We start from the raw sequence: 57671 nt of genomic DNA, 5'->3' as shown, positions 1-57671 counted from the left end.
CCGGTCCCGCGCAGTGGCCATCGTCGTGTGCATGCCCGAACAGTTCGTCCAGCATGCGCCGCGACGGGCTCCACTCGCCGATCGCCGGGTGGATCAGCATCGCCTTGCAGGCGTCCAGGTGGCTGCCGCTGAGCGCGGCCTCGATTGCGGCGTGTTCGTAGGCCTTGAACGAGCGCACCAGCCCTTGCACCGCGGCCGGCAGCGGCGCGGCTGGGATCGGCACGATGCGGTCGCGGTCGATGTCGGAGGCGATTTCCACGATGTCGTCGTCGGCCAGCTCGGCCAGCGCGCCCTGGTTGCGCACGTTGACCACGTGCCGGCTGGGGCGGGCACCGGTCAGCGCGCTCATCACGTCCACCGCGATGCGGTGATAGCCGGTGCTGGCGCGGAACGGATCCGGCTGCGGCGCCAGGTCAGGCGCGAAGGCCGAGCCGGCCTCGGCCTCCAGCTTCATGTACGAGCCGGAGCGCTGCGCCAGATAGGCGGCATAGGTCTGCACCGCGCCGGTGGTGTCGCCGGCCTCCAGGCGGCTGCGCAGGTCGCCGATCAGGCTGCGGTTGAGCCGCTCGATCTCGCCACCGCGGCTGGCGCCGCTGGCGCGCTGGTTGTCCAGGGCGCGGCGGCGCTCGTAGAAGAAGTACAGGTACTCGGTGGGGATCAAGCGCAGCGCACGCAGCATGTCGAAGTCGAACAACGGCGCCAGGTACAGCTGCCGCAGGATGGCGTCGTCGGCCAGCACGCGGTCGATGATGTCCACGCCGCGCAGCCGCACCGCGCGGATCCAGCCCAGGTGGTTGAGGCCGACGTACTCGCATTCCACATCGGCCGCCGGCTCGCCGAGCGCGCGTGCGATGTTGTGGAACAGCTCCACCGGCGTGTCGCAGATGCCAACTACGCGCGCGCGGGTGTGCGCGCTGATGGCCTGGGTGATCAGCCCGGCCGGGTTGGTGAAGCTGACCAGCCAGGCGTCCGGGCTCAGGCGCTCGATCAGGCGTGCCTGTTCGATCGCCACCGGTACCGTGCGCAAGGCCTTGGCCACGCCGCCGGGGCCGGTGGTTTCCTGGCCGGAATAGCCATGGCGGATGATGGTCTGCTCGTCGGAGGCGCGCTGGGCGATGCCGCCGACGCGGATGCTGTTGAGCACGAAGTGCGCGCCCTCGATCGCCGCTTCCAGCGAGGGCGCGGCATGCACCTGCAGCGCGCCGCCGGACTCGGCGACGATGGCGCGGCCCATCGCCACCATCAGCGCCAGGCGCTCCTGGTCGGGGTCGTACAGCACGATCTCGCGCGCGCCCAGCGCTTCGGCGGCCTCGTTGACGCCGTACACCACCAACGGCGTGCGTACGCCGCCGCCGCCGATCAGGGTCAGCTTGCGATTGTCGACAGAACTGCTCATGGAATGTCCTCGTGTGTGGGGGGAGATAAAAGAAGAAGGCCGTCGAGCGCGCCGAGCGCGCTGCAACAGGCAGCGCCGGCATGGCAGCCGTGCTGTGCGCTCTCGTCCAGCGGCAGGCCGCGCAGCTGGGCGGCCAGAAAGCCGGCATCGAAGGCATCGCCGGCACCGGTGGTGTCGCGTACCGGCACGATGGGCGCGGCGATCGGGCGTGCGCCGTTGTTGTCGATCACCATGGCGCCCGCAGCGCCGCGCTTGATCACCGCCTGCCGCAGGCCAAGTGCGCGTGCCCAGGCCAGGCAGGCATCGGCGCCGTCGCCGCAGCCCATCAGCGCAGCTTCTTTCTGGTTGGGCAGGAACCAGGTCACCGCGCGGCAGGTGGCGTGGTTGGCCGGGTCGGTGAGCCAGGCCGGGCTGAAGCCCACATCGAGCGAGGTTGTGCAGCCGGCGCGCGCCAGCAGCGGCAACACGACGGCGGCCAGCGCGGCCGGCAACGGCATTGCGAAATGCACATGCCGGGCCGCGCACATCGCGGCAATGGATTGCTCGCGTAGCAGCAGCGTGCCCAAGTCGGCATTGGCGCCGACATAGGTGAAGAACGAGCGGTCCTCCTGCAACGACACGCTGGTGGTCACGCCGGTGCCGGCTTCCGAATCGACCAGCTCGGCGGCCGAGACACCGAACTCGCCCAGCCGCTGGGCGAACACCGTGCGGTCCTGCGCACCGATCGCACCGAGTACGCGCACGTTGCAGCCCAGGCGCGCCAGCGCGCAGGCGGTGATGACGGTGCCGCCGCCCAGCTCACGCGTGTAATGGCGCGCCAGCGCTTCTTCGCCCGGTGCCGGCCAGCGTGCGAAGCCGCTGAAGATATGGTCCAGATAGACCTCGCCGACCACCACGAGTTGCGCGGTGTTCACTGCTGGAACGGCCATGCGCGCTGCCTCCGTGCCTGGATCAGATACAACGCGCTGCCCACGCACAGCGCCACCACGGCGGCGAGCAGGCGGCGTACCGGGCTGGTCGCCAGCAGGTACAGCCAGCCGAACACGCTGATCAGCAACGGCCATGGATACAGCGGCATCGCAAAGGCGCGCCGATGTCGCCTGCGTCGCAGCAGCACCACCGCCAGGCATTGCGCCAAAAACTGGAACAGGATCTGGATGATCATCAAGGTGGCGATCAGATCGTCCAGCGACAGCAGGCAGGCCAGCGCCGAGGTCGCACCGACGAACAGCAGCGACACGGTCGGAAAGCCGCCGCGCGGATGCAACCGTGCAAACACGCCGAAGAACTGCCCGGCCGCCGCGGCCGCATACGGCACCCGCGAATAGCCCAACTGCACCACCAGCGCCGAGCCCCAGCTGGCCAGCACGATCAGCGCCACCGCCACGGTGCTGCCGATAGGGCCGTAGATGGCCTGCATGAAGTCGGCCATCACCGCCTTGGAGTGCGCCGCCTGCTGCCAGGGCAGCACACCGAGCAAGGTGATGTTGAGGCCCAGGTAGAGCAGCGCCACGATCGGGATCGAGATCAGCACCGCACGCGGAATCGTGCGGCGCGGCTTGCGGATTTCCCCGCCCAGCATGCACACGTTGTTGTAGCCGCCGTAGTCGTAGACCGCGATCAAGGCCACTGCACCAAAGCCCAGCCAGAATCCATGCGGCGACGCCGGGCGGGCATGCAAGAACGCCGAGGCGATGCCGACGTCGAAATGCAGCACGCCACTGACGATGATCCACACGCAGGCACCGATCACCACCGCACTGACCAGCAGCGACAGCAGCTGCACCGAGCGCACCTTGCGATACAGCAGCAGCGTGTTGAACGCGCACAACGCCATCGCCACCGCGGTGAGCTGGGTATGGCCCAGCCCCGGCAGCAGGAACGCCAGATACTGCACGCAACCGACCGCCGCCGAGCCCACCGACAACGGTGCGGTCAGCAGCGTCTGCCACAGATACAGAAAACCGAACAGCCGCCCCCAGCGTTCGCGGCCGTAGGCCTCGCGCAGGTAGTGATACGGTCCGCCCGAGCGCGGAATCGCCGCGCCCAGCTCGGCCCACACCAGGCCATCGCACAGGCAGAGCAGTGCGCCGGCGACCCAACCGGCCAGCACCGCCGGCCCGGCCAGTGCCGACAAGGCCAGCGGGATGGTGATGAACGGCCCGATGCCGATCATGTTGAGCAGGTTGGCCGACAGCGCGCTCCAGAAACCGAGCGTGCGCGGCGGTGCCGACGCCTGTGGAGTCGCCGGCACGACGCTGGGTGTGGTCAGCATGCGCTGGGCTCCGCCTGCGCGACTGCCGCTGTGGCGCGCGCGATGCGTGTCGAGGTCAGCCCGTCTGCGCAGTGAATCGCGGCCGGCTGCAGCCGATGCAGATCAAGCACCAGCACTGCGTTGTCGCCTTTCTTCAACCACGCGCCAGGGCAGAACAGGCACTGCTGCGGGCCGATATCCCAGTAACGCCCGAGCAGGCGGCCGTTGACCCACAGATAGCCTTTGCGCCACTGGCTCATGTCGATGTAGACGTCGCCGACGCTCTCCAGCGCGATGGCGGCTGCGAAGTACAGGCCGGGCCGTATGGGTGGGCCTTGCAGCGGGCGCAGCGTCGGCGCCTTGTCGTCATCCAGCGGCAAGCCGTAGACCTGCCAACCGCGCAGCTCCCTGCCATCCAGCAGCACCGGGCCGAGCAAGCCTTTCGCATCGCCCAAGGCCGGGCCGAAGTTGATGTGGCCGAAGCTGTCGACCAGGACGTCCAATCTGCGCTCATTGGATGCGGCCTGCGGGAGCGGGAGCTGCGGCGCGCTGTTGAGGCGCGCGTGCGGCATGCGCGAGACATGCCCGATCTCCTCGCCGTCCAGTTGCACCACCGCGTAGTCGTGCACCTTGCCAAGCTCCAGCTGCGTGCCGGCTGCAATACGGCGCCGGTACACCACCAGCCCCAGGTTCTGCTTGAGCAGGCGTTGGTTGTCGGTGGGCCGCTCGGTGTGCACCGGCGTGGGGCTCAGGTTGTCCCAGAGCGCGGCGAACGGGTGTGCGGTGACCGATGCAAAGCGTGCGCGCGGCGGTGCCTGCGGGATTGCCGGCAGCGCGGTGCTGCTGTGCCGGGCGATGATTCGGCGCAGCGCCATGTACGCGGGCGTGGCGCGGCCGCCTTCGTCGATCGGGGCGCCGTAGTCGTAGCTGGTCAGTGCAGGCTGGAACTGCGAGCCGTCGTCCTCGGCATTGGCACCGGCGCTCAGGCCGAAATTGCTGCCGCCATGCACCATGTAGAGATTGAAGGAGTAGCCGGCGGCCATCAGCTGCTGCAGCGTCGGTGCGTAATCGCGCTTTGCGAAGTCGTCTTCGCCCCAATGGGTCAGCCAACCCGGATAGCCTTCGGCCACCCATACCGGCGCGTTGCCTGCGATCTGCCTTGCTTCCTGCAGTTCAGCCAGATCGGCCCCATCCAGTCCCAGCGCGACGCCTGGCAGATAGGCCTTGCGCCGGCGCAGATCTTTCATGCCTTCGGCCAATGAAAACGGACCATCGATGCCGTGCGCACGCCACAGCGCAGCCACTGCCTGCAGATAGCCCACGTCGCTGCCCTGCATGCTGTATTCGTTCTCGATCTGCAGCATCAGCACCGGTCCGCCGGCACTGGCCATCAACGGGGCGATGCGCGGCGCCACTGCGGCGATATAGCGCTGCACCGCAGCCATGTAGCGCGGATCGCTGGCATCGCGCAAACGCATGCCCGGCTCGCGCAGCAGATACGGCGGCAGCCCGCCCAGCGTCCACTCGGCGCAGACGTACGGGCCGGGGCGCAGATACACCCATAGCCCTTCCTGCTGGCACAGCCTGATGAAGGCAACGAAATCGCGTTCGCCGGTGTCGAAATCGAACTGCCCCGGCTCGCGTTCGTAGGCGTTCCACATCAGGTACAGCGCGATGGTGTTCAGGCCCAGCGCCTTGGCCATGCGGATGCGCTGCAGCCAGTCCGCCCGGGCGATGCGCAGCGGATGCATCTCGCCGCTGCGGAGTTGCCACGGCTGCTGGTCCAGCACGAACTGGCCGCGCTCGAAGCCGAACGCATGCGGCCGCCCATCCGGCAGCGGTGCATGCGGCGACGACAGCAGCGCCGGCGCGGCCGCCAGACCGAACGGTGCGAGCAGGCCGAACGTGCACAGGCTTCTGCGTTTCATCGCTGCTCCAGGGAGTGGAAGGAATCGCTGCGTTGCGCCGCGCAGTGAGTGCGCCACGCGCCGCTAGAACGCGTACTTGACCGTGAACAAGGCGGTGCTGCCGGCATCGACGATGTCGGAGATCGCCAGGTTGTTGCGGCCCACATGCGCCCAGTAGCTGTATTCCTTGGTCAGGTTGGAGATCGACAGGTCCATGCTTACGCCGTTGTCGAAGCGGTAGCCGGTGTGCAGATCCACGCGCCGCGTCGGGCGTGCCCACAGGTCGTTCCAGGGCGCGCCTTCGTGCAGGAAGTCGTAGCCCAGCAGGTAAGAACTGCTGAAGTGGTAGCTCAGGTTCAACGAGAACCCGTTGTGCTCGTAGAACAACTCCAGGTTGGCCATCGCCGACGGCGCCGATTGCATGTGTTCGTTGTCGAAGCCAGCCAGGCCCAGGTCGGCGCGCGCATGCTGGCGGGTGGCGTTGGCACTGATGCCCAGGCCGTCGAACGGCGCGGGCAGGTCCTGGAACTTCTGCCGCGCGCTGAGTTCCACGCCGTAGATCTTGCCGTCGCCGCCGTTGGTGGGCATGTGGTACAGCACCGTGCCGCTGCCGGTGGTGTTGCCGTTGGCCTGGGCCGAGCCGGCATCGTAGATGTAGTTGCGCAGTTGCTTGTAGAAGCCGGCCAGCGAGAAGAAGCCGCCGCGCTCGGTGGACCACTCGCCGGACAGGTCCAGGTTGGTGGATTCGATCGGCTTCAGGTCGGGATTACCTTGGGTGATGGTGGTGACGCCATTGGAGATGTCGATCTGGCTGCCGCCACCCAGCTGTACGAAGGCGGGCCGCGTATAGCTGGTCCACAGCGAGGCGCGATAGGCGGTGCGCAGGTCCGGCCGCCAGGTCAGGAACACGCTGGGTAGCGGCTCGTTGTAGGAGGTGTGGTTGTGGTCGAAGTAGCCGACGATCTCGTTGCCGTCCGCATCCACTGGGCTCACCCAGAAGGTGTTGTCGATGCCGGTGTGCTCGAAGCGCACGCCCGGCACGATATCCAGGTTGCCGACAGTGAAGGTGGCAGTGGCATAGGCGGCGCTGACCGCCTCGGTGCCGCGCATGGTGTTGCAGTTGTAGTTGTTGACGTAGAACGCGCTGCCGCAGGTGTCCAGGTCATCGTCGCTGAGGTGTTGCGCGATGACGCCGGCCACCGCCGCTTCGCTCACCCGTGGCGTATTCCAGTCGTATTTGCCGGGAAAGATCGAGGCATAGGTACCGGTGAAGATGCCCAGATCGCCCAACGTGGTGGTGCCGTCCACGCCGCCGGTATACCAGTCGCGATTGGTGTAGCGGCGGCTGCTCTTGCTGTACTTCACTCCGAACTGCACTGACCGCAGCGTGCCATCTTCGAAATCGTAGCGGGTGTCGAAACGCGCGCCGCCCTTCTTCTGGCCCGAGTAGATCTTGGTCTGTTCGCCATAGCTGCTGGCGTACAACGCCGGGATGTTGTTGACCTGCGCCTGCAGCGCGGGCGTGAGCTGCGGGTAGGGGAACGCGCTGCCGCCATAGCGCACGAAGCTGTTGCCGGAATAGGCGTAGTTGTCCTGGCTGAACTTGTCTTCGCGCCCGTCGATCTCGACATGGTCGGGTCGGTCGTTATTGCCGAAGCTGTAGAACAGGTTGGGCATGAAGGTCCAGCCGCCGGCGGTCTTTTTGGCGCCGATCTGGAAGGTGGCCAGGTCGGCGACCTCCGGGTTGGTCTCGTACCAGAAGCGCGAGGCGATGCGGCCGATATTCGGGGTAAACACGCCCGGTGTGCCGGTCGGCACGTAGCTCACATCCTGCGGCAGCAACTGCACGAAGGTGGTGCCTTGCTCGGTCTTGGCATAGGCGTAGGTCATGCGCGCATACAGCGACAGGCTGTCGTCCACATGCCAGTCGAACGAGGCATTGCCACCATAGCGGCGCTCCCAGCCGGCGGCGATACCGACGTTCATGCCGGTACTGGTGAGGTTGCGTTGCGGGTCGAAGCCGGCCGCGTTGCGACCTTCGGCATCGGTATTCAGGTATTCCCAGGAGCCATCGTTGAGTGCGCTGGTGGCCGCGGCCACCTCGCTGTTGGTGGTGGTGCGGTAGTCGTAGTACGCGCTGGCATAGACACCGAATTGCTGCGCCTCACCGAACTTGTGCTGGAACTCGCCGCCGAAGCCGCCGCCCAGGCCATCGCCACCGTAATCGCGCGCACGGCTTTCCACCCGGCCGCTGCCGGTGACGCTACCGCTGGTGATGTCCTTGAAGTCGTAGGCGGTGGGCGTGCGGAAATCCAGCGTGCCGCCGATCGCATCACCGTCCATGTCGGCGGTGGAGGTCTTGTTGGCGACGATGGTCTGCAGGCCGCTCGGCGGCAACAGGCTGAGCTGCACGCTGCGGCTATACGGCATGCCCTGCGCCACGGTGACGCCGTCGATCATGTTGACGTTGTATTCGGACGGCAGCCCGCGCACCGAGGCGAACATGCCTTCGCCGCGCGCGGCGCCATCGATGCCGCCGAAGTATCCCGAGCCGGTGCTGGTGATGTTGATGCCGGCGATCAGGCCGAGCGCTTCGGCCACGTTGTGCACGGCGGTGCGTTGCAGGTCGTTGGCCGACAGCACGTCCACCGTGTTGGCGGCGTTGATCTTCAGGTCGCTGGCGTCGTAGCGGTTGCTCACCACGCTGACCGCCTTCAGTTGCTTGACCTCCTCCAGCGCAATGGCCACCGAGGCCGTGCCGCTGTCGCCGACCTGCACGCTGGTCTCGGCCGCGCTGAAGCCGGGGTAGTCCAGAGCTAGCGCGTACTGCCCGGCAGGCACATCGCGGATGACGAAGTGCCCGCGCGCATCGGCCACCGCGCTGTAGGACGTGCCGGCAATGCGTACCTTCGCATTGGCGGCGGGCTTGCCGCTGCTGCCTTCCTTGAGGTCTCCCTCCACGGTGCCTGCCACTGCGGCTGCGGCAGACGCCATGCCGGTCACGGTCAGGATTGCCACGACCCACTGCTTGCCGTTCGAACGCTCACGCTTTGCCACGTGCCACCTCGCCAGATGCTGGGCAGCGTTGCCGACGGCAACGCCTTGCCGATGCCTTGCTCTTGGGCAGACGGGTGCACGGCGATGCGCGCGCACGGCATGGCACAGCACGCGATCAACGCGTGTGCGAATTACCGAACGGGAGTGGCGCCGGAGCGTCTGCCAGCTGGGACAGCCATGCAGGCGTCAGTGGCGGGGCGGGGAGTACCCGGCAATGCACTTGGAGCGCGAGCGCATTGCGCTCAACTTGTAATGCTTGGTCATGACGGCTGCACCAGCGTGACGACAGCACCGCAGGCGCCGATGCGATGCACTGCATGAGCGGCGACAGATACGCGCTGGTCGGTACGACGATGCTGCATCCAACCATCTCCCAGTGCAGGTGCTACGTGGAAACGCTGTTGCCGTCATGTGCGTCGGGCGCAGCGCCGATGGCGTATTGCCGACTGTGGGTAGTGATAGACCGCGTTTTGGGCTCTGTCAAGTAGGTGTGAAGTGTGTGCGGAGATCCTCGTATTGCCTGCAGATAGATCACCAATTCCGTCTCGCGCAGTCGCAGTGCCTGCATCCTGCGATGCAACGCAGCATGCGCAGATCATGCAACAGGCGCCGGCCATGACAGCCGACGCCTGTTGTGGGTCACCCAGATGCCCCGCTTATTTCGGCAACGGCGAACGCCCCGAGATCGAGAACGCTGCGGCCTCGCCAGTCGCGCCGGTGCCGGGCTGGCCACCGCCGACAAACAGCGTGTAATCGCCGGCTTCCACCGCACGCTGCCCGGCGCGATCCACATCGCTCAGCGCGCGCGCATCCAGGGTGAAGCGCAACGTGCGCTGCTCGCCGGGCTTCAGATGCACACGCTGAAAGCCGACCAGGCTGCGCAACGGAGACTGCGGGCGATCCGGATACTGCAGATACACCTGCGCCACTTCGTCGCCGGCACGCGTGCCGGTGTTGCGCACGGTGGTGGTCACCTGCAACGGACTGCCGGCTTGCAGGGTTGCAGTGGACAGCTGCGGCGCGGCGTAGGCAAAGCTGGTGTAGCTCAAGCCGTAGCCGAACGGAAACAGCGGCTCGCCCTTGAAGTAGCGGTAGGTGCGGCCCTTCATGTCGTAGCTGACGTAGGGCGGCAGGTCCTTGGTGGAGCGATAGAACGTGACCGGCAGGCGCCCGCCGGGGTTGTCGTCGCCGGCCAGCATGCGCGCGATCGCGGTGCCGCCGGACTGGCCCGGATACCACGCCGCCACGATCGCATCGGCATGCGTCTTGGCCCAGTTCAAGGCCACCGCGCTGCCGCTCATCAGCACCACCACCAGCGGCTTGCCGGAGGCCTTGGCCCGTTCCAGCAGCGCCTGCTGCGGGGCGGGCAGGGCGATGTCGTTGCGGTCGCCACCGTCGAAGCCGGGCACATCGATGCGCAGTTCCTCGCCTTCCACATCCGGCGACAGGCCGACGAAGGCCACCACCGCATCGGCCTGCGCCACCACCTGCTCGGCCTCGGCCAGCTGCGCGGCCGCCGGTGCCAGCCACTCCAGGCGCACGCCCTGGTCCTGGCCGCGGTGTTCCATCTCCAGGCGGATTTTGCGCGGGCGGGTGTCGTCGAAGTGCAGCACGGTTTCCACGCTGCGGCCGTCGGCGTTGTGCATGCCGGCCGGCACATGCTTGTCTTCGGCATTGCCGGCGACCACCAGCTTGTCGTCGATGTACAGCCGCACCGGGTCGTGGCCGGCGCAGTCGAAGCAGCGCGCCACCCGTACCGCCAGCGTGTAGTCGCCCGCGCTCGGCGGCAACAACTCGCCGCTCCAGCGCACCGCATAGTGATCGGCCGGCACGCCCTTTGCGGGGGCGACCTGATCCCAGTTGAAACTCACCGTGCGGTCCTGCCGCACCGTGCGCGGCGCACCGTCCAGCTCGACATTATCGAAATATTCGCCACGCAAGCCCGGCTTGCCGTCGCTGCGCAGCGCGGTTTCCGGAATCATGCCGGGTACGCCCGCGGCCAGCGGCGCACCTTGCGCATAGCTGACCTGCTGCGCGCCGAAGCGCTGGCGCAGTCCGAGCAGCGGGGTGACCGGCGTGGACGAGGTGCCCTGGTAGTTGGCTTCCAACGCTGCCAGCGCATCGGCATTCGGCCCGATCACTGCCAGCCGCGTCCCGGCCTTCAACGGTAGTGTGCCGGCCTCGTTCTTGAGCAATACGATCGATTCGGCAGCGGCCTTCAGCGCCAGCGCACGGTTGGCGGCGTTATCGATATCCTTGGCACCGAGCTTTGCATACGGATCCTTGCGCGGCGCTTCCAGTTCGCCCAGGCGATAGCGCGCGGCGAACAGGCGCACTAGCGACTGGTCGAGCAGGGCTTCGTCCACTTCGCCACGTTCGATCGCCGTACCGAGTTCGCGATAGGCATGCCCGCAATTCAGATCGTGGCCGGCCTTGAGCGCTGCAGCCGACGAGCCTGCATTGTCCGGGCGGAAGTAATGGAACTGGGTCATGTCATCCACCGCATCGCAGTCGGACACCACAAAGCCCTTGAAGCCCCAGTCGCCACGCACGCGGCCGTTGAGCAACCAGTCGGCCGCGCAGGCCGGTGTGCCGTGCAGCGAGTTGTACGCGCACATCACCGAGCCGGCCTGGCCGTCGATCAGGGCGGCGCGGAAGGCGGGCGTATAGGTCGCCTCCACATCGCGCGGCGACACGTCCACATCGAAGCTGTGCCGGCCAGGCTCCGGGCCGCTGTGCACGGCGATGTGCTTGGGCGTGGCGATGGTGCGCGGGTGTTCCAGATCGTCGCCCTGCAAGCCGCGGATGAAGCCCACCGCCAATTGCCCGGTGAGGAAGGGATCCTCGCCGTAGGTTTCCATGCCACGGCCCCAGCGCGGGTCGCGGAAGATATTGATGTTGGGCGACCAGATGGTCAGGCCCGCATAGCGCTTGTGATCCTTGCCCGGGGCGCCGGCCTGATTGAACTTGGCGCGCGCCTCGGTCGACACCACCGTGCCCACCTGCTGCATCAACGCGGTATTCCAGCTGGCGGCAAGACCGATCGACTGCGGAAACACCGTGGCGTAGCCATTGCGTGCGATGCCGTGCAGGCCTTCGCTCCACCATTCGTAGGCGGGGATGCGCAGGCGCGGAATCGCCGGTGCATCGTTCATCGCCTGCGCGACTTTTTCCTCGCGGCTCATCTGCGCGACGAGCGCGGCGGCGCGTTGCTCCGGCGTCGCATCGGGTTGTGTTGCGGCCAACGCCGGCGCGCCGACCAGCGGCAGGCCCAGACCCAGACTCAGCGCGACCGCCAGGCGGCATGGAAACACGGACAACGACATCTGCTCACTCCTGCGGGGCGGCGGGTGGCCGTCACGCGTTGTTCTTGGATTGCCCGCAGCGAGACCGCGGGCAGCGGTTGGTGACACTTGGCGCAGTGGTAGTTACTGATCGGACGCCGAATCGGATACGACCTGCGCCCGGGACTGCAGTCACTACGCCACGCGCCGGCTTTGCGTATGGCGCAGCGCCCTGAGACGAGCGCTGCGCCATCGTCCGACGCCTGTTCCCGGCGCGGCTTACTTCGTCTCGGCCGGCTCCGGCGGCGCGCCGGCCAGCGTGCTCGCCAGATCGCGCACCTGCAGCCTGGACTGCAACTGCGCCAGCGCGGCCTTGCTGCTCACGTGCACGGTCAACGGCTCGCCCGGCAGCAGGTCGAACGCGTTGTCCGACAGCGTGGCATCCACATCGCCGAACGATAGCCAGACCTCGCGTGCCAGCGTGTTGCTGGACAGCGTCAGCGCATAGCCATCGCCATCGGCGCGCCACTGGCTGTCGATCTTGGCGGCCGGCAACGCCAGCTGCTTGGCCGGCGCGAAGAACACCACTTCGCGCGACAGCAGCTTGTCGCCGTCGAACAACTCGAACACCGCGTAGCTGCGCTTGGGGTCGGCGCTGCCCAGCAACTGCTTGTCGCTGAAGTTGCCCACCTGCAGGCTGCTGAGCGGTTTGACGGTGGCCTTTTCCTCGCGCTTGCTCAGCAGCTTGCCGTCCATGCTCATCACCCGCATGCGCCAACGCGCGGCCAGCGGGGTGGTGCGGTCGGAGACCAGCGACACCTCGGTCTGGCCCTTGTCGTTACGCAGTGCGGCGATCAGCTCCGGCGCGTAGAAGCGGCGGGCGTGATAGTGCAGCGCCTTCCAGCGGCCGTAGTAGTCCACGCTGGACCACGACGCACCCGGCCACACATCGTTGAGCTGCCAGTACAACGAGCCCATCGATTGCGGGCGCGATGCACGCAGATGCGAGGCGGCCAGGTTGATGCCTTCGGCCTGCATCAGCTGGCTCAAATAGACGAAGCTCTCGAAGTCCTTGGGCTCGCCGAATTCACGGCGGATGTACAGCATCAGCCGCTTGTTGCCGTTGCCCTTGTCGAACTTCTGATGCACGCGCATCACCGGCGATTCCGGATCCATGTCGCCGGGTTCGGCGAAGGCACGCACGGTGCGCATGTCCGGGAACGACTGCAGGCCATATTCGGACATGAAGCGCGGGGTGACGTTGAGGTATTCGGTCACCGGCAGCGCAGGGCCGCCCCAGACCTTCCAGTAATGCATGTCGCCATCGTTGGCCTGGTCGGCGGCGCCGTCGAAGTTGGTGCCCGGCGAGGTGGACCAGTACGGCACGTCGCTGTCGTAGGTGGCCACCACTTCGCGGAACACGGTGCCGAACAAGGTGGTCATGCCGCGCTCGATGCGGCTGCGTTCTTCCGGGTCCACCGACTGCTTGAACTTGACCCGGTCGCCCCAGTTTTCCCAGCCGGTCTGCACTTCGTTGTTGCCGCACCACAGCACGATGCTGGGATGGTCGCGCAGGCGCTTGACCTGTTCGATCGCCTCCTGCCGGGTGTTCTCGCGGAACTCCACGTCGTACGGCGGCACCGCGCCGCCGAACATGAAGTCCTGCCAGATCATGATGCCCAGCTCGTCGGCCACCTCGTAGAAGCGGTCGTCCTGATAATGCCCGCCGCCCCACATGCGCAGCATGTTCATGTTGGCATCGCGCGCGTCCTGCAAGGTGCTGCGCATGCGCTCGGGGCTCACGCGCGCGGGGAACGCATCCAGCGGGATCAGGTTGGCCCCCTTGGCGAAGATCGGGATGCCGTTGATCACGATCTCCATGCTCTTGCCGTACTTGTCTTTCTCGCGCCGCAGCTCCACCGAGCGCAGGCCGGTGACCCGCTTGATCTGCTGGCTGTCGCCATCGGCATCACGCACGCTGGCCACGAAGGTGTAGCGGTCCTGCGCGCCGTAGCCGGCCGGGAACCAGCGCTTGGGCTTGGCGATGCGCACCGGCAGATCGATGCGGTTCTGGCCGGGGTCGACCACCGCCTGCTGGGTGAATTGCCCAACTTTCTGCCCATCCGGGCCCAGCACGTCCAGCGTCACCTGCACCGGCCCGCTGCGGCCCGCCTGCAGTTCCAGCTGCGCCTGCAATTGCGCACTGTCGGCATCCACGCGTTGCTGGGCGATATGCAGCCCGTCCACGCGCACCGCATCCCAGGCTTCCACGCGCACGTCTTTCCAGATGCCGGCATTGACCATGCGCGGGCCCCAGTCCCAACCGAAGTTGTACGGCGCCTTGCGCACGTAGGTGGAGCTGTGGCGTGATTCGGGCTCGTCGCCGAAGGCGGAATCGTAGGCGCCCGGCAGCGCGTACGGCTGCTTGGCCAGCCACGGCTGGATCTTCTTGATCGGCGAGAACAGCTTGACCTCGAGCACGTTGTCGCCGCGCTTGAGCAGGGGTTTGGCATCCACGCGCCACTGCCGGAACATGTTGTCGGCGCTGAGCAGCGGCTTGCCGTTGAGGGTGACCTCGGCAAACGTGTCCAGGCCGTCGAACACCAGCTCGACATGCTCGCGCTTGAGCGTGGCCGCATCCACGTTGAAGCGGGTTTGGTATTGCCAGTCGCTCAGGCCCGCCCACTGGATCTTGCCTTCGTTGTCGCGATAGAACGGGTCCGGCACGATCTTGGCGGCGATCAGATCGGTCTGCACCGCGCCCGGCACCTGCGCCGGCAACCACGCCGCTGCTTTCGGATAGGTTCTGGCCTGCTCCTGGCCCGGCACCAGCCGCACCTGCCAGCCGCTGTCCAGGGGCGTCGCGGTGGGCGGCGCGGCCCAGGCCTGCGAGATGGCAAAGGCCAGGGCAAGCCCGAGGCGGGCGGGGGCGGGAACGCAACGATGACGGGACAGGGGCATGGATGACTCTCCTTGGATGGATCAGCGCGTGGCGGCGGGGGGCGCCTGCGCGGTGGTTTCAATCAACTGGACGGCGCCGATGGCATACAGCGGGCCGCGAATCGGCGCGGTGAAGCGCAGGCATAGATCGTGGATGCCGGTGCGTGCAGGCAGTGCGGTTTCCAGCGTGAATTGTTCGCCCAGCGTGGCGCTGTTGGGCAATTGCACGCTGGCGATCAGCTCGCCCTCGCAGCCCAGGCGTACTTCCAGCTCGCCGCGGCGCGTCTTGGCGGGGTACTGCACCACCTTGGATTGTTCGTGGGCCAGGCCGAAATTGTTCGGCAGGCGTGCGGCCTCGATCCGGATCGCGCCGACGCCATCCAGGCGCGCCTGCGGATACAGCCGGCAGGCATGGAACAGGTCGACGTTGTAGACCGGCGTGTCGGCAGCGGTCAGTTCCGGCAGCAGCGGCAGGCGCAGGCCGAGCGCACCGGTGTCCACGCAATCGCGCAGGCCCTGGGTGTCCACGCGCGACAACCCGGCACGATCGAAAGTACGGCTGCGCGTGGCCGCCAGCGCGCTGCCGCCGGCATCGAAGGCAGTGGCCTTGACCGTGGTCGGCAGCTGGATCGTAAACGGCGCCGCATAACGTGGCGATGCCGGTGTGGGATCGCTGCCGTCGACGGTGTAGTGCAGCGTGCCCGCACCGGCCTGGGTGCCGAGTGCCACCTTGGCCGGGCCGCCAGCGAGCACCGGGTTGGGGCCGCCTTCCAGGGCGATATCGGCGGCGAAGGCACCGTCGCTGTAGTCGATGCCCAGCGCCTTGTAGCGCTGCAACTGCGCCGGCAGGCGCGCCAGGAAATCCTTCCAGTTGCGGGCAGCCACCGGCGACCAGGTCACTTCGGCGATGGCGGACAGACGCGGGAACAGCGCGTGATCCACATGCCAGCGCGATGGAATGTATTCGGACCACAACGCGCCTTGCGCGCCGAGTACATGCGTGGCCTGCTCGGCGGTCAGTGTGTCGGGCACCGGGTCGAAGGCGTAGACCTTGGACAACGGCAGTACGGTCAGGCGGCCGTTGGGTTCGTCGCTGCGCGTGGTCTGCAGGTTGTCCAGGTACAGCCAGTCGCCTGGCGCCAGCACCACATCGTGGCCCTGCCTGGCGGCGGTCACCGCACCGTCGGTGCCACGCCATGACATCACCGAGGCGCTGGCCGGCACGCCGCCTTCGAGGATTTCGTCCCAGCCGATCATGCGCCGGCCGTGCTGGGTGAGGTAGGCCGCAAGCTGTTCGTTGAACCAGCCCTGCATCGCGTGCGCGTCCTTGACCCCGAGCTTGCGCATCTGCGTGCGCACCGCGGGCGAGGCTTCCCACTGATCCTTGACCGCCTCATCGCCACCGATATGGATATACGCCGACGGGAACAAGGTCAGCACCTCGTCCAGCACGTTGGTGATGAAGCTCAGGCTGCGTTCGCTGGTGTTGAACAGGTACGGGTTGACGCCCCAGTCCACGCCCACCTGCGTGCGCTGGCCGGGCACGCCGACTTCTTCCGGATACGCGGCCACCGCGGCCTGCGCATGCCCGGGCATGTCCAGCTCGGGCAGCACGGTGATGTGCAGGCGCGCCGCATAGGCGACGATCTCGCTGATCTGCTGCTGCGTATAGAAACCGCCATAGCGCTCGGGCGTGCCGTGCTGGCCGGCGCCGGGCGGAGTGCGCCAGGCACCGACCTCGGTGAGTTTGGGGTAACGCTTGATCTCGATGCGCCAGCCCTGGTCGTCGGTGAGATGCCAATGCAGCACATTGAGCTTGTGCGCGGCCATCGCGTCCAGCACATGCTTGACGGTGTCCACGTCGTGGAAGTGGCGGGCCACATCCAGATGCTGGCCGCGCCAGCCAAAGCGCGGCCAGTCGCGGATCGCCACCGCCGGTACGGCGACATCGCCCTTGCGCGCATCCGGCGTCATCAATTGCCAGGCGCTGATCGCGCCATAGAACAGGCCACCGCCATCGCGCGCGGTGATGCGGATGCCATTGTCGTCCACATCCAGGCTATAGCCTTCCTTGTGTGCCACCGGCGCCTGCGGGGTGCGCTCCAGGCGGATGCTGTGCGGCGAGGCGCTGGTTTCGGTGCGCACTTCCAGGGTCAGGCCGCGGGTGCGTTGCAACAGGCTGGCCAGCGACTCGGCGCTGCGGCGCACTTCGGCGTTACCGGTGGGAATGGAGATCACCGTGCCGGTGCCGACGCGGAAACTGCCGGTGCCGCGCCTGGCTTCGGCCGGGGCGGGAATCAGGGGCAGCGGTGCGGTGGTCGCAGGCAGTGTTGCGGTATTGCCGGGGTTGGCTGCGGGTGCGGTCGCTGCATCGCGTTGGCCGCAGCCCGCCAGCACCATCGCCGTCAGCGCCATTGCAAGCAGGCACGAGGAGCGTCGGTGCGATGACAGCAGGCGCGACGACAGGCTGGGCGGCGACGGCGGCCCGGATAACGGTGAGCGCAGGCTCGGTGCGGAGTTCGACATCATGCAATCACATCCCGGTATGGCGGGGGAGATACGGCAGCCACGCACAGTAGCAAAGCCGTGCCGGATGGCGCAGGGACTGGCGCACGCTTCGTCGGGGTGCGCGGTGTGTGGTGTCGCGCAGCGACCGCGCTCCGCATGGCGTGTGGAAGAACGGGCGCGGGCGGTGTTCGCATCGGCTTGCAGTGGATGCATTCCGATGCGAACACCGACCGCGCCCGTCATGTCGTGCAGCAGTGCGATGACGCGGTCAGCGCTGCGCGGTCGGCAACTCGTCCCACACCTTCGGGTCCTCGGCGCCCAGCACCCAGCAGCTGAAACCTTCCAGGCCGTACTGCTTCACCAGGTCGTAGCGTGCCTTGAAGCTGCGTGCATCCGGGCGGAACACCCACTCGCGCATGTCGTCGCGGTAGAAGTAGAACCACGATTCCTGCTCGACCGGATCCCATTGCACGGTGGCGTTCTGCTCGATCGCCAGCGGGAACGATTCGTCGGCATCGATGTAGGTGGCGGAGATGTTCGACGCCTCGGTGCCGTCCTCCTTGACCGGATTGCCGGTGTACCAGCGGTAGCCGTAGGTGGCGATGCCGAGCGAGAGCTTGTCCTTCGGCACCTGGGTGATCGCGTAATCCAGGTGCTTCTTCATCCACACCATGCCGTCGACCGGGCCCGGCGTGGTCCAGCGGGTGTGCTGGTCGTAGGTCATGATGCTGACCAGATCCACGGCCTGGCCCAGCGCCTTGAGGTCGTACGCGCCGCGCCAGTATTCCCACATCCACTTGGAGAACTGGCCGCCTTCGGCATGGCCCGGGGCATTGGGCACCACCGCCACCGACATCTTGAAGCCGGCCTTGTGCAGCGCATCGGCGGTCTGCTTGACCATCAGCGTGTAGGCGTCGCGGTCGGTCCAGGCGATGTTCTCGAAATCGAACTGGAAGCCATAGTACTTGTGCTGCTTGCCGTGGATCAGCAGCGATTCGATCATGCGCTTCTTGGCGGCTTCGTCGTGCATCAGCTTGTGGAAGCCGTCGCGCCCGGTGGTCATCGACAGGATCGGCATCACCCGCAGGTTCTTCTGCTTGGCGATGTCGTACAGGTACATGTTGGGCGTGCCGTTGACCAGGCCGTTCTGGTCGACGCCGTACCAGGTCGGCACCACTACGTCGATCTTGTCGACATTGGCCAGGAACGAGTTGGTCGATTTCTGCGTGTTCATCAGATAGAACAACGCCGTGGGGGTTTTGGCCAGGGCCGGCGCGCATACCAGCGCCAGCGCCAGCAGGATCCAGGTCAATCGCTTGCTCATGAAAACAGCATCCGTCAGGGGGTGGAGGAAGAAGAAAGATCGATGCGCAGTACGTAGGCGTGCTCGCCGACCGGCTTGTCCGGCAGGCTCAGATGCAGGCCGTCGGCCTGCTGCTCAAACGGCACCTTCTTGCCGTTGGCCAGCAGCGTCACGCCGCGCACGCCGTCGGCCGGTGTGAGCGAGCGGATCACCGCCTTGCCGCCGGCCGGCCAGCCGAGTTCGATCGCGTACAGCGCGCCATCGCGCGTGGTGAAGCGGAAATCCTCGGCGGTGTAGGGCTTGGTCTTGACGTCCTGGAAGGTGCCGCCAACCACCTCGGTCGGGCCTTCGCCATACACGCGCCACGGCTTGCTGTCGTAGATCGCGCCGCCGTTGGTCTTGAGCCACTTGCCGATCGCCAGCAGGATGCCGCGCTCGGTATCCGGGATCGAGCCATCGGCACGCGGGCCGATGTTGAGCATCAGGTTGCCGTTCTTGGCCACCACATCGGCCAGCATGTGGATGATGAAAGTCGGCGACTTGTAGGTGTCGTTTTCGATATAGCCCCACGACGCATTGCTCACCGAAGTGTCGGTCTGCCAATGGGTGGGATGGATGCCGGTGAGCTGGCCGCGCTCGATGTCCAGCGTGCCGGCCCCTTCCGGAAACGCGCCCAGCTTGTAGTTCACCACCACACCGCGATCGGCTTCGGTGCGCGCCGCGCCCTGGTTGTAGTAGTAAGCCAGCATGGTCGGCAGGCTGCTGCGGAAGGTGGGGTGGGCAATCCACCAGTCGAAATAGATCAGGTCCGGCTGATAGGTGTCGATCAGCTCGGTGGTACGCGCCAGCCAGTCGTCCAGCCAGGCCTGCGACACCGGCGTCCAGTCGTTGGCCACATCGGCGTCGTCCTTGCCCGGCAGGCGCACCTGCGCCGGGCCGTACAGCGCGGCATAGCGCGGGTCGTTGACGTCCGAATCGAACTTGCGCCCACCATCGAAGAACCAGTTGTGCTCGGCGCGGTGCGAGGACAGCCCAAAGTGCAATCCCTGCGCGCGGATCGACTTGGACAATTCGCCCAGCAGATCGCGTTTGGGACCCATCTTGACCGCGGTCCAGTCCGACAACTTGGAGTCGTACAGCGCAAAGCCGTCATGGTGCTCGGCCACCGGCACCACATAGCGCGCGCCGGATTCGCGGAACAGCTTGGCCCAGCCATTCGGATCGAACTTGGGCGCGGTGAACTTGGGAATCAGATCCTTGTAGCCGGAGCGCGCCTGCGGGCCATAGGTCGCCACGTGATGGGCGAATTCCTTGGAGCCCTCCAGGTACATGTTGCGCGAATACCACTCGCTGCCGAACGCCGGCACCGAAAACACGCCCCAGTGGATAAAGATGCCGAACTTGGCGTTGTCGTACCACGCCGGCGATTGATAGGCCTTGAGTGCAGCCCAGTCGGGGCGGAACGGACCCTTGCGTGCGCCGGCTTCGGCTTCGCGCACCAGGCGCTCGCGTTCGGGTGCGTACTTGGCGGTGGCGCTGAGCCACTGCTGGTCGATCTGTTCCGGGCTGAGCGTGGTGGCGGTAGGCGCGGTGGGCGATTGCGCGCTGAGCGTGGCAGCAGGCAACGCGAGCAGCAGACCGAGCGCGAGCATTCGCGTTCTGGGTGCAGCTCCGGCGTGGCGGCGGGATGGAGCCGCGGGGCGGCTATCGGTCGTCATGGGAACTGCACTCCTTCAAGCGAGACATGTCGGTTGCAGCGCAGCCGGCACGTGGATGGCAAAAGCGGGCCTGGCCATGCTCCCTCAACCGCGAAGGGGCGTGGCCAGTACCACTCCTTGGTACAACATCGAGCGGTGCGCTGCATGTAACGCACAGCTCAAAAAAAACGCGCCACCGTGGAGGGTCGGTGGCGCGCCGGTGCTACATCAGAACTTGAAGTTCAACTGGGCCTGATAACCGCGGCCGTTCTTGTAGAACGCCGTGGGGGTATCACGGGTGTTGCTGAAGACCCGATAGGTGGAATCGAGCAGGTTGGTCGCGCCGAAGGTGATGCCCATGTAATCGGTGATCTGATACGAGGCATTCAGATCCAGCTGCTTGTAGGCATCTGCAAAGTCACGCGATTCCAGGCGGCCGATCTGGGTGAAATACTTGGAGCGGTAGCTGTAGTTCACGCGCACCGTCCAGTCGCCGTGTTCCCAGTACGGGATCACGTTGTAGGTGTCGCGCGACAGGTAGGGCAGGTTCAAGCCGGAGCTGGAATCGGATTCGGCAAACGTGTAGTTGGCCTGCAAGCCGAAGCCCAGACCGAAGGTCTGCTGGTAGTTGACCGACACGCCCTTGACCTTGGCATCGGACACGTTGACCGGCGTGGTCACCTGATACAGGCCGGCAATGGCCGGCGGTGCCGGATTCAGCTGCTGGGTGGTGGTGGTGCTGACGATGTAGGAGCTGATGTCGCGATAGAACACTTCACCGGACAACATGCTGGACGGAGCGAAATACCACTCGGCCGCCAGGTCGTAGTTGGTGGATTCGTACGGCTTCAGATCCGGGTTGCCGCCATTGGCGGTCAGATCGCCGGTGCCGCTGTTGATGGTGAAGGTGCCCGCCAGATCGGCGTAGCGCGGACGTGCGATGACCTTGGCCGCCGAGAAGCGCAGCACGGTGTCGTCGGTGATGTCGTAGGCGATGTTGAAGCTCGGCAGCGCCTTGCGATAGTCGTTGGTCTCGGCGACACGGTCGAAGTTGGTGCCGCCGTCGTTGCTCTGCCAGAACTCGGACTTGTCGGTGGTGTCGACCAGGCGCACCCCGACATTACCGCGCCACTGGCCGGATTCGAAGTTCAACTGCGTGTAGACGTTCTGGGTGATTTCCTTGACCTGGAACGAGGCGCCGAAATCGGTGCGGTACGGGCCCTGCGGCTGCGACAACAAATAGTTGCGCACGGCATTGAGGTTGGCGGTCGGCCAGGTGGTCAGGTCGCCGCTGGCGCCCAGGCCGTCGTACAGGCTGCTGGGCGTGCTGCCCGGATTGAACTGCGTCAGCGAGACCGCATCGGTGGAGTTGATGCGGTTGCCGCGCGCGTCCACGCCATTGTTGTGGTTGATGTACTTGTAGCCGAATTGCAACTTGGTGAACGGGCCCCACTCAAGATCGCGCGAAGCATCCCACTGGAAGTACTTTTCCTCGTCCTTGCTCTTCTGGTACGCGATACCGCCGGCCTGCATGATGCCGGTGTTGGTGCCGGGAATATTGCCCTGCTGACCCGGTGCCAGGCCTGCGGGATTGCCCGGCAACACCCAGTTCGAGGCGCCGCCGTTGTCGTAGTTCACCGAGGTGTTCTGACCGTCGAAGGCGTAGTTGTAGCCGCCGTCCTGCATCAGGAACTTCATCAAGTACTCGGGGTTCTTGCCGCCGGTGGCCTGCGTGCTGCCGACCTGGCTGGTGAACACCCACTTCTCGCCGGACCAGTCGTGGCGCAGGTTCAGGCTCTTGGTGGTGACGGTGCTTTCGCGGTAGTTCGCATCCAGCTGCGCGTAGGGCTGCCCGGCGGCGCCATCGCTGACCATGGCCGAGGTCACCACACCATTTTCCACGTTGGCGCTGGTGATTTTCTGACGGTCGTCATTACATGCCGGGCACACGTAGCGCGCCTGGCTGAAGTTGTTGTACTTGCCCTTGATGTACAGACCGGTCAGGTTGAACTCGTTCTGCTCGTTCGGCTTCCACTGCAGTGCGCCCTGCACGCCGCTGCGTTCGCGGGTCTGCTGGAAGAACGCGCTGCTGATGCCGGCCGGAACGCGTGCGGTAGCCACATCGCTGCCGTCGCCGGTGATGGTGGCAGTCGGTGGAATGCCCTGGCCGGTGGTGTAGCCGAAGTATTCGATACCGGCGCGTGCCAGGTCCTGCTTGTCATGCGTGGCGGAGATCAACGCGCCGAAGGTCTCGTCGTCGTTCTTCCAGCTCCACAGCGCCGAGCCGCGCGGATTGCCTTCTTCCGAACGGTCGTTGTAGTTGTAGCCGACCGAGCCGCGGATGGTGTTCTTGGGCAGGTCCAGCGGCTTGCGGGTGTGCACGATCACGGTACCGCCGATCGAGCCTTCGTCGATGCGCGCTTCCGGGGTCTTGTAGACCTCCATCAGGCCGATGATTTCCGGCGACAGCAGGGTGTAGTTGAAGGTACGGCCGCTGGTGTCGGTCGGGTTGCCGCCCCAATCGCCCGAGGCGATGGTCTGGCCGTTGAGCAGCACGCGGTTCAAGGCCGGGTCGGTGCCGTTGATGCTGACCTTTTCGCCTTCGCCGAACTGGCGGTCGACGCTGATGCCCGGCAGGTGCGACAGCGATTCGGCGGCATTGATGTCCGGGAACTTGCCGATGTCTTCGGCGCTGATCGCATCGACGATCGAGTTGGCCGAGCGCTTGACCGACTGGCTCTTCTCCAGCGATGCGCGATAACCGGTGACGGTGATGGTATCCAGCTCGGTGGTCGCCGACGGCGTGGCGGCAGGAGCCTGTTGTTCTTGTCCGGCAGCCATTGCAGAGCCGGAGCAGTACAGAGCGGCGGTAATACAGAGTGCTAACGTCGTGGTGCGGCTGTGCATGGCTAAACCTCGTTGGTTAGTGCTGTGAGCGCGCCGCCTATGTAAAGGCGTCACGCGCTCGGCGTGGCCGGCAAAACAACACGCCCTGACCGATCGCGGTGATCGCACTGGCACGCGTCGCAAGAGGCGGGCCCGGGTGATTCGCGTGGTAGAGGAGGTGTCCCCCGTGTGGTGAAGCGGTAGAGCGAATGCGACTTCAGTGAGTCGAACATCGGGTGATGTCCCGCTCACGAATCTGGAATGCACCGGCGAGGGAGTAGCCCGTTCCTGAGTACCGAACAGTCCATGGCCCCTCCTGCCAGAACCCCGATTTGGATCGAGTCTCGCGTAGCGTTGACAGCGTTGTCAACACATCGTCACAGATCTCTGAAGCGGCTGCGATTGCGCTGCAATGCAGCATTTGTTGGTGATGCCGCGCACTGCACCGACGCGGCTGCGCAACGCATCAAGAGTGGCGCCGCGTCGCGATCAGCTGTTTCTATGGGGAATTACGCCTATGCAGATGGCGGACCCTGATTTGTGCTGAAATCGCTGTCATGGATGCGGATTTTTAGTGGATGATGAGATTAGCGGCATCCTGTTTAAATCGTGATCGCCACGGTTGCGTTACAAAGCGATTACTGACAACGTTGTCTACCCCGTTACCGTTCGTCGGACAACGGGCATGACGCCAGCCCGCGGCCACTTATCAGGAGAATGCGTGAGCGCAAGCAGTCCAATGGAAGCGGTGGCCTTTCCGCGCCCCGACACCTTCGTTGCCGCAGACGTGGGGGGGACGCATGTGCGTCTGGCGCTGGTGTGCGAAAGCCCCGATCCACGCCAACCGGTCACGGTGCTGGACTACCGCAAGTACCGGTGTGCCGACTACCCGGGCCTGGCCGAGATCATGGCCGCGTTCTTTGCGGAGCTGGGCTGTGCACCGGTGCAGCGTGGCGTCATCGCCAGCGCCGGGTATGCGCTGGAAGACGGCAGTGTGATCACCGCAAACTTGCCGTGGGTGCTGGCGCCGGAGCAGATCCGTCGCCAGCTCGGCATGCAGGCATTGCATCTGGTCAACGATTTCGAGGCTGTGGCGCATGCGGCCAATTACATGGTCGGCAATCAGGTCCTGCAGTTGTCCGGCCCGCCGCAGGGTGCGCCGGGTCCGGCGCTGATCCTGGGCCCGGGCACCGGCCTGGGCGCGGCGTTGTGGATTCCCAACGGCGCCAATCCGGTGGTGTTGCCGACCGAGGCCGGCCACGCCGCGCTTGCCGCCGTCAGCGATCTGGAAGTGGCCTTGCTGCAGGAGCTGCGTCGCACCCGCACGCATGTGGCCACCGAGCACCTGCTCTCCGGCCCGGGCCTGTTGAATCTCTACACCGCACTGGCCGCGCTGCGTGGCGTGCCGGCGCTGCACGCCAGCCCGGCCTATGTCACCGCCGCCGCGCTGTCTGGCGAGGACGTGCTGGCACGCGATGCGCTACAGGCGTTCTGCGGCTTCATGGGCAGCGTGGTCGGCGACATGATGCTGCTCTATGGTGTGCGCAGCGGTGTCTATCTGGCGGGTGGATTCCTGCCGCAGATCGCCGCATTCGTGGCCGCAAGCGATTTCGTCGCACGTCTGCTCGACAAGGGCGCATTGCGTCCGGCGCTGGAGCAGGTGCCGGTGAGCATCGTCGAGCACGGCCAGCTCGGTGTGATCGGCGCGGCCAGCTGGTTCCTGCAGCACGGCCGCTGAGCCTCGCGCATCGCCAAGTGCACCAGGCTAGCTGTACCAAACCGATCAACTCCACATCCTTCGTAGGAGCGCACCCGGGCGCGACGAGGCATTCCCGATAACGCCAGGTCGCGCCCAGGTGCGCTCCTACGATGTCGTGGCGCTATAAGTCCCCGAACCGCGACTGCAGCGCCGCAATCGCCGCCAGCCCCGCGGTTTCGGTGCGCAGAATGCGCGGCCCCAGTTGCAGGCCGCTGAAACCGGCATCGGCGAGGATGGCGCGATCGCGCGGCGACCAGCCGCCTTCCGGGCCGATCGCCACGATCACATGCGGTTGCGCGCCGAGCGCCAGGCTGCCCAGGCGATGCTCTCCGTGCGGGTCCAGCGTCAGCCGTAGCGCCTGCGGATCGCTGGCCTGCGCCGCGTCCTGCAGGCCGTGCGGCGCAGCGACCGTGGGAATGCGCGCACGTCCGGACTGCTCGCAGGCCGACACCACCACGCTGCGCCAATGCGCCAGGCGTTTTTCCATGCGCGCCGCATCCAGCTTGACCTCGGTGCGCTCGGCGTTGACCGGCACAACCGCCGTCACCCCCAGCTCGGTGGCCTTCTGCAGGATCAGATCCATCTTCTCGCCGCGCGCGATGCCCTGGATCAGGGTGATCGACAACGGCGACTCGTTGCGCAGCGGCTCGGCACGTTCCACCAGTGCGCGCGCCTCGCGTTTGCCGGCCAGGGTGATGCGCGCGTGGTAGTCGCTGCCGTCGCCGTTGAACAGCACGCAGGCATCGCCCTCGCGCAGTCGCAGCACACGCAGCAGGTGATTGGCCGACTCTTCCGGCAGCGTCACCTCCTGGTCGCAGTGCAGCGGCAGTGCGACATGGGAGCGGGTCAGGCGCATGCAACGGCCTCCTCGATGGCGTGGCGGGTGGTCGCAGCCAGCAGCGCAAGTTGCGCGTCGTCCACGCAGTACGGCGGCATCCAGTACAGCACGTCGCCGAGCGGGCGCAGCACCACGCCCTTGTCGAGTGCGGCGCGATAGGCCTTCAGACCCACCCGCGCCGCAGACGGAAATGGCGTGCGCTTGTCACCGCCCTGCGTGAGTTCGAACGCCACGATCATGCCGGCCTGGCGCACGTCGGCCACCGCGGGGTGTTCGCCGATCTGCGCAGCCAGCGTGGTCATGTGCGCGGCGGTACGCTGGTTGCGCGCAATCACATCGTCGTCTGCAAAGATCTGCAGGGTTGCCAGCGCGGCGGCGCATGCCAGCGGATTGCCGGTGTAGCTATGCGAATGCAGGAACGCGCGTTCGCGCGAGTCGTCCAGGAATGCGTCGTACAACTGCTGCGTGGCCAGCACCGCCGACAGCGGCAGGAATCCGCCGGTCAGCCCCTTGGACAGGCACAACAGGTCGGGCATGATCCCGGCCTGTTCGCAGGCGAACAGGCTGCCGGTGCGGCCGAAGCCGGTGGCGATCTCGTCGGCGATCAGGAACGCGCCATGCGCGTCGCACAGTTCGCGTGCGCGGCGCAGATAGGCCGGGTGATACATGCGCATGCCGCCTGCGCACTGCACGCGCGGCTCCAGGATCAGCGCGCAGATTTCGCCGGGCGATTGTTCGAACACCGCCTGCAGCGCATCGGCCGCCTGCAGTGCGTAGTCTTCCGCGCTCTGTCCGGGCTCGGCCAGGTAGGCATCGGGCGAGGGCGCAAAGATCGACTCCAGCAGCAACGGCGCATACACGCGCCGATACAGCGGGATGTCGCCGACCGACAGCGCGCCGATGGTCTCGCCGTGGTAGCCGTTTTCCAGCGCGACGAAACGCGTGCGGCGGTGCTCGCCGCGGTTATGGAAGTAGTGGAAGGCCATCTTCAAGGCCACTTCCACGCCGGCCGAGCCATTGTCGGCATAGAACACCTTGGACAACGGTGCGCGGCCGGCCTGGCGCGGCGCGATCGCCAACAGGCGCTCGGCCAGCTGTACGGCGGGCGCATGGGTGAAGCCGGCCAGCATCACCTGCTCCAGTTCGCCAGCCTGGCGCGCGATGGCGGCGCCGATGCGCGGTTCGCTATGGCCGAACAGGTTGGTCCACCAACTGCTGACCGCGTCCAGGTAGTGGCGACCGTCGTGGCCGATCAGCCACGCACCATCGCCACGCGCGATCGGCACCAGCGGAAGTGTGTGCGGGTGCTCGCGCATCTGCGTGCAGGGGTGCCACAGCACCTCAAGATCGCGTTGCCGCCAATGTTCGTCAGCTTGAGAGGCTGCCGGGTCTGCTAGGATTTCGGGCTCATGAACATGTCGATGCATACGCCTATTCTATCGGTCGGCTCCGCCGCTGCGTGCTACGCATGAGTCCGCGCCTGCCAACCATCCACAAGATCACCGATCTGGGTGACGGGCCGTTCCGTCGCCAGCAGCTGGATCTGGAATTTTCCAACGGCGAGCGTCGCCTTTACGAGCGCCAGCTCAGCCAGGGCCACGGCGCGGTGGTGGTGGTGCCGATGCTCGACGCGCAGACCGTGCTGCTGGTGCGCGAGTACGCTGCCGGCGTGCATCGCTACGAGCTGGGCCTGGTCAAGGGCCGCATCGATGCCGGCGAGACGCCGGAGCAGGCCGCCGACCGCGAGCTCAAGGAAGAAGCCGGTTACGGCGCGCGCCAGGTGCAGGTGCTGCGTGCGATGACGCTCGCTCCTACTTATATGAGTCACCAATCCTGGTTGGTGCTGGCACGCGACCTCTATCCCGAGCGCCTGGTGGGCGACGAGCCGGAAGAGATGGAGGTGGTGCCCTGGCCGATCGCCCGTCTGGACGAATTGATGCTGCGCGAAGATTTTTCCGAAGGCCGTTCGCTGGCCGCCTTGTTCATTGCGCGCGAGTGGCTGGAGCGCAACCCATGATCCGCATCCCGATGGAACTGCGCGAAACCGTGATCGCCATCGCCCGCGAAGCGGGGGCGGCGATCATGGATGTCTATGCGCAGGATTTTGCGGTCGAAATCAAGGACGACGCCAGCCCGCTGACCCAGGCCGACCTTGCCGCCAACCGTGTCATCGTCGAAGGCTTGCGCCGGGTCACCCCGGACGTGCCGGTGCTGTCGGAAGAATCCGCGCACGTGGCCTGGGAAGACCGCCAGTTCTGGACCAGCTACTGGCTGGTCGACCCGCTCGACGGCACCCGCGAATTCGTCAAGCGCAACGGCGAGTTCAGCGTCAACATCGCCCTGATCCATATGGGCGCACCGGTGCTCGGCGTGGTGCAGGCGCCGGTCGATGGCCGGGTCTGGTACGCCGCACGGGGCGAGAACGCCTACCGCCGCGATGGCGACCGCGACGAAATGCTGCACACGCGCACGCCGGCAGCCACGCCGCTGCGGGTCGCGGCCAGTCGCTCGCATCGCGATGCGCGCACTGCTGCCGCGCTGGAGCGCATGGGCGAGATCGATGTGGTCGCGCAAGGCTCGTCGTTGAAGTTCTGCCGCATCGCCGAAGGCGACCTGGACGTGTATCCGCGCTTCGGCCCCACCTCCGAGTGGGACACCGCAGCCGGCCAGTGCGTGCTGCACGCCGCCGGCGGTGTGCTGCTGGCCGGCGGCACCGGCAAACCGTTCCGTTACAACCGCCGCGACACCTTGCTCAATGGCGATTTCATCGCGCTGGGCGATCCCAATCTGCCGTGGCGCAGCTGGCTGGTGTGAGCACCGCCGACCGCCGCTTGCGCGCTCGCCGGTTGGATCCGGCAGTTGCGCGCACTCCCGATGCAGTCATGTTCAATGCGGTCCCTGCCCATCGCCTGCCGCCAGGTGACGCGGCACGTGCCTGCGGCATCGCCCGGGCACGCCACTCCACTGCACCACACCTGCCAGGAACACACCATGTCTCAGTCCCCGCCGACCGGCGACCTCCAGCGCCTGCTGCAGCTGATGGCGCGCCTGCGCGATCGTGAGCACGGCTGTCCGTGGGATGTGGAGCAGACCTTCGCCAGCATCGCGCCGTACACCATCGAAGAAGCCTACGAAGTCGCCGACGCCATCGATCGCAACGACCTGCCGGCTCTGCGCGACGAGCTGGGCGACCTTCTCCTGCAGGTGGTCTTCCACGCGCAGATGGCCGCCGAGCAGGGCGCATTCGGATTCGCCGACGTGGTCGCCACGCTCAGCGACAAGCTGGTGCGTCGCCACCCGCACGTGTTTGCCGAGCAACGTGCCGACGATGCGCAGGCGGTGAGCGCCAACTGGGAGCAGATCAAGCGCGACGAACGTCGCGCGGCCGGCCATCAGGACGACTCCGCACTTGCCGGCATCGCACGCGGCCTGCCGGAATGGCAGCGCTCCACCAAGCTGCAGGCGCGTGCGGCGCGGGTCGGCTTCGATTGGCCCGGCCCGGCCCCGGTGCTGGAAAAGCTGCAGGAAGAAATCGAGGAACTGCGCGTGGAGTTCGCGCGTGGCCCGGTCGCCGACAACCAGGCGCGGCTGGAAGACGAGCTCGGCGATGTGTTGTTCGTCTGCGCCAACCTGGCGCGCCACGCCAGGGTCGACGTGGGTGCGGCGCTGCGCCATGCCAATCTCAAGTTCGAGCGCCGCTTTCGCGCGATGGAAGCGCAGGCACAGGCGGACGGCACCTCCCTGGCCGCGCTGTCGCTGCAGCAGCAGGAGGCGCTGTGGCAACAGGTCAAGCGCGGAGAACGCGGCGGTGATCCGTCCGCTCTCGGTCAGGCTGCCGCGGCACCTGCCACCGACGCGCCCGCGGCCGGTGATCAGGCGCGCGACACTCCGGAGCTGCAGCATGCCGACGTTGGCAAGCAAGGCGTCGACAAGCCAGGCCGCGCATGACTGCTGTACCGACCACGCTGTTGCTGTTCGCGGCCACTGCCGTCGCCGAGCTGGTCGGCTGCTACCTGCCGTATCTGTGGCTGCGCAAGGGCGGCAGCATCTGGTTGCTGCTGCCGACGGCGCTGAGCCTGGCCGTCTTCGTCTGGTTGTTGAGCCTGCATCCAGATGCCAGCGGCCGCGTGTATGCCGCCTATGGCGGGGTCTATATCGCCAGTGCGCTGCTGTGGCTGTGGTGGGTGGACGGGGTGACGCCGACGCGTTGGGATCTGCTGGGCGCAGTCTGCTGCCTGCTCGGCATGGCGATCATCATGTTCTCGCCGCGCGGCGCCTGAGCGCGCCTTCGCAGCAACGTCTGCGCCTTGTAAACCGCGATTGGCTGCGCGTTGCGGCGAGCTGCGTAACGCCGACACGCTGCCCGAGGTGGTCAGCCACAGCGCCGCATGCAGGGTCGTGACCGCCGTTGCCGAAGCTAGGGCGCGCAGTGGGGACAGGTGGCGCTAGGGCATACTCAAGCCAAGGATCGATTCGTCATCGCAAGGGGCTGCTCATGTTTCCGACTTCTTTCTTGGCCATCGCCGTTCTGGTCGCTGGCGTCATCGTGTTGTTCAAGACCGTGCGCATGGTGCCGCAGGGCTTTCAGTGGACGGTGGAGCGCTTCGGCCGCTACACCCACACCATGAGTCCGGGTCTGCACTTTCTGGTGCCGGTGGTCTACGGCGTGGGGCGCAAGATCAACATGATGGAGCAGGTGCTCGACGTGCCCAGCCAGGACGTCATCACCAAGGACAACGCGGTGGTGCGCGTGGATGGCGTGGTGTTCTTCCAGGTGCTCGATGCCGCCAAGGCCGCCTATGAGGTCTCCAACCTGGAGATCGCCTCGATCGCGCTGGTGCAGACCAACATCCGCACCGTGATCGGCTCGATGGATCTGGACGAATCGCTGAGCCAGCGCGAGACCATCAATGCGCAGCTGCTCAGCGTGGTCGACCAGGCCACCAATCCCTGGGGCATCAAGGTCACCCGCATCGAGATCCGCGACATCCAGCCGCCGCGCGACCTGATCGACTCGATGGCGCGGCAGATGAAGGCCGAGCGCGAGAAGCGCGCGCAGATCCTCGAGGCCGAGGGCTCGCGCCAGTCGGAAATCCTGCGCGCCGAAGGCGAGAAGCAGGCCGCCGTGCTCGAGGCCGAAGGCCGCAAGGAAGCCGCCTTCCGCGACGCCGAGGCGCGCGAGCGTCTGGCCGAGGCCGAAGCCAAGGCCACCCAGATGGTCTCCGATGCGATCGCCAATGGCAGCGTGCAGGCGATCAACTATTTCGTCGCGCAGAAGTATGTGGAGGCGTTCAAGGCGCTGGCCACCGCGCCCAATCAGAAGTTCGTGCTGATGCCGATGGAATCCAGCGGCGTCATCGGCTCGATCGCCGGCATCGCCGAGCTGGCAAAGGAAGCGCTGAACAAACCCGACGCGAGCCATGTGCGCGTGCCGCCGATGCCCCCGCGCGTGGGAGGCTGAGCCATGCGTTGGGACGTGGTGGCCTGGGCGGTGCTGGCGTTGCTGTTGATTGCTGCCGAGACGCTGGTGCCCGGCGCGTTCCTGCTGTGGATGGGCATTGCCGCCGCAGCGGTGTGCGTGCTGGTGCTCGCGTTGCCGGGCATGTCGCTGCTGCTGCAGATCGTTGCCTTCGTGCTGCTGAGTTTCGTCTCGGTGCAGGTGTATCGCAGCTGGTTTCGCGGCAAGGGCCGGCAGAGCGATCGGCCCCTGCTCAACCGACGTGCCGAGCAGTTGATCGGCCGTTGCGTGGTGCTCGACCAGGCAATCCACGAGGGACGCGGCCGTGCCAAGGTCGACGACGCGTTCTGGGTGGTCAGCGGCCCGGACCTTCCGGCCGGCACGCCCGTGCGCATCGTCGGTGTCGATGGCATGACCTTGCAGGTGCAGGCGGCCGGTTGATCGGGCAGGGCACGCGCGTCGTGCCCATGCAGCGATGCTGCAGCGCGGCGCGATAGGGCGCGGCCAGGTCCAGCGGTCGGCGGCGCGCTGCCGCATCGCCTGCGCCGTTTCCCCCAAGCACGGCCGGGCGGCGATAATGGTCCTCTTTCCCTTGGACCGGTGCGCATGACCCAGAAGACCATCCTCAACGACACCCATCGTGCGCTCGGCGCCAAGATGGTCGACTTCGGCGGTTGGGACATGCCGATCCATTACGGCTCGCAGCTGGACGAGCACCACCAGGTGCGTCGCGACGCCGGCATGTTTGATGTCAGCCACATGACCGTGGTCGACCTGCACGGTCCGCGCGTGCGCGAGTTCCTGCGCTACCTGCTGGCCAACTCGGTGGACAAGCTCAAGGTCTCCGGCAAGGCGCTGTACACCTGCATGCTCAATCCGCAGGGCGGGGTGATCGACGATCTGATCGTCTACTTCCTGCGCGAGGACTTCTTCCGCCTGGTGGTCAACGCCGCCACCCGCGAAAAGGACCTGCAGTGGATCGGCGAACAGGCCGCAGCCTTCCAGGTGCGCGTGGAAGAGCGCAGCGACTTTGCGATGATCGCCGTGCAAGGCCCCAACGCGCGCGCCAAGGTGATCGAACTGGTGGATCCGGCCGATACCGTAGCGGCGAGCAAGCTCGGCCGTTTCGCTGCGCTGCAGACGCGTTCGCGCGATGGCGTGGAGCTGTTCCTTGCGCGCACCGGCTACACCGGCGAAGACGGTTTCGAAATTGTGTTGCCGCAGGAGGCAGCGGTGGCGTTCTGGAACGCGCTGCTCGCGCAGGGCGTCAAGCCGGCCGGCCTGGGCGCACGCGACACCTTGCGTCTGGAGGCCGGCATGAATCTCTACGGCCAGGACATGGACGACACGGTCAGTCCGTACGAGGCCGCGCTGGCCTGGACGATCGCCCTGGACGACGGCCGCGACTTCATCGGTCGCGCCGTGCTCGAGTCGCAAAAGGCGCAGGGCGCACCGCGTCAGCTGATCGGTGTGGTGATGGACGAGAAGGGCGTGCTGCGGCATGGCCAGACCGTGCTCAGCGCCAGCGGCGAAGGCGAGATCCTGTCCGGCACCTTCTCGCCCACGCTCGGCAAGGCGATCGCGTTTGCGCGCGTGCCGGCCGGCAGCATCGACGCGCTGCGCGTGGACATCCGTGGCAAGCAGGTGCCGTTGCGCGCGGTGAAGTTTCCGTTCGTGCGCGACGGCCAGGCGCAGCCCGGCGTCCTCGGCGAATGAGTCAGACCTCTGCCGGGCGTGCAAACGTCTGGCAGCGTGCAACATCCATCGCCACCCACCGGCCGACACGCGCGTGCACCTGTCTTGTCGTGCGGTCTAAACTAGCCACCTGTCCCCAACCCATCAGTTTCCCCGGAGCACACCCATGAGCGAGATCCCTGGCGACCTCAAGTTCCTCAAATCCCACGAGTGGGCCCGCGTCGAAAGCAGCGGCCGCGTGACCGTCGGCATCTCCGACCACGCGCAGGGCTTGCTGGGCGACTTGGTCTACGTCGAACTGCCCGGCGTCGGCGACACCGTGCAGGTTGGCAACGGCGCGGCGGTGGTGGAGTCGGTCAAGGCCGCCTCTGACGTCTACAGCCCGGTCAGCGGCACCGTCGTCGAGGTCAACAGCGCACTCAGCGACAAGCCGGAGACCATCAACGAAGACGCCTACGGCGAAGGCTGGATCTTCGTGGTCGAACTCGACGACAAGGAAGAGCTCAACGACCTGCTGTCGCCGGACGACTACGCCGAGCTGCTGGAAGACGAAGCGCACTGACCGCGCCTCGCCCGTCGCACACCCGGATGGCCGCTCTTTGGAGCGGCCATTTTTTTGTCTGCGTGGCGATGGCCGCGCGCCGATCCCGCCTGCCGATGGCGTGCGTGCTGTCGATCTGCGCGCGCCCGACCGGTGCCGGCTGTCGCTCGCAGTCGAAGCCTTTGCCGATGTTCGACGACCGTGCACTCGCCAGCGGCATGCGCGCGCGACATCGTCGAACGCGACGCGACTGTCGCGGTGTCGGATTTCTGGCGTGAGCCGGTCGTGAGGAGATGGCGTGCAGCCGGTGAAAAATGTTTGCAGCGTCGCCTGCATCCAACCTCGCACACGGTGCGCAACGCATGCCGTTGGCAGCGCATGCGGATGCACGCATGGGTCGAAAACTGCGCAATAAGTTTGCGCATTTTTGCTTGTGCGAGGCCTCAGGCAAGCTTGGTCGATAAAAAATTTTCAGCTGGCGGACAGGCGGCGCGCACTGCGGCAAGCAGGCGTGCGCTGCTACGTCGCTGCAGTGGGCAACAGCGTGCATGTCTGCATCGCTAAAAAAAAACAGCACAAAAGAAGTGCTTTTTTGAAAACGTCGTTGCGCCGCTGCATGCCAAGGGCAGCGACGCGCGCCATCGCACGGCGTCTTTGGACCCGCTCGACGGGACGCATCGCGACGAGGCGTTGAAAAAAAAATGCAAAAGAGTGTTGACAGTAAAAAAAAGCGTGATTAGGTTTCGCCCAGCAGACGTTGCTGCGAAAGAGAGTGAGCAGAATCGACATCAAGCCGACACGCTTGTTCCCGATGTCCACCGAAGCGCTATCCACGGTGGAGTTGGGTCCGCTTCTCTCCGAAAAAGCAGCAGTCGCTCCGATCACGCACCCGCGTCGCTGTTCGATGCGGGTGTTTCTGTATCCGTCCCGTCGCGCATTACCTGCGGACGGTTCCCGACGACGGCGTGCCGTTGCGGGGTTTGCTTCAACTGGGCGTTTCACCTCCATAGTTCACTGACGAGGAGCCAATTACATGGCCACTGCAAAAGCTGCGAAAAAGAAACCCACTGCCAAGAAGGCAGTGAAGAAGACTGCCGCCAAGAAGGCAGTCAAGAAGGTCGCCAAAAAGGCAACCGCCAAGAAGGCAGTGAAGAAGACTGCTGCCAAGAAGGCCGTCAAGAAGACTGCAAAGAAGGCAACCGCCAAGAAGGCAGTGAAGAAGACTGCAAAGAAGGCAACCAAGAAGACTGCCGCCAAGAAGGCAGTGAAGAAGACTGCGAAGAAGGCGACCAAGAAGACTGCCGCCAAGAAGGCTGTCAAGAAGACCGCCAAGAAGGCAGTAAAGAAGACCGCGAAGAAGGCAGTTGCCAAGAAGGCGACCAAGAAGTCCGCGACCAAGAAGACTGCCGCCAAGAAGCCTGCTGTGAAGAAGGTCGCCAAGAAGAAGCCGGCCGTTCGCAAGAAGAAGGCCGCTCCGGTCGCGCTGCCCGCAACCCCGGCGCCGCTGATCTGATCCGCACCACCCGATCGCCGTAAACATCGAGCTCTCTCCCCGACGCCCAGCGGGGAGGGAGCTTTTTTATTGGTGGGCCCAGGACGTCCGTGATCAAGGAAGTCCCGGTCGCACGCAGGCAGCCGAGGCTATCGCCGCCGGATGCGTTGCGCTGTGCGTGACGGGATGTCAGGCCGGGACGTTGTGGCTATCGCCGCACTATCGTCGCTTGCCACCCGCCACTCGTTTTCGCCGGTCCAACCCTGTTGGTGGGCTGGGCCGCTCCTCCGCCCGCCCAAACTGGCCATCCTTTGTCCCGATCGGTAGTGCCGCCATCGATTGGCGTAGCGGTGCAATGTGTTGGTCGTGCCAGGGAGGGAATGCATTGGGCCGCATCATGGGGCGGGCCACCCGTCCGCTGTTCGGTCAGGTCTTACGCACGCACTCTGCAAGCTGACTCAGACCTGCGCCTGCCATGATCGTCATCGCATGACCATGGAGCGATGCCCGGCTCCCGGCCACCGATGTCGGCACGCCCGATTCGATCCTGCATGCCAGAAACGACACAGGCGGCCGAAGCCGCCTGTGTGCGAGGTCGCAGCAACGCCAACTCAGCGCGGCGATGCCACCGACTTGCCCGACGAGGCACCCTTGCCGGCAGGATCGGGACGCTCGGCCAGCATGTTCTCGCTGCCGAAGTCGCCATCCACATCGATATCCAGCCAACGCTTGGCGGGCAGACCCAGCGCACGATCCAGAATGGTCGGCAGCATGCCGGAAGGCAGGCCGCTTTCGCCGTTCCACATGATCGCGATGCCGAGGTCGCGCTCGGGCAGCAGCGCGACCAGGCCGCGATAACCCTGCACCGCGCCGGCATGGAAGACGACCTGATGGCCGGCGTAATCGAACACGCGCCAGCCCAGCGCGTAGCTGGCAGCGTCCACACGCTCGTGGCGCCAGCCCGAGCGCATCTCCCCAGGCGTGGAGATCAGCGGCGCGTGCAGCGTCGCCAGCAGCGGCGCAGGCAGCACGTCGGTGCGGTGGCCGGTGTGCGCGAGCAGCCACTGCGCCATGTCGCTGGCGCTGGCATTGACACCGGCAGCGGGAGCCAGACGGTAGTAGGTCGGCTTGGGCGTCAGCGACACCCAGCCATTGCGGCTGCGCACGTGCGGGCGCGCCCAGCGCGGGCTGGCCTGGATACCGGCCAGACCCATGCTCGCATCGTTCATGCCCAGCGGCTTGAAGATGCGGCGCTCCACCGACTGCTCGTAGAAGCTGCCCGACGCAGCAAACACCACATCGCCGACCAGGCTGAAGGCGACGTTCTGGTACGCATAGCAATCGCCGGGCGCGCAGCGCAACGGCGCGGCGGCAAGCTTGTGACTGAGCGAGTAATAGTCGACGTTGGATTCGATATCGTTGTCGTAGGCATTGCGGGTCAGCCCGACGCGGTGGCTGAGCACCTCGGCGACGGTGAGCTGCCGGGTGGCGACGTTATTGCTGAGCTGGAAGCCGGGCACGTAGTCCACCACCTTGCTGTCCCAACGCAGCACGCCGTCGTTGACCAGCAACCCGGTCATGGTGCCGGCGAAGGCCTTGGACAGCGATGCCAGACGGAACACGGTATGCGCGTCGACCGGCTGCGGGTGATTGACGTCGGTGACGCCATAGCCGCGCGCGCTCAGCACCTTGCCGCCCTGCACGATCGCCATCGCCATGCCGGGCAGGCGATTGCCGTAGGTCAGCTGGTTGGCCATCGATTCGAACGCAGCCACATCGAACCCGGCGGCCGGGGCCAGCACCTGGCTGGCCGGGAGCGACGCACGGTATTGCAGCGGAGCGGTGGGCGACTGCACGACGGTAGCCGGCTGCAGCGCAGAAGCAGCCGGCGCAGGTGTCTGCGCGGTGGAAGAGAGGGCCAGAGGCAATAACGCCCCGAGCAGCCCGATGGCCAACGGTCGGAACCGTCGGCGCCTGCGCATTTGAGTCATGGTTGTCCCGCCTGTTCCACTGCCTCCGGCGATTCTAGCGCCGCGCTTCGCAATAGCACAAACTGCCGGAAGATGAATGGGCATCATATTGATCCTATTGATGATTTTAGGTTCATAAATCGACCTGCGCGGGGCCTTTCCAGCGCCACCCGGAGTCTGTGCAGAGACAGCTGCAAGCAGCGTGCCGTAGCCGCACGCCATCGATATAGTGCGTGCCGCCCGCTGCTGCTGGTGGTGCAGCGCGGCATCGGCTAACTTGCGCGCTTGTTTCGCGGGTGTTGCCGCTGCCATGTCCCTGCTGTCGCGCCCGTTGATGCGAGCGAGCCTTACCTGATGACCAGCCCCTCTCCGCCGCGCTCTGCGGCTGGCCGTCTGAGCGTGGCATTGCGCAGCTCGCCGCCGCTGGCGTGGTCGTTCCTGTATTTCTTCTGCTTGCTCAGCGGCTACTACGTGCTGCGCCCGGTGCGCGAGGCGATGAGTGCGTCGGCGGATGTGGAAGCGATCTTCCCCACCGGCATGACCGCCTTCTTCGCCGCGCATGGCGTGCCGCTCAAGGACTTCACCCTGCAGGTGCTGTTTACCTGCACCTTCCTGATCATGGTGTTGCTGCAGCCGGTCTACGGCGCGCTGGTCAGCCGCTACCCGCGCCGGGTGTTCCTGCCGGCGGTATATGGCTTCTTCATCGCGACCCTGTTGCTGTTCTACGTGTTGTTCGACAGCGGCGTGCCCGGGCGCGGCATGGCGTTCTTCCTGTGGGTGACCGTCTTCAACCTGTTTGCGGTGGCGGTGTTCTGGAGCTTCATGGCCGACGTCTTCAGCAATGCCGAAGCGCGCAATTACTACGGTTACATCGGTGCGGCCGGCACGCTGGGCGCGTTTCTCGGTCCGATCCTCACCCGCACACTGGTCGAGCGCATCGGTATCGCACATCTGATGCTGGTGTCGGCCGGGTTCCTGACGGTGTGCGTGGTCTGCGTGCTGCGTCTGCGCCTGTGGGCGGTGGCGCGCGAGCAGGAGCGACAGCTGGGCTCCGGCGAGGTGCCGATGGGCGGCGATGTGCTGGGCGGGCTCAAGCTGATCGTGCGCGAGCCGTTGCTGCGCTGGCTGGCCTTCATGGTGCTGTTCGGCGTGGGCGTCGGCACCTTGCTCTACAACGAGCAGGCAGCGCTGGTACGTCGTCTCTACACGGACGCAGCGGCGGCTACCGCCTATTACGCCAGCATCGACCTGGCGATCAACGCGCTGACCCTGGTGTTGCAGCTGCTGGTGACGCGCGCGCTGCTGTCGCGTTTCGGTATCGCACCGGCGCTGTTGATTCCGGGCGTGGCGATCACGCTGGGCTATGCGGTGCTGACGGCCTCGCCGCTGCCGATGATGCTTGCGATCGTGCAGGTGATCACCCGCTCCAGCGAGTTCGCACTGGCCAAGCCGGCGCGCGAGACCTTGTACACGCGGGTGGATCGGGAATGGCGTTACAAGGCCGGCGCGGCGATCGACACGGTGATCTACCGCGGTGGCGATCTCACCTTCGTCTGGGTGCACAAGCTGGTGTCGGCATTCGGCTCCAGCGCAGTGTTCGGCGTCGGTCTGCTGGTGGCATCGGGCATGACCCTTGGCGCGTTCGGCCTGCTCCGCGAGGCGCGCAAATTGCCCCCAGAGCGCGATGCGGAGACGGGCAATCAGGTCTCCGACTAGGAGCGGTCAACAAGTGGCCTGGTTGCAGGGCTCTTGCTCGCCCATCCTCGCGGGACACGCCGCAGGTAGGTCCCAGTAGGCTCTTATGCGGCACCAATGCCGCATAAGGTCCCGCGACGAGGGGCGGGCAAGGACCTGTCGAGATATCGGTGTGCACGGTGTTCAACAAAACAGCCGCAGCCGGTGCGGCGTCCTCGCCGCGCCCTCGACGCTGTGTGTTTGCTGCAGGGCCCTTGCCCGCCCACCATCGCGGGACACGCCGCAAGTACGTCCTTGTAGGCTCTTACGCGGCATCCATGCCGCGTAAGGTCCCGCGACGGTGGGCGGGCAAGGACCGGTCGAGCTAGTCGGTGTGCATGGTATTCAACAAAACGGCCGCAGCCGGTGCGGTGTCCTCGCCGCGCCTTCTACGCTGTGAGCTTGCTGTAGGGCCCTTGTCCGCCCACCGTCGCGGGACACGCCGCAAGTACGTCCGTGCAGGCTCTTACGCGGCATCCATGCCGCGTAAGGTCCCGCGACAGTGAGCGGGCAAGGACCGGTCGAGATGGTCGATGTGCACAGGCAAGTAGGGCATGAACGGCGTGTCCCGCAACCGGAGAAGGCACTGCGTGCTCGACTGACTGAGCTTTTGACCTTGGCGTTGGGCTGCACCTAAGCGATGCCGCTGTTTGAACTAGCCGCGTTTGCCTTTGGACGAGCGTGGCGAGCAGATAGACTCAGGTGTAGAGCGCTTGATCTGCAACTTGGCTGCAGCACCTGTGCCCGCGCAATAACCATCGCAGGACACGCCGCCGATGTTCGCAATCGCGACGCTCCGATCGTGCATGCAGGTCCTGCACATCTCCCATGCCTCGCCGGCGCGTCGGGTTCCATCGTCTGCTCTGAACAGCAGGGCAGCAATCACCGCTATGCTGGCCGCCACATCCACCACGCCGATCTGCCATGTCCCTGTTCGCCATCGTTGCCGGCCTGTGCGTCGCTCTGTTGCACGTCTACATCCTGGTCTTGGAGATGGTGCTGTGGACGCGGCCGCTGGGCCTGAAGACCTTCCGCAATACCCTCGAGAATGCGCAGGCCACGCGCGTGCTGGCGGCCAATCAGGGCCTTTACAACGGTTTCCTGGCGGCAGGCCTGTTTTGGGGCGCGTTGCAGGCCCGCACAGATGTGCTGAGCTTTTTTCTGGGCTGTGTTGTAGTGGCAGGTTGCTACGGCGCCTACAGCGTCAACCGCCGCATATTTTTCGTGCAGGCCTTGCCCGCGCTGATTGCCCTGGCGTTGCTGTGGTTGCCACGCTGAGGCGGTTTGCTCGCTTTCTGTAGGAGCGGGCCTGCCCGCGATGAGGCGTTACCGGTGGAGCTTCATCGCGGGCAAGCCCGCTCCTATCAGGCGGCTCGCTGGAATTGCAGTTGTTGCGAACTGGTCGAAGGTGACGGCGGCAGGCAATGCAACTGCGAGATGGTCGGTCTCCACAATAGCCAATCTCCACAAACGACAACGGCGGGCCGAAGCCCGCCGTTGTCTGCTGTCACCTCGGCCTGAGACTTACGCCGCTTCGCGCGGTTGCTGGGCCTGCGGCCTGTCGTAGTAGCTGGCCGCGCGCAGCTCGTGCGGGTCGAAGTCGTCGACGGCGATGGTGTCCATCATGATCTCGCGCAACTCTTCCAGCTGCCTGCGCTCGTCGCCTGTGATCACGCCTTCGGCTACGGCTTCGTCCAGCTGGGCGGTGAAATCCAGCGCTTCGATGCCCTTGGTCTTGAGCGCCTTGAGGAACTTGCGCTCCACCGGCTCGGCCAGCACGGCCTTGGCCAGGTAGCTGGCGATACGTCCGCCGGGATTGTTGGCGCACGGGGTCAGGAACACGCCCTGGCCCAGACGGTCGCGCGCTTCGTTCGGCGTCATCAGGATCGATGCCACGCGGTGTCCCAGGCGGTCACCCGGTGCTTCGGCACGACGGCCCAGCGGGAAGATCAGCACCCACATCAACCAGCCCACCGGACGGATCGGGAAGTTGCGCAGCGCCGCGGACAGTGCGGTTTCGATCTTGTGCACGCTGTCATGGAACGCCCAGGCCAACAGTGGCTGATCGGTCGCCGGCGCGCCTTCGTCGTGATAGCGCTTGAGCATCGCGCTGGTCAGGTAGATGTGGCTCAGCACATCGCCCAGACGGCCGGACAGCGATTCCTTGAACTTGAGCTTGCCGCCGAGCATCAGCATCGACACGTCGGCCATCAGCGCCAGGTTGGCGGAATAACGATCCAGCTTGCGGAAGAAGCGCCGCGTATACGCATCGCCCGGCGCTGCACCGATGCGCGCACCGGTCAGACCGAACCAGAACGAGCGCACTGCGTTGGAGATGCCGAAGCGGATATGCCCGAACAGGCTCTGGTCGAACTCTTCCAGACCACGACGCGTATCCGGATCCTGCGCCGCCTGCATTTCCTTCATCACCCACGGATGGCACAGGATTGCGCCCTGCCCGAAGATCAGCAGGCTGCGGGTCATGATGTTGGCGCCTTCCACGGTCACGCCGATCGGCGCAGCCTGCCAGGCACGGCCGGCAAAGTTGCGCGGCCCCAGGATGATGCCCTTGCCGCCGATCACATCCATCATGTCGCTGACCACTTCGCGGCCCATGGTGGTGCAGTGGTACTTGGCGATCGCCGACGGCACCGACGGCACATCGCCACGGTCCACCGCCGCAGCGGTGGCCTGCGACAACGCACTGATCGCATACGCCTTGCCGCCGATCCGCGCGAGCGCTTCTTCCACGCCCTCGAAGCGGCCGATCGACAGGCCGAACTGCTTGCGAATACGCGCATATGCGCCGGTGACCACGGCGGCGTACTTGCCGCCGCCGCTGGCCGTGGAGGGCAGGGTGATCGAGCGGCCCACCGCCAGGCACTCGTTGAGCATGTTCCAGCCCTTGCCGACCATCTCCACGCCACCGATCAGCTGGCTCAGCGGGATGAACACTTCCTCGCCATGAATCGGGCCATTCTGGAATGGCGAATTGAGCGGGAAATGGCGACGGCCGATTTCCACGCCCGGGGTCTCGCGCGGCAACAGCGCCAGGGTGATGCCGATGTCCTTCTTGTCGCCGATCAGCCCATCCGGATCGTAGGCGCGGAACGCCAGGCCGATCAGCGAGGCCACCGGTGCCAAGGTGATGTAGCGCTTGTCGAAGGTGAGCTTGACGCCGAGCACGTTGGCGCCATTCCACTCGCCCTTGCAGACGATGCCGTAGTCGGGGATCGAGGTGGCATCGGAGCCAGCAAACGGGCCGGTCAGACCGAAACATGGCACCTCGGCGCCGACCGCCAAGCGCGGCAGGTAATAGTCTTTCTGTTCCGGCGTACCGTAATGCAGCAGCAGCTCGCCCGGCCCGAGCGAGTTGGGCACGCCGACGGTGGAGCTGACCACGCTGGAGATCGAGGACAGCTTCTGGATCACCTTGTGATGCGCCAGCGCGCTGAAGCCCAGGCCGCCGTACTGCTTGGGAATGATCATGCCGAAGAACTTGTTCTTCTTGATGTATTCCCACAGCTCCGGCGGCAGGTCGGCGTGGACATGGGTGATCTCCCAGTCGTTGACCATCCTGCACAGCTCTTCGACCGGGCCGTCCAGGAAGGCCTGTTCTTCGGCACTCAGTTGCGGCTTGGGATAGTTGAGCAGCTTCTGCCAATCCGGGTCGCCGGTGAACAGTTCGCCTTCAAAGCCCACCGAGCCGGTTTCCAGCGCGATGCGTTCGGTCTGCGACAGCGGCGGCAGCACCTTGCGGAAAAAGCCCATCAGCGGCGTGGTCAGCAACGGCTTGCGCAGGAACGGCAACAGCACCGGCGCGGAAACCAGCACCACCAGCACGGCAGCGACGATGGTTGCGGTGAGATTGGCACCCAGCAACCAGCAGGCCACCAGCACACAGGCGCTCAGCGCGACCCAGGTGGCAAGGCGCATGCGGTGATAGGCAGCGATGCCCGCCGCCAGGATGACGAGGAGGAACGGTGCAACGATGCTCATGGTCTTGCTCCAGTGACATGCTCGGTAATGTTGGACGCTGCGATGGTGCCAACCGGGGGCAGTGCGTCCAGATAATGCAACACGGTTGCGGTAAACGTGGTGTTGTCGTCGCCGGCCAGCATGTGCGTGGCATCGGGCAGATGCACATGCTGCGCATGCGGGGCGATCGACAGGAATTCGTTGATATTGTCCGGCGTGACCAGATCGCTACGCCCGCCGCTGATCAGCAACATCGGGCAACGTACCCGCGCGGCGGCGTCCAGCAAGGTCTGCTGCTGTGCGTGCGGATCCTGTCCTGCCAGTTCATCGACCAGCCGCGGATCCCAGTGCCAGTGCCAGCGCCCGTCTGCGCGCTGCCTCAGCAAGGCCTGCAACTGCTCGGCCGTCTTGCGCGGGCGCTGCGGCAAATAGGCGGCAATCGCATCGGCGGCGGCATCCAGCGATGCGAAGCCATCCGGATGCGCGGTCATGAAACGCAGAATGCGCTCCACACCCGCGGTATCCCAGCGCGGCGTGATGTCGACCAGCACGATCGCGCGAAACAGGCCTGGCCAGCGCGCCTCGGCAAGCAGGCCGAACAAGCCGCCCATCGATGCGGCAACCAGCACCGGCGGCTCGGCCTGCTCGCCTGCCAGCACGATCAGGTCATCGGTGAACTGCGTGGCCGAGTAGGGCAGGTATGCGTCGTTGAAACCGGAATCGCCATGACCGCGGGCATCGTAGGCCAGCGTCCGGTAGCCGGCGTCGGCCAGTCGTGCCGCAGTGCTTTCCCATGCATGTCGGGTTTGTCCAAACCCGTGCGCCAGCAGCACCGTCGGCGCGTGGTCCGTGCCCCGCACCGACACCGCAAGCGATGTCTCGCCAGCGTCGATGCGCGTGGTGGACGCACGATGGGCGAGGCTAGGAGAAGAGGTGACCATACCTCATAGTATGGACCTGCCTGGGTCGCTGTCAATACTCCTTGGTATGGACGGTTAAGCCATTGAATCGTGGCAGTTGTGTGTCCTTTTTGTGATGCATACTGCAACTGACTCAAGCGTATGGTTAAATCGCGGCAATGAATGACATCACCGACCCAAGCCTCACCACGCCCCGCGCCACGTCCGGTCGCGGCAACCGCCTCAGCGCGGACGATTGGGCGCAGGCCGCACTGGACCTGATCGCAGAACAAGGGGTGGGCGCCGTTGCGGTGGAGCCACTGGCACGCCGTCTCGGCGTGACCAAGGGCAGCTTCTACTGGCATTTCCCCTCGCGCGATGCCTTGCTGCAGGCAGCCCTGGAACGCTGGGAAATCTTTGAACAGAAGGAAGTATTCGGCAGCCTGGAAGACGTCCCGGACCCCAGCGCACGCCTGCGCGCGCTGTTCCAACTGGTCGCCCACGAAGTCAAACCGCACGTCATCTACAGCGAACTGCTCAAGGCACTCGACCACCCGGCCGTGCGCCCGGTCATCGACCGCGTCTCGCAGCGCCGTCTCGACTACCTGATCGCCTCGTTCCGTCAGGCCGGCCTGAGCCGCACCGACGCCCAACACCGCGCCCGCCTGGCCTACGCCGCCTACGTTGGCTTCCTGCAGCTCTCGCTGCAACTGCAGCAACCCAAGCAAGCCCGCGAAGACTTCGAAGCTTACGTCGAGCATGTGATTCAGACGTTGATTCCGGGATAGGCTTCAGTCGTCCGGCATAAGCTGATGTTCGATCGTTGAGCAAAAAAAACCGCGACTCTTCCGAGTCGCGGTTTTTAATTTTACGTATTACTTAAGCGGACGAATATCAGAACTTCTGGGTGTAACGCATGTAGTAGAAGCGACCCGGGATTTCGTACTGCGGGTCAAAGCTATTGGCAAACGCCGTGGCAGCCTGCGGCGGATCGCGGTCAAAGGCATTATTCACGCCGACGGTCACCCGGGCGTTCCACGGGGCCTTCCAGTACGCGGCCAGATCGGTGTAGGTCACGCTGGGAACATGATTGCGCGGCGCCGCACCTGCAGCGGTCACACGATCCGGATCCGAGCACAGCAGTGCCACGTTTGCAGGAGTCGCCACGTTGGCGCCGGTGCAGTTTTCGACCTGCGAGCTGTAGTAGCGCATGGATGCCGAGCCGCCGACATCGCCCAATTCCCAATTGAGCATCAGGTTGGAGCGGATGCGCCAGTTGTTGTCCTGTGCCGAGCCGCCACGATACAAACCAACGCGGTTTTCGGGATCCTGCAGCGGCTTCTCGACCACGAACTTGCTCATATAGGTCGAGTCCCACACCAGGCTGAAGCTGCCCCACGCGGTGTCCGGCAGGCGATAGCCCACGGTCAGGTCGTAACCTTCAGCCTCGATTCTTGCGATGTTGTTCGGCACTGCCAGCAGATTCGACACTTCGCCAGTAGGTTCGCGCTGAATCAGCGAGCAAGCATTGGCGATGCCTGCCAAATAGCAGCTGTCCAGGGTTTCCTGCACGGTCTGCGTGTCGATCGCATCTTCGATCTCGATGTTCCACCAGTCCAGCGAGATATCCAGACCAGTGACCCAGCTCGGGCTGAGCACAAAGCCCAAGGTCTTGGACGTCGACGTTTCCGGCTGCAGGTTGGGGTTGCCGCCAGTAGCGGTACGCACCTGCGGGTTGGCCTGAGCGTAGGCTGGCACTGCGCCGCACGAACCCGGACGCGTTCCGTTGACGGAGCCATCGCTGAAGGAGCCTGCGCAAGGATCACGCACGTCTTCGAAGGTATCGCTTACGCCCTGGAACAGCTCGTTGATCGATGGTGCGCGGAAGCCTTGCGACCAGTTACCACGGATCATCAAGTCAGTGATCGGCTTCCAGCGGAAACCAAACTTGCTGTTGGTGGTGTCGCCGAAGTTGCTGTAGTCCGAATAACGCGTGGCCAGACTGAAGTCCAGCAACTGTGCGCCCGGCAGGTCAGCCAGCAGCGGCACGGCGAGTTCGAGGTAGGCTTCGTCCAGCTTGTAGCCGCCATTGGTCGCGGTACGTGCGTTGCCAGTGGTGTCACCGGAGTTGATCAGCGCGTCCGGATCGTCAAAGCCCGACTCTTCACGGTGTTCAGCACCAAAGGAGAATGCAAATGCACCTCCCTGCAGGTCGAACAGCTCGCCGCCGATGTTGCCGAAATAGGTCTTCTGCTCGTACCCATAGAGGTCATGTGCATTGAAGCCAGCGTAACCCAGCATTTCCGGGGTCAACGAGCCCGGGCCGCTCAACATGTTCATCGGCACGCAGCCGTCGATCGTGCTGGCAGCGGTACCGCAGCGTGCTACACCGCCAGCGTCGACAAACGACGGGCCAAGCGCGTTACGCAGTGCAGAAATATTGAACAGGCCGGTGGTGCGATCGGTCTGGTCATTCTTGCCGTAGAACATCCCGGCTTCCCAGCTGAAGAAACGTTGGCCAACTTCGAAATCGCCCTCGAATGCGCCGCTAAACCCGAACGTCTTGACGTTCTGGGTGAAGATGCGACCGCCGGTCTCTTCGGCGCGGTACTGGATGTAGTCGATATCGCGGCCGGTGTTGTTGTAAATGTTGTTTGCCGAAATAACGATATCTGCGCCGTTGGTGCCGGGCGCGGAGCGACCAAGAACGACCGGCATCGGTGCCAGGATTTGGCTCGACTCGCGCTCGTTGTAGGTCACCGTGGTCTTGAAGCGCACATTGTCCGTGATCGACAGGCCAGCGTCGGCGAATACCGACTTGCGCTCCTGCGGGGTCACCAGATAGTTAGCCGGCGCAAAGTTGTAGCTGTCGGCTGCAGTGTAGTTGCGCGAGGTCGTACCACCGTTATTGGTGATGGAGAACCCAGGCGTTCCGTTGAAGCGCGTTGCGCCAAAGGTGGGTGTGCCAGTGGCGCTGGTGCCGGTCGGCCCGAAGATGCCGAAGCGACCGCCAGGAATCGTGGTGCTGTTGCCGGTGCCGGCAACGGCGCCGAACACCGGGACCGACGAGATTTCGCGATCACCTGCCCAGACTGGCTCTTCTTTGACGTAGCCAACGCCCAACGTGGCGTGCCAACGATCGCCAGTGGAGCCGATGGTGAAGTCGTAGGACTCACGGCTGCCGTCGCCCTTGTCGTACTGACCGAAGTACGCGTTCGCTTCGGCGCCATCGAAGTTCTGACGCAAAATGATGTTGACCACGCCAGAGATGGCGTCGGAGCCGTAAATCGTGGAGGCGCCGTCCTTCAGGACTTCGATGCGCTCGACGGCAGCAGTCGGAATCGTGTTGAGATCGACCGCGCCGCCCAGGCCGGTGCCGCCGACCCAGCGACGACCATTGACCAGCACCAGGGTGCGGTTGGAGCCGAGGTTGCGCAGGTTGACGCGGGTTTCGCCATTGCCGCCGTTGTTGACATTGCTGTTGAGCGCCGAACCGCCCGAGCTGATGTTCTGGATCACGTCGCCAATCGAGGTCAAACCCTGCGATTCGATCTGCTGGCGGCTCATGGTGAAGACTGGCTGCGACGTTTCAACGTCGGCGCGCTTGATGCGCGAACCGGTCACTTCGATCTTGTCGAGGTTGGTGGTGCCGGCTTCCTGCGCGACGGCGGTACCGGTACCGGCTACGCCCACGACAAGCGCGAGGACAACTGCATCGCGCAGCTTGTTGGACTTGCAATTCATTAGCTCTCTCTCCAAGTGATCTTGGGTACTGCCAAGGGTTGTTTGCCTGTCGGGGGGTCCGAAAGAAGCGGATCCAAAACGTCAGGGTGAACCGATGGTATATGCGTTATGCGAGAAATTAAAGTCCCGTTAACGAAAAAGAAGAAAGACGTGAAAGGCAGCCTCGGGCGCAGGCCCAGAACGAAAAACGCCACCAGTCGCAAACCGGTGGCGTCCTATCAAATTATTGTTGAATCAACGACTTAGAGGTCTTGCTCGTACCGGACGTAGGGAATCGTACCGTCGCTGTTGCTCTCGTTGCTTGGCGCAAACGGGTTCTTGCCGCGGGAGATGACGTTCTCTGCGCCGACTGTCAGCTGGCCACTCCAAGGGGTGCGCCAGGTCAGGCCCAGGCCCAGGCCTTCCCACTTTTCCGGCTGGCCGGGGACGTCGACAACGCGGCCGATGACGTTGGCGCTGAAGGCGCCATAGCCGCCGCCGACGCTCAAGGTCTTGCTGTCCCACTGGTCGGCGATCGCTGGCGAAACGTCGGCAAGCGGTACCAGGCGGGCGCGCGCATACGTGCCACCGATCGAGACGAAGCCTTCGCGGCCGATGTTCTTCTGCCCGAACACGGTCAGGTCGTTCTGTTCGACGCGGGTCAGCGGTGCCTTGCCGGCGCCGATCAACCAGGCCGGCAGGGTGTCGCGGCCGGTGCCGGCAGTGACGCCAGCGCGGGTGCCAGCGCGGTTGAAGCCCAGGGTCGCCGAGACGCGGCGCGACGCAGCGGCGCTGTCTTCTTCGTCATCGCCGATGCCTGCGAGCAGGCAGTGGCTGGCGAGTCCGTTGATGTTGGTGCCGCGGCTGCTGTTGCAGATCAGGCCCAGCGAATCGCCGGAAGTCAGGCCAAAGGCTGCGTCTAGCGAGTTGCGACCGAAGTGCCAGCGTGCGCCGGCCTTCTGCTCACCAGTGGGCTCCAGGTACAGAAAGGCTTCGACCTTGCCGCTGCCTTTGTTCCACACCGGCAGGATGGTGCTCTCACGCAACTGCTGGGACGCCGACTGCGCATGCACACCCGTGGCTGCCGCGAGGGCAACCAGCAAAGCGAGCGGAAGGCGAAGAAGGTGGCGCATACCAGAGTTCAGACCCAGGGCCAGTTGTTAAGTTCCCGAGAGCGGGCAATGAGAATGCTAGGGCGTTTATGATTATTTAACAAGTGGCTGCGTTCCCCAGAACGCGGCGTCAACGCTATCTATTGCAACCTTTCCGGCGCGTCCAGCGACGGCTGCGCCTCGCTGAAAAGTACGTCCAGCGCGGTCAACGGAAAGTGATACTCACGCCCGCAGAACTCGCAGCGGACCTCGACCTCGCCGGTTGCCTCGGCAGCGGCGCGTGCCTCTTCTTCGCCCAGGGACTGCAGCATCGAGGCGACCCGCTCGCGCGAGCAGGAGCAGCCGAAGCTGAGCGGCTTGCTGCCCAGCAATTGGGTGTCTTCCTCGTGGAACAACCGGTGCAGCAGGTCCTCGCTGGCGACCGAGAGCAATTCCGGTGCACCCAAGGTGTCGAACAACGCGCCGATGCGGGTCCAGCCATCGGTGTCGCCCTCGTCGCCGGGCAGCTTTTGCAGCAACAGGCCGGCGGCCTGGTCCGGGCCCGCTGCCAGCAGCAGGCGGGTCGGCAGCTGCTCGGACTGGTGGAAATAGGTCTCGAAGGCCTCGGCCAGATCCGGCGCCTGCATGCCGACCAGGCTCTGGTAGCGCTGCGGTTCGCGCGGGTCCAGGCCGGGGTTCTCGATGGTGATCGCCAGCAGCGCGGCCTCGCCCAGTTCACGCAGGTCGGTGGGCGCGTCGGCACCGTCGGCCAGTTGCACGATGCCGCGCAAGGTGCCGGCCGCAGTGCATTCGGCAAACAGGGTGCGCAGCGTCTGGTTGCCGCGCAGTTGCACCGACAGGCGCCCGTCGACCTTGGTGTGGCCGGTGAACAGGGCGGCGGCCACCGCCGCCTCGCCAAGCAACTGGCGCGCGGCGGGCGGGTAGTCGGCGGCTCCCTGGATGTCGTGCCAGGCCTGGGTCAGGCGGACATGGACGCCGCGCACGCCGGCAGCAGGCAGCAGGAAACGGGAAAGCTGATCGTGATCGGTCATGGGAACATCGGACGTAAGGGACGCCGGTTGCCGGATAATGCAACGAGCATCGGGATGAAAGGTCGTAGCGAACAATGGGGACGGATGCATTGGATGGCAAGCAGGTGGCGCCACCGCGGCGCGCGCGGCGCTGGCTACGTTGGCTGTTGGCAGCACCGCTGCTGTTTGCCGCCGCGAGCGTGCTGCAGGTGCTGGTGCTGCGGGTGGTCGATCCGCCGATCAGCAGCATGATGGTGGGGCGTTATCTGGAAGCCTGGGGCGAGGGCGATTGGGATTTTTCGCTGCACCAGCAATGGCGCGACTACGACGGGATCGCCGCCAGCCTGCCGATTTCGGTGGTGGCTGCGGAGGATCAGCAGTTTCCGGAGCATCACGGCTTCGACCTGCAGGCGATCGAAAAGGCGCGCGATCACAATGCGCGCGGTGGGCGCGTGCGCGGGGCCAGCACGATCAGTCAGCAGGTCGCCAAGAACGTGTTCCTGTGGCAGGGCCGCAGTTGGGTACGCAAGGGCCTGGAGGCCTGGTACACGGTACTGATCGAGTTGCTGTGGCCGAAGCAGCGCATTCTGGAGATGTATCTCAACGTGGCCGAGTTCGGTGACGGGGTGTATGGCGCGCAGGCCGCTGCCCGGCAATTCTGGGGCAAGGATGCGGCTGGGTTGTCACCGACCGAGTCGGCGCGCCTGGCGGCGGTGCTGCCCTCGCCACGCCGTTATGACGCGCGTCGTCCAGGCGCCTATGTGCAACGGCGAACGGCATGGATCCAGCGGCAGGCGCGCCAGCTGGGTGGCCCTGCGTATCTGCAGGCGCCGTGAGCGTGCAGACGTCCGGACCCGCACAATTGCCGGTGGCAGCAGACCGCTTGACGGTGGTGATTGCAGCCTATAACGAAGAAACCAGCATTCCACTGCTGCATCCGCGCCTGTGCGCAGTGCTGGCGGGCCTGAGTGAAGTGCAGACGCATGTGCTGTATGTCGACGATGGCAGCAGCGATGGCACCTGGAGCGTGTTGCAGGCACTTGCCGATGCCGATGCGCTGGTGAGTGCGGTGCGGCTGTCGCGTAACTTCGGCAAGGAAGTGGCCATTTCTGCAGGCCTGGACCATGTGCTGCCCGGCGCGGTGGTGCTGCTCGATGCCGATGGACAGGACCCGCCGGAGTTGATCCCCGAGTTCGTCGCACTATGGCGTGCCGGTTACGACAACATCTTCGGCACGCGGATTTTCCGCGAGGGCGAGAGCTGGCTGAAGCGCAGTGCGGCGCATGCGTTCTACCGGGTCATCCGGCAGTTGTCGCGCACACCGATTCCGGCCGATACCGGGGATTTCAGGCTGTTGTCGCCGCGGGTGGTGGAAGCCTTGCAGCAGCTGCGCGAGCGCCACCGTTTCATGAAGGGGCTGTTTGGTTGGGTCGGGTTTCGCCAGGTGGCATTGCCGTACCGGCGCGCGGCGCGGCTGTCGGGGCGCAGCAAGTTCACGGTGTGGCGGCTGTGGAACTTCGCGCTGGATGGCATCACCAGCTTTTCCACCGTGCCGCTGCGCGTGGCGACCTATCTGGGCTTGCTCACCGCGCTGGTGGCATTCCTGTTCGGTGGCTGGGTGGTGATCAAGGCGGCGCTGATGGGCGACCCGGTGGCCGGCTGGCCGACCATGATGTCGGTGATCCTGTTTCTTGGCGGTATCCAGCTGATCGCCCTGGGCCTGATCGGCGAATACCTGGGCCGCTTGTATGACGAGGCCAAGCAGCGTCCGCTCTACCTGGTCGATACCCACCGCGGCGCGGTGGGAGTAGTCTGCGACCACCAGACCAAGCGCGGAGCGGGCCATGCAGACCGTACGACAGCTGTTGGGGACCAAACAGGTTGAGGTGTTTGCGGTAGCGGCAGACGCCGCAGTGATCGAGGCGATCCGCCTGATGGCCGACAAAGGCATCGGCGCGGTGTTGGTGATGGACGGGCCACGCCTGGTCGGCATCGTGTCCGAGCGCGATTACGCGCGCAAGGTGGTGCTGCGCGATCGCGCCTCATCGACCACCAGCGTTTCCGAAATCATGAGTACCCAGGTGGTGACAGTGTCGCTGTCGGACACGGTGGAGAGCTGCATGCAGTTGATGACCGATGGACGCTTCCGGCATCTGCCGGTGGTCGACAACGGCCGCGTGCAGGGCGTGATTTCCATCGGCGATCTGGTCAAGGCGGTGATCGAGAACCAGCAGCGCGATATCGATCAGTTGCAGCGTTACATCGCCAGCTAGGGTCGTGCCGGCTACGTTCCCTGCGTTTTGTCTTGAACGCTGTTGATCGACATAGCTTGAGGAGTGTGGCGAGCCGATAGATCAGCTTTGGAGCGTTTGATCTGCGGCCTGGTCGCAAGGCCCTTGCCCGCCCACCATCGCAGGACACGCCGCAAGTACATCCTTGTAGGCTCTTACGCGGCATCCATGCCGCGTAAGGTCCCGCGACGGTGGACGGGCAAGGACCAGTCGAGAGGCTCGGTGTGCATAGTGCAAGCAGTGCAGGCCGTGCGGTCGTTTGAGGACTGCGGTCTGATCAGCTCCTTTCGATCCGTGCCATCTCTGCAGTTTTGGGGTCACTGCATCCGTCAATACACTTGCATGCGATCGACACCTTGTCATCATCGCTACAGCATTCGACAGGTTTCCTGGCGGCCCAAAGTGCTGTAGTGCACTTACTTTGCGAATTTGCCGCCGCAATCGCTGTCCTTGCCGGGGCCCGGTTCGAAGGTTGCTAGCAACGCGGCGGGTGGAGCGATCATGCCCAGGCCGACCGCAAGCGCGCCGCGCAGACCCAATGCCTTGAAGTCGGGACGGAAGGTCGGGTCCTTGAAGCTGCCACCAATCCGCAATGGCGAGCGCAGGCTCAGGATGCTGCGGTCTTTCGGGCGTGGGCGCAGCAGCAGGTCCAGCGTCTCGTCCTTCAAGCTGATGCTGCCTTCGCCAATGATGATGGTGTCGGTGCTGTCGAAGGCCAGCGCACGCGATTGCATCAGGCCGTCTTGCACGCCGAAGTCGCCGAAGATGCAGCGCACCGGAATCTGGCGGTCCTTGGTGACCAGATACTTGAGCGACTCGGCGATATCCAGCCCGGCCAGTTCCATGATCAGATTGCCGACATGGCCGCGGCCCATGCCCACGCCGATCGTGCCGTCGGCGGTACCGAGCATCGCGCCGATCGAGTTGCCGCGGCCACGCAGGTCGAATTCGCCACCGATGGCGCCCGAGGCCTGCTTGGCAAGCGCGGTATCGGGGAAGAGCTGATCCAGCCGAATGCCGCGAAGGCCGGCCCTGAGTTGTGTGGTGATCACCTCGTTGCGGGCATCCATGCGGATGGTGGAGCGGATATCGCCACCGGCAACGCCGAAGTTCAGCGGGTCCAGCTGCAGCAAGCCGTCCTTCAATGTCAGCGAGGCATCCATGTCGTCCAGCGGCCACGACGGCGCATTGATACGCTGTGCGCGCCAGCGTACCTGCGCGTCCATCGCGCGTAGCTTCGACAAGTCGTAAGGGGTGCTGGGCAGCACGCGCGCGCTGGCTGCGAGCTGTGCCGCCTGTTTTTTCTGTTCGGCATTTGCCGACTCGTTCGCGCCGGTCTTAGGGGGGGCGCCGACGAACCCTGCCAGGTCGTCGAAGTCAAGGCGTTTGGACGCCAGATCGGCACGCAGGAACGGACGCTTGTTGCGCAGGTCCACTTCTGCAGTGCCCGACAGATCGCTGTCGCCGGCAGTACCGGTGAACTTTTCGTAGCGCCAGAGCTGGCCGTTGCGGCGCAGATGGCCGTCTAGCTTGTACGGCGGGGTCGACGGCATGGCCACGCCGGTCAGCGGATACAGATCCTGCATGTCCTGGCCGCTGAGCGCCATCTGCAGATCGAAGACCTGGAACTGGAACGGGTTGGTCAAGGTGCCGCGCACGTGCGTGCGGGTAGCGCCGGCGCTGCCGCGCAGATCGATACGGAACGGGTGCTCGCTCTGGCTCAGCTCCAGCGGCGAGGCGGTGTTGCCCTTGAGCGTAAAGGGATAGCCCTTCCAGCGGCCCTTGCCGTCGATGCCGATCGGTGCGGCACGCTGGTCGCTGCTCGGTGGTGCGAGGCTGTTGATCGCCACATCCACGTCCGAGCGATTGGCTGCATCGATGTACTGCAGGCGCCCGTTGTTCACCAGCAGGCGGCCAAGGCGCGGCATCGTGCCATCGCCACCGTCCTGGTCAAATACCCAGTTGCCGGGATGGGTGTCGTCGCCGGCTTCCAACAAGACGGTTGGGTGATCCAGACGAATTTCCGGCAGACGCACTTTGCCGCGCAACAGCGGCCACAACTCGACATCGATCTCGGCCGAATTGAGCTCGGCCATCGGCCCGCGCTTGGACCACGCTGCGTTGGCCAGACTCAGACGATTGCCGCGCACGGTGGTCGTGCGGCCCAGCTTCACGTCCAGATAGCCGAGATGGAATTCGCGACCGGTCTTGGCGCTGACTAGGCGTTCGACCGGACCGCGCAGCCAGTTCCACTGGAACAGCAGCACGAAGATCACCACGGCGGCGGTGACGATGGCAAGCCCGACCAGCCAGCGTCGACGACGTGGCGTGGGGGAAGGTGGTGCAGCTGAGGTATCGGTCACGTTGTTCACGCGGGCCATGGTTGGCGATGCCTCGTGCACGGCGCGCGAACGCGCCGAAGATCGCGTCTCACATCACTTGCGCAATCACCGCAACGAAGTGGCAAGCGCTGCCCGCCAGCACGAACAGATGCCAGATCGCGTGGAAATAGCGCTGGGTGTCGCGTTGGTAGAAATACGTGCCCAAGGTATAGAAGAGTCCGCCAGCCAGCAGCCAGCACAGAGACCAGGTATCGACCGAGCGCAGCAACGGCTGGATCGCTACGACGATCAGCCAACCCATCGCCAAGTACAGCACCGTCGACAGCAGGCGGAAACGACCGGTGAAAAACAGTTTGAAGACCACTCCGGCAGCGGCGATCGTCCAGATCGCGGCGAACAATCCCCAGCCCCAGGAGTCGCGCAGATTGATCAGCGTAAACGGGGTGTAGGTGCCGGCGATCAACAGATAGATCGCGCAGTGATCGAGCACCTGCAGGCGCGCCTTGGCGCCCGGATGCGGGATGGCATGAAACAGCGTGGAGGCGACGTACAGCAACACCAGGGTGGCGCTGAACACGATGGAGGTGGCCAGTTGCCAGCCGTCGCCATAGATGGCGGCCAGCGTGATCAGCACCGAGCCACCGGCCAATGCGGCAATGGCACCCAGGCCGTGGGTCACGGCACTGGCTATCTCGTCGCGCAGGTCGGTCGAGGGGGAGGCGTCTGCGTTCATGCCAAAAAGGTACCGCAATTGCGAGCAATTCGCATCGCCAGCAAGTGCGGTCGCAGGCGCCGGTTCAAGCCGCGGTCAATCGATTGCCTTGGCATGCGCGTGTTCGCGCGTGGCAGAGAAGCGCACGTCCGGCGCGCGTTCCTGCGCCAGCTGCAGATTCACACGCGTCGGTGCGAGATACACCAGCTGGCCGGCCGCGTCGATGCCCAGATTGCCGGCGTTTTTCTCGCGGAACTCCTCCAACTTCCTGGCGTTGTCGCAATGTACCCAGCGTGCGGTGGTGACACTGACCGGCTCGAAGATCGCGTCCACGCCGTATTCGTCCTTGAGCCGGTAGGCCACCACGTCGAACTGCAGCACGCCTACCGCGCCGAGGATCAGATCGTTGCTCATCAACGGGCGGAAGAACTGCGTGGCGCCTTCTTCGGACAGCTGGGCCAGGCCCTTTTGCAGCTGCTTGAGCTTGAGCGGGTCGCGCAGGCGCGCACGCCGGAACAACTCTGGCGCAAAGTTGGGAATGCCAGTGAACGACAGCGATTCGCCTTCGGTGAAGGTGTCGCCGATGGAGATGGTGCCGTGGTTGTGGATACCGATCACGTCGCCCGGCCAGGCTTCGGCGGCGATTTCGCGGTCGGAGGCCATGAAGGTCAGCGCGTTGGCCAGCTTGACGTCCTTGCCGCTGCGCACGTGCAGTGCCTTCATGCCGGCGGTGAACTTGCCCGAGCACACGCGCATGAAGGCCACGCGGTCGCGATGCTGCGGGTCCATGTTGGCCTGGATCTTGAAGACGAAGCCGCTGAGCTTGGCTTCGGTCGCCTCGACCCGGCGGCCGGTGGTCTCGCGCGCCTGCGGCGGCGGTGCGTGCTCGATGAAGAAATCCAGCAGCGGTTGCACGCCGAAGTTGTTGACGCCCGAGCCGAAGAACACCGGGGTCTGCTGGCCGGCGCGGTAGGCCTGCAGGTCGAACGGATTGCTGGCGCCCTGCACAAGTTCCAGTTCGTCGCGCAGCTCGGCCAGCATCTGCGCGCCGATCTTTTCTGCCAGGCCGGGCGCATCCAGCGACGGGAAGATGGTCGAATCCTGACGGGTGAAGTTGCGGCCCTGCTCGTACAGGTGCACCTCGCCGGTGATCAGGTGCACCACGCCCTTCAGGCGCTGGCCCATGCCGATCGGCCAGGTGACTGGCGCGCACTGGATGCCGAGCACGGTTTCGACTTCATCCAGCAGATCGATCGGGTTCTTGCCCTCGCGATCGAGCTTGTTGATGAAGGTCATGATGGGGGTGTCGCGCAGGCGGCAGACTTCCATCAGCTTGATGGTGCGTTCTTCCACGCCCTTGGCGACGTCGATGACCATCAGCGCCGAGTCGACCGCGGTCAGCACCCGATAGGTGTCCTCGCCGAAGTCGGCGTGGCCGGGGGTGTCGAGCAGGTTGACGATCTTGCCCTCGTACGGGAACTGCATCACCGAGGAGGTGACCGAGATGCCGCGCTCCTTTTCCAGCGCCATCCAGTCCGAGGTGGCGTGACGGGCAGCCTTGCGGCCCTTCACCGAGCCTGCCATCTGGATCGCACCGCCGAACAGCAGCAGCTTTTCGGTCAGCGTGGTCTTGCCCGCATCGGGGTGGGAAATGATGGCGAAGGTGCGGCGGCGCGCGGCTTCGTTGGAGACGTCGGACATGGGCTGAGCGCGCCCGGTCGGACGCCTGCGGAAACTGAGGAAGCCGGAGATTATAGCGACTTCGCTGCCGCCGGCTTCTGTGGCTCTGGTACGGGGCTTTCCGGTCGGCAGGCCGGCCGCCTTCACGGCGCCGGCGAGGGGAACTGCAACTCGCCCTGCGGGCCCAGCATCCGGAACGGCAACGAGATCAGGCGCATGTCCGCATTGCGCTGGAGCGAAAAATGCAGGTGCGGGGCCGTGCTGAAGCCGGTACTGCCCGAGGCGCCCAGGCGTTCGCCGGTGCGCACCATCTGGCCTGGGCGTACTGCAACGCCATCGGGTGCCAGGTGGGCATAGATGGCCATGCTGCCGTCGGCGTGCAGCACCCGCACCAGGTTGCCGGCGCCGGCGGCCTGGTCATGCGGGCCGCCTTCGATGACATCGCGCCGCACCTCCATGACCGCGCCCTCGCGCGCTGCCAGCACCGGCGTGCCCTGCGGCAGCGCGAAGTCCACCGCGTACCAGTTGGGCGCATCGGTATGGCTGAAGGCTCCGCCAAAGCCCTGGTCCACTTGGACCGGCGCATCGCGAAACGGGAGCTGGTAGCGCACTTGCTGCTGCGGGCGGGCCTGCGGATCGCCGGGCACCACGTCGAGCTTGAGTCCAAGCCCACCCAGGCTGCGCTGGTTGCTGGCCGGATACAGCCGGGCGAGCAGGCGGCGCTCGTGCGCAGCCAGTTGCACCGTCAGCGGCAACTGCGGCACGGCGCGGTAATCCTCGCTGGGCGGTGCGCTCAGCTGCACCTGCGCGGGCCCGGCCAGCGGGTTGCTGACCCAGGCCAGGTGGGCCGGTGCCTGCCACTCCAACTGCAGTGACGGGCCGGTGCCGGGCGATGCGGGCGCCGTCTGTGCCGCTGCGACTGTTGGCGAGCTCGCAGTCGTGTTTGCTGCACCGGGCCAATGCCAGCGCTGCTGCGCGTTGGCGGGTGCGGCACATGCCAGAACCGCGAGCAAAAAAGGCCAGGCGAGGGCGGGCAAGGCGCTGCGAGACACGTGGTGGGGCACGCGATCGGCTCGAACGAAGGGGCCTCAAGTATGCGGTCCATCACAGGCCGCAGTGGTATCGGATGAAAATATATCTTTCCATCCGCATGAAGAGATTGACATCGCAAAAAAGCGGTGGCATCTTAACCTCACCATCGAGAC

General features: G+C 65.4%; 40 protein-coding genes and 1 riboswitch (2 of these 41 running past the window's edge). Of the genes, 16 read left to right on the top strand and 24 right to left on the bottom strand.

Annotation, left to right across the window (positions count from 1 at the left end; translation table 11 throughout):
• From AC1PLA_RS15330 to AC1PLA_RS15280, 11 genes are all read right to left on the bottom strand, one after another.
• Positions 1–1396, bottom strand: partial view of a family 4 glycosyl hydrolase gene (locus tag AC1PLA_RS15330; protein ID WP_104568134.1) — the 5' portion only. It extends 29 nt beyond the left edge of the window; 1396 of the gene's 1425 nt are visible here — the first part of the coding sequence; its start codon is at positions 1394–1396; its stop codon lies beyond the left edge, outside the window.
• Positions 1393–2325 carry a carbohydrate kinase family protein gene (locus AC1PLA_RS15325; protein ID WP_104623033.1) on the bottom strand — a complete coding sequence of 311 codons (933 nt, stop codon included), beginning with the start codon at positions 2323–2325 and terminating at the stop codon, positions 1393–1395. The genes AC1PLA_RS15330 and AC1PLA_RS15325 overlap by 4 nt, the downstream gene beginning before the upstream one ends.
• Complete coding sequence (locus AC1PLA_RS15320; RefSeq protein ID WP_481104867.1) at positions 2307–3671, bottom strand: APC family permease; 1365 nt, start codon at positions 3669–3671, stop codon at positions 2307–2309. The genes AC1PLA_RS15325 and AC1PLA_RS15320 overlap by 19 nt, the downstream gene beginning before the upstream one ends.
• The gene (locus tag AC1PLA_RS15315) at positions 3665–5578 is read right to left on the bottom strand and encodes a beta-galactosidase (RefSeq protein WP_104623031.1); all 1914 of its coding nucleotides are present in this window, start codon (positions 5576–5578) and stop codon (positions 3665–3667) included. Before AC1PLA_RS15315 ends, AC1PLA_RS15320 begins: the two co-directional genes overlap by 7 nt.
• Before the next feature lie 63 nt (positions 5579–5641).
• The gene (locus AC1PLA_RS15310) at positions 5642–8551 is read right to left on the bottom strand and encodes a TonB-dependent receptor (protein ID WP_481106210.1); all 2910 of its coding nucleotides are present in this window, start codon (positions 8549–8551) and stop codon (positions 5642–5644) included.
• Between the two features lie 719 nt (positions 8552–9270).
• Entirely contained in the window at positions 9271–11940 is a 2670-nt protein-coding gene (locus AC1PLA_RS15305; protein ID WP_481104866.1) for a glycoside hydrolase family 3 C-terminal domain-containing protein, read from the bottom strand.
• Between the two features lie 237 nt (positions 11941–12177).
• The gene (locus tag AC1PLA_RS15300) at positions 12178–14859 is read right to left on the bottom strand and encodes a beta-mannosidase (protein WP_167705728.1); all 2682 of its coding nucleotides are present in this window, start codon (positions 14857–14859) and stop codon (positions 12178–12180) included.
• A 21-nt stretch (positions 14860–14880) separates the two neighbouring features.
• On the bottom strand, positions 14881–17367 hold the full coding sequence (locus AC1PLA_RS15295) for a family 20 glycosylhydrolase (protein WP_481104865.1): 2487 nt from the start codon (positions 17365–17367) through the stop codon (positions 14881–14883).
• A gap of 247 nt (positions 17368–17614) precedes the next feature.
• Entirely contained in the window at positions 17615–18670 is a 1056-nt protein-coding gene (locus AC1PLA_RS15290; protein WP_016903894.1) for a glycosyl hydrolase family 18 protein, read from the bottom strand.
• Between the two features lie 14 nt (positions 18671–18684).
• The gene (locus AC1PLA_RS15285; protein WP_481104864.1) at positions 18685–20367 is read right to left on the bottom strand and encodes an alpha-L-fucosidase; all 1683 of its coding nucleotides are present in this window, start codon (positions 20365–20367) and stop codon (positions 18685–18687) included.
• A 207-nt stretch (positions 20368–20574) separates the two neighbouring features.
• Positions 20575–23253 (bottom strand): TonB-dependent receptor, encoded by a 2679-nt coding sequence (locus tag AC1PLA_RS15280; protein ID WP_481104863.1) that lies wholly within the window; start codon positions 23251–23253, stop codon positions 20575–20577.
• 718 nt (positions 23254–23971) lie between these two features.
• Between AC1PLA_RS15280 and AC1PLA_RS15275 the strand changes: the two genes are divergently transcribed.
• Positions 23972–24970, top strand: a complete 999-nt coding sequence (locus AC1PLA_RS15275; protein ID WP_481106209.1) for a glucokinase family protein — start codon at positions 23972–23974, stop codon at positions 24968–24970.
• Between the two features lie 142 nt (positions 24971–25112).
• On the opposite strand, the gene AC1PLA_RS15270 is transcribed toward AC1PLA_RS15275, so the two are convergent.
• Positions 25113–25847 carry a 16S rRNA (uracil(1498)-N(3))-methyltransferase gene (locus AC1PLA_RS15270; RefSeq protein WP_481104862.1) on the bottom strand — a complete coding sequence of 245 codons (735 nt, stop codon included), beginning with the start codon at positions 25845–25847 and terminating at the stop codon, positions 25113–25115.
• The gene (gene bioA, locus AC1PLA_RS15265; RefSeq protein ID WP_047129116.1) at positions 25838–27256 is read right to left on the bottom strand and encodes an adenosylmethionine--8-amino-7-oxononanoate transaminase; all 1419 of its coding nucleotides are present in this window, start codon (positions 27254–27256) and stop codon (positions 25838–25840) included. The genes AC1PLA_RS15270 and bioA overlap by 10 nt, the downstream gene beginning before the upstream one ends.
• A 41-nt stretch (positions 27257–27297) precedes the next feature.
• Here bioA and nudE point away from each other — a divergent pair, with 41 nt between their 5' ends.
• The 8 genes from nudE (at position 27298) to gcvH (ending at position 33544) form a co-directional block, all read left to right on the top strand.
• Positions 27298–27846 carry an ADP compounds hydrolase NudE gene (gene nudE, locus AC1PLA_RS15260; protein ID WP_016905001.1) on the top strand — a complete coding sequence of 183 codons (549 nt, stop codon included), beginning with the start codon at positions 27298–27300 and terminating at the stop codon, positions 27844–27846.
• On the top strand, positions 27843–28643 hold the full coding sequence (gene cysQ, locus AC1PLA_RS15255) for a 3'(2'),5'-bisphosphate nucleotidase CysQ (RefSeq protein WP_016905000.1): 801 nt from the start codon (positions 27843–27845) through the stop codon (positions 28641–28643). Before nudE ends, cysQ begins: the two co-directional genes overlap by 4 nt.
• A 177-nt stretch (positions 28644–28820) precedes the next feature.
• Entirely contained in the window at positions 28821–29777 is a 957-nt protein-coding gene (mazG, locus tag AC1PLA_RS15250; protein WP_481104861.1) for a nucleoside triphosphate pyrophosphohydrolase, read from the top strand.
• Positions 29774–30109, top strand: a complete 336-nt coding sequence (locus AC1PLA_RS15245; RefSeq protein WP_481104860.1) for a YnfA family protein — start codon at positions 29774–29776, stop codon at positions 30107–30109. The genes mazG and AC1PLA_RS15245 overlap by 4 nt, the downstream gene beginning before the upstream one ends.
• A gap of 215 nt (positions 30110–30324) precedes the next feature.
• Complete coding sequence (locus AC1PLA_RS15240) at positions 30325–31290, top strand: SPFH domain-containing protein (RefSeq protein WP_024939263.1); 966 nt, start codon at positions 30325–30327, stop codon at positions 31288–31290.
• 3 nt (positions 31291–31293) lie between these two features.
• Positions 31294–31728 carry an NfeD family protein gene (locus AC1PLA_RS15235; protein WP_039526063.1) on the top strand — a complete coding sequence of 145 codons (435 nt, stop codon included), beginning with the start codon at positions 31294–31296 and terminating at the stop codon, positions 31726–31728.
• Between the two features lie 165 nt (positions 31729–31893).
• Positions 31894–33003: a glycine cleavage system aminomethyltransferase GcvT gene (gene gcvT, locus AC1PLA_RS15230; RefSeq protein ID WP_481104859.1), complete on the top strand. Its 1110-nt coding sequence runs from the start codon at positions 31894–31896 to the stop codon at positions 33001–33003.
• A 145-nt stretch (positions 33004–33148) separates the two neighbouring features.
• Positions 33149–33544: a glycine cleavage system protein GcvH gene (gene gcvH, locus AC1PLA_RS15225; RefSeq protein ID WP_016902771.1), complete on the top strand. Its 396-nt coding sequence runs from the start codon at positions 33149–33151 to the stop codon at positions 33542–33544.
• Positions 33545–34042: 498 nt separating this feature from the next.
• Here the strand turns inward: gcvH and AC1PLA_RS15220 are convergent, their stop codons facing one another.
• Positions 34043–34342 carry a hypothetical protein gene (locus AC1PLA_RS15220; protein WP_481104858.1) on the bottom strand — a complete coding sequence of 100 codons (300 nt, stop codon included), beginning with the start codon at positions 34340–34342 and terminating at the stop codon, positions 34043–34045.
• A 214-nt stretch (positions 34343–34556) separates the two neighbouring features.
• Between AC1PLA_RS15220 and AC1PLA_RS15215 the strand changes: the two genes are divergently transcribed.
• Positions 34557–35036, top strand: coding sequence for a hypothetical protein (locus AC1PLA_RS15215; protein WP_039519650.1), 480 nt, complete (start codon positions 34557–34559; stop codon positions 35034–35036).
• Between the two features lie 590 nt (positions 35037–35626).
• Here the strand turns inward: AC1PLA_RS15215 and AC1PLA_RS15210 are convergent.
• Positions 35627–37006, bottom strand: a complete 1380-nt coding sequence (locus AC1PLA_RS15210; RefSeq protein WP_481104857.1) for a serine hydrolase domain-containing protein — start codon at positions 37004–37006, stop codon at positions 35627–35629.
• Positions 37007–37339: 333 nt separating this feature from the next.
• On the opposite strand from AC1PLA_RS15210, the gene AC1PLA_RS15205 reads away from it, so the two are divergent.
• Positions 37340–38701, top strand: coding sequence for an NTP/NDP exchange transporter (locus AC1PLA_RS15205; RefSeq protein WP_481104856.1), 1362 nt, complete (start codon positions 37340–37342; stop codon positions 38699–38701).
• Between the two features lie 942 nt (positions 38702–39643).
• Positions 39644–39997, top strand: coding sequence for a DUF1304 domain-containing protein (locus AC1PLA_RS15200; RefSeq protein ID WP_481104855.1), 354 nt, complete (start codon positions 39644–39646; stop codon positions 39995–39997).
• A gap of 246 nt (positions 39998–40243) precedes the next feature.
• Here the strand turns inward: AC1PLA_RS15200 and AC1PLA_RS15195 are convergent, their stop codons facing one another.
• Complete coding sequence (locus AC1PLA_RS15195) at positions 40244–42718, bottom strand: acyl-CoA dehydrogenase (RefSeq protein ID WP_481104854.1); 2475 nt, start codon at positions 42716–42718, stop codon at positions 40244–40246.
• Positions 42715–43638 carry an alpha/beta fold hydrolase gene (locus AC1PLA_RS15190; RefSeq protein ID WP_481104853.1) on the bottom strand — a complete coding sequence of 308 codons (924 nt, stop codon included), beginning with the start codon at positions 43636–43638 and terminating at the stop codon, positions 42715–42717. The genes AC1PLA_RS15195 and AC1PLA_RS15190 overlap by 4 nt, the downstream gene beginning before the upstream one ends.
• 137 nt (positions 43639–43775) lie before the next feature.
• Between AC1PLA_RS15190 and AC1PLA_RS15185 the strand changes: the two genes are divergently transcribed.
• Positions 43776–44384: a TetR/AcrR family transcriptional regulator gene (locus AC1PLA_RS15185; protein ID WP_016902764.1), complete on the top strand. Its 609-nt coding sequence runs from the start codon at positions 43776–43778 to the stop codon at positions 44382–44384.
• 106 nt (positions 44385–44490) lie between these two features.
• On the opposite strand, the gene AC1PLA_RS15180 is transcribed toward AC1PLA_RS15185, so the two are convergent.
• From AC1PLA_RS15180 to hslO, 3 genes are all read right to left on the bottom strand, one after another.
• Entirely contained in the window at positions 44491–47340 is a 2850-nt protein-coding gene (locus tag AC1PLA_RS15180) for a TonB-dependent receptor domain-containing protein (protein WP_481104852.1), read from the bottom strand.
• A gap of 242 nt (positions 47341–47582) precedes the next feature.
• Positions 47583–48419 (bottom strand): XOO1806 family protein, encoded by an 837-nt coding sequence (locus AC1PLA_RS15175; protein WP_039529771.1) that lies wholly within the window; start codon positions 48417–48419, stop codon positions 47583–47585.
• Positions 48420–48571: 152 nt separating this feature from the next.
• The gene (gene hslO, locus AC1PLA_RS15170) at positions 48572–49462 is read right to left on the bottom strand and encodes an Hsp33 family molecular chaperone HslO (protein WP_039519659.1); all 891 of its coding nucleotides are present in this window, start codon (positions 49460–49462) and stop codon (positions 48572–48574) included.
• A gap of 74 nt (positions 49463–49536) precedes the next feature.
• Here hslO and mtgA point away from each other — a divergent pair, with 74 nt between their 5' ends.
• The 3 genes from mtgA to AC1PLA_RS15155 are packed head-to-tail and all read left to right on the top strand — an operon-like array spanning position 49537 to position 51714.
• Entirely contained in the window at positions 49537–50277 is a 741-nt protein-coding gene (gene mtgA / locus AC1PLA_RS15165) for a monofunctional biosynthetic peptidoglycan transglycosylase (RefSeq protein WP_053045599.1), read from the top strand.
• Positions 50220–51326, top strand: coding sequence for a glycosyltransferase family 2 protein (locus AC1PLA_RS15160; protein WP_425512326.1), 1107 nt, complete (start codon positions 50220–50222; stop codon positions 51324–51326). Before mtgA ends, AC1PLA_RS15160 begins: the two co-directional genes overlap by 58 nt.
• Entirely contained in the window at positions 51286–51714 is a 429-nt protein-coding gene (locus AC1PLA_RS15155) for a CBS domain-containing protein (protein WP_102585037.1), read from the top strand. Before AC1PLA_RS15160 ends, AC1PLA_RS15155 begins: the two co-directional genes overlap by 41 nt.
• A gap of 434 nt (positions 51715–52148) precedes the next feature.
• Here the strand turns inward: AC1PLA_RS15155 and AC1PLA_RS15150 are convergent, their stop codons facing one another.
• The 4 genes from AC1PLA_RS15150 to AC1PLA_RS15135 all read right to left on the bottom strand — a co-directional run bounded on the left by AC1PLA_RS15150 (position 52149) and on the right by AC1PLA_RS15135 (position 57530).
• Positions 52149–54113, bottom strand: a complete 1965-nt coding sequence (locus AC1PLA_RS15150) for an AsmA family protein (RefSeq protein ID WP_425512328.1) — start codon at positions 54111–54113, stop codon at positions 52149–52151.
• A gap of 49 nt (positions 54114–54162) precedes the next feature.
• Entirely contained in the window at positions 54163–54807 is a 645-nt protein-coding gene (gene trhA / locus AC1PLA_RS15145; protein ID WP_016902756.1) for a PAQR family membrane homeostasis protein TrhA, read from the bottom strand.
• A 75-nt stretch (positions 54808–54882) separates the two neighbouring features.
• Positions 54883–56487 carry a peptide chain release factor 3 gene (locus tag AC1PLA_RS15140; protein ID WP_481104851.1) on the bottom strand — a complete coding sequence of 535 codons (1605 nt, stop codon included), beginning with the start codon at positions 56485–56487 and terminating at the stop codon, positions 54883–54885.
• A 122-nt stretch (positions 56488–56609) separates the two neighbouring features.
• Complete coding sequence (locus AC1PLA_RS15135; protein ID WP_349779855.1) at positions 56610–57530, bottom strand: M23 family metallopeptidase; 921 nt, start codon at positions 57528–57530, stop codon at positions 56610–56612.
• Positions 57531–57658: 128 nt separating this feature from the next.
• A riboswitch (SAM riboswitch) is annotated at positions 57659–57671 on the top strand; it runs 108 nt beyond the window's last position.

This window comes from Xanthomonas sp. NCPPB 1826 (assembly GCF_056725285.1).
Note: the sequence above shows the minus strand (reverse complement) of the source record. Positions and strands in the feature narration are given on the sequence as shown.

Excerpts from the sequence above, each read along its gene's own strand:
- AC1PLA_RS15325 (WP_104623033.1), bottom strand. The coding sequence starts at position 2,325 with ATGGCCGTTCCAGCAGTGAACACCGCGCAACTCGTGGTGGTCGGCGAG.
- AC1PLA_RS15320 (WP_481104867.1), bottom strand. The coding sequence starts at position 3,671 with ATGCTGACCACACCCAGCGTCGTGCCGGCGACTCCACAGGCGTCGGCA.
- AC1PLA_RS15315 (WP_104623031.1), bottom strand. The coding sequence starts at position 5,578 with ATGAAACGCAGAAGCCTGTGCACGTTCGGCCTGCTCGCACCGTTCGGT.
- AC1PLA_RS15310 (WP_481106210.1), bottom strand. The coding sequence starts at position 8,551 with ATGGCGTCTGCCGCAGCCGCAGTGGCAGGCACCGTGGAGGGAGACCTC.
- AC1PLA_RS15305 (WP_481104866.1), bottom strand. The coding sequence starts at position 11,940 with ATGTCGTTGTCCGTGTTTCCATGCCGCCTGGCGGTCGCGCTGAGTCTG.
- AC1PLA_RS15300 (WP_167705728.1), bottom strand. The coding sequence starts at position 14,859 with ATGCCCCTGTCCCGTCATCGTTGCGTTCCCGCCCCCGCCCGCCTCGGG.
- AC1PLA_RS15295 (WP_481104865.1), bottom strand. The coding sequence starts at position 17,367 with ATGATGTCGAACTCCGCACCGAGCCTGCGCTCACCGTTATCCGGGCCG.
- AC1PLA_RS15290 (WP_016903894.1), bottom strand. The coding sequence starts at position 18,670 with ATGAGCAAGCGATTGACCTGGATCCTGCTGGCGCTGGCGCTGGTATGC.
- AC1PLA_RS15285 (WP_481104864.1), bottom strand. The coding sequence starts at position 20,367 with ATGACGACCGATAGCCGCCCCGCGGCTCCATCCCGCCGCCACGCCGGA.
- AC1PLA_RS15280 (WP_481104863.1), bottom strand. The coding sequence starts at position 23,253 with ATGCACAGCCGCACCACGACGTTAGCACTCTGTATTACCGCCGCTCTG.
- AC1PLA_RS15275 (WP_481106209.1), top strand. The coding sequence starts at position 23,972 with ATGGAAGCGGTGGCCTTTCCGCGCCCCGACACCTTCGTTGCCGCAGAC.
- AC1PLA_RS15270 (WP_481104862.1), bottom strand. The coding sequence starts at position 25,847 with ATGCGCCTGACCCGCTCCCATGTCGCACTGCCGCTGCACTGCGACCAG.
- bioA (WP_047129116.1), bottom strand. The coding sequence starts at position 27,256 with ATGCATCGACATGTTCATGAGCCCGAAATCCTAGCAGACCCGGCAGCC.
- nudE (WP_016905001.1), top strand. The coding sequence starts at position 27,298 with ATGAGTCCGCGCCTGCCAACCATCCACAAGATCACCGATCTGGGTGAC.
- cysQ (WP_016905000.1), top strand. The coding sequence starts at position 27,843 with ATGATCCGCATCCCGATGGAACTGCGCGAAACCGTGATCGCCATCGCC.
- mazG (WP_481104861.1), top strand. The coding sequence starts at position 28,821 with ATGTCTCAGTCCCCGCCGACCGGCGACCTCCAGCGCCTGCTGCAGCTG.
- AC1PLA_RS15245 (WP_481104860.1), top strand. The coding sequence starts at position 29,774 with ATGACTGCTGTACCGACCACGCTGTTGCTGTTCGCGGCCACTGCCGTC.
- AC1PLA_RS15240 (WP_024939263.1), top strand. The coding sequence starts at position 30,325 with ATGTTTCCGACTTCTTTCTTGGCCATCGCCGTTCTGGTCGCTGGCGTC.
- AC1PLA_RS15235 (WP_039526063.1), top strand. The coding sequence starts at position 31,294 with ATGCGTTGGGACGTGGTGGCCTGGGCGGTGCTGGCGTTGCTGTTGATT.
- gcvT (WP_481104859.1), top strand. The coding sequence starts at position 31,894 with ATGACCCAGAAGACCATCCTCAACGACACCCATCGTGCGCTCGGCGCC.
- gcvH (WP_016902771.1), top strand. The coding sequence starts at position 33,149 with ATGAGCGAGATCCCTGGCGACCTCAAGTTCCTCAAATCCCACGAGTGG.
- AC1PLA_RS15215 (WP_039519650.1), top strand. The coding sequence starts at position 34,557 with ATGGCCACTGCAAAAGCTGCGAAAAAGAAACCCACTGCCAAGAAGGCA.
- AC1PLA_RS15210 (WP_481104857.1), bottom strand. The coding sequence starts at position 37,006 with ATGACTCAAATGCGCAGGCGCCGACGGTTCCGACCGTTGGCCATCGGG.
- AC1PLA_RS15205 (WP_481104856.1), top strand. The coding sequence starts at position 37,340 with ATGACCAGCCCCTCTCCGCCGCGCTCTGCGGCTGGCCGTCTGAGCGTG.
- AC1PLA_RS15200 (WP_481104855.1), top strand. The coding sequence starts at position 39,644 with ATGTCCCTGTTCGCCATCGTTGCCGGCCTGTGCGTCGCTCTGTTGCAC.
- AC1PLA_RS15195 (WP_481104854.1), bottom strand. The coding sequence starts at position 42,718 with ATGAGCATCGTTGCACCGTTCCTCCTCGTCATCCTGGCGGCGGGCATC.
- AC1PLA_RS15190 (WP_481104853.1), bottom strand. The coding sequence starts at position 43,638 with ATGGTCACCTCTTCTCCTAGCCTCGCCCATCGTGCGTCCACCACGCGC.
- AC1PLA_RS15185 (WP_016902764.1), top strand. The coding sequence starts at position 43,776 with ATGAATGACATCACCGACCCAAGCCTCACCACGCCCCGCGCCACGTCC.
- AC1PLA_RS15180 (WP_481104852.1), bottom strand. The coding sequence starts at position 47,340 with ATGAATTGCAAGTCCAACAAGCTGCGCGATGCAGTTGTCCTCGCGCTT.
- hslO (WP_039519659.1), bottom strand. The coding sequence starts at position 49,462 with ATGACCGATCACGATCAGCTTTCCCGTTTCCTGCTGCCTGCTGCCGGC.
- mtgA (WP_053045599.1), top strand. The coding sequence starts at position 49,537 with ATGGGGACGGATGCATTGGATGGCAAGCAGGTGGCGCCACCGCGGCGC.
- AC1PLA_RS15160 (WP_425512326.1), top strand. The coding sequence starts at position 50,220 with ATGGATCCAGCGGCAGGCGCGCCAGCTGGGTGGCCCTGCGTATCTGCA.
- AC1PLA_RS15155 (WP_102585037.1), top strand. The coding sequence starts at position 51,286 with ATGCAGACCGTACGACAGCTGTTGGGGACCAAACAGGTTGAGGTGTTT.
- AC1PLA_RS15150 (WP_425512328.1), bottom strand. The coding sequence starts at position 54,113 with ATGGCCCGCGTGAACAACGTGACCGATACCTCAGCTGCACCACCTTCC.
- trhA (WP_016902756.1), bottom strand. The coding sequence starts at position 54,807 with ATGAACGCAGACGCCTCCCCCTCGACCGACCTGCGCGACGAGATAGCC.
- AC1PLA_RS15140 (WP_481104851.1), bottom strand. The coding sequence starts at position 56,487 with ATGTCCGACGTCTCCAACGAAGCCGCGCGCCGCCGCACCTTCGCCATC.